Annotated in this window: 50 protein-coding genes and 2 pseudogenes (1 of these 52 running past the window's edge); 33 read left to right on the forward strand and 19 right to left on the reverse strand. The window is 59.9% G+C overall.

The window, feature by feature from the left end:
- Positions 1-46: 46 nt before the first annotated feature.
- Positions 47-880, reverse strand: coding sequence for a 3'(2'),5'-bisphosphate nucleotidase CysQ (cysQ, locus tag AC30D7_RS16740; RefSeq protein ID WP_490134874.1), 834 nt, complete (start codon positions 878-880; stop codon positions 47-49).
- A 5-nt stretch (positions 881-885) separates the two neighbouring features.
- The gene (nudE, locus tag AC30D7_RS16745) at positions 886-1,452 is read right to left on the reverse strand and encodes an ADP compounds hydrolase NudE (RefSeq protein ID WP_490134802.1); all 567 of its coding nucleotides are present in this window, start codon (positions 1,450-1,452) and stop codon (positions 886-888) included.
- Positions 1,453-1,542: 90 nt separating this feature from the next.
- Here nudE and yrfG point away from each other — a divergent pair, with 90 nt between their 5' ends.
- A complete protein-coding gene (yrfG, locus tag AC30D7_RS16750) occupies positions 1,543-2,205 on the forward strand; it encodes a GMP/IMP nucleotidase (RefSeq protein ID WP_490134803.1) in 663 nt (220 codons plus the stop codon).
- A 117-nt stretch (positions 2,206-2,322) separates the two neighbouring features.
- On the opposite strand, the gene lysM is transcribed toward yrfG, so the two are convergent.
- Positions 2,323-2,763: a peptidoglycan-binding protein LysM gene (lysM, locus tag AC30D7_RS16755; RefSeq protein WP_490134804.1), complete on the reverse strand. Its 441-nt coding sequence runs from the start codon at positions 2,761-2,763 to the stop codon at positions 2,323-2,325.
- A 138-nt stretch (positions 2,764-2,901) separates the two neighbouring features.
- Here lysM and AC30D7_RS16760 point away from each other — a divergent pair, with 138 nt between their 5' ends.
- The 4 genes from AC30D7_RS16760 to AC30D7_RS16775 all read left to right on the forward strand — a co-directional run bounded on the left by AC30D7_RS16760 (position 2,902) and on the right by AC30D7_RS16775 (position 7,795).
- Entirely contained in the window at positions 2,902-3,789 is an 888-nt protein-coding gene (locus AC30D7_RS16760) for a LysR family transcriptional regulator (RefSeq protein WP_490134805.1), read from the forward strand.
- Positions 3,790-3,883: 94 nt separating this feature from the next.
- Complete coding sequence (gene fdhD / locus AC30D7_RS16765; RefSeq protein ID WP_007939519.1) at positions 3,884-4,723, forward strand: formate dehydrogenase accessory sulfurtransferase FdhD; 840 nt, start codon at positions 3,884-3,886, stop codon at positions 4,721-4,723.
- A complete protein-coding gene (locus AC30D7_RS16770) occupies positions 4,720-7,068 on the forward strand; it encodes an FdhF/YdeP family oxidoreductase (protein ID WP_490134806.1) in 2,349 nt (782 codons plus the stop codon). The genes fdhD and AC30D7_RS16770 overlap by 4 nt, the downstream gene beginning before the upstream one ends.
- A 235-nt stretch (positions 7,069-7,303) precedes the next feature.
- Positions 7,304-7,795, forward strand: a complete 492-nt coding sequence (locus AC30D7_RS16775) for a glycine zipper domain-containing protein (protein ID WP_490134807.1) — start codon at positions 7,304-7,306, stop codon at positions 7,793-7,795.
- 68 nt (positions 7,796-7,863) lie between these two features.
- Here AC30D7_RS16775 and AC30D7_RS16780 read toward each other — a convergent pair whose 3' ends face one another.
- The 4 genes from AC30D7_RS16780 to AC30D7_RS16795 form a co-directional block, all read right to left on the reverse strand.
- Positions 7,864-8,295 carry an acyl-CoA thioesterase gene (locus AC30D7_RS16780; protein WP_490134808.1) on the reverse strand — a complete coding sequence of 144 codons (432 nt, stop codon included), beginning with the start codon at positions 8,293-8,295 and terminating at the stop codon, positions 7,864-7,866.
- 78 nt (positions 8,296-8,373) lie between these two features.
- Complete coding sequence (locus AC30D7_RS16785) at positions 8,374-9,600, reverse strand: 3-hydroxyacyl-CoA dehydrogenase (protein ID WP_490134809.1); 1,227 nt, start codon at positions 9,598-9,600, stop codon at positions 8,374-8,376.
- 123 nt (positions 9,601-9,723) lie between these two features.
- Entirely contained in the window at positions 9,724-11,652 is a 1,929-nt protein-coding gene (locus tag AC30D7_RS16790; RefSeq protein ID WP_490134810.1) for a RecQ family ATP-dependent DNA helicase, read from the reverse strand.
- Between the two features lie 423 nt (positions 11,653-12,075).
- Positions 12,076-12,579, reverse strand: coding sequence for a polysaccharide deacetylase (locus tag AC30D7_RS16795; RefSeq protein WP_490134811.1), 504 nt, complete (start codon positions 12,577-12,579; stop codon positions 12,076-12,078).
- A 305-nt stretch (positions 12,580-12,884) separates the two neighbouring features.
- Between AC30D7_RS16795 and AC30D7_RS16800 the strand changes: the two genes are divergently transcribed.
- The 5 genes and pseudogenes from AC30D7_RS16800 to AC30D7_RS16820 all read left to right on the forward strand — a co-directional run bounded on the left by AC30D7_RS16800 (position 12,885) and on the right by AC30D7_RS16820 (position 15,754).
- Entirely contained in the window at positions 12,885-13,139 is a 255-nt protein-coding gene (locus AC30D7_RS16800; RefSeq protein ID WP_490134812.1) for a hypothetical protein, read from the forward strand.
- A gap of 127 nt (positions 13,140-13,266) precedes the next feature.
- The gene (locus AC30D7_RS16805) at positions 13,267-14,394 is read left to right on the forward strand and encodes a hypothetical protein (protein ID WP_490134813.1); all 1,128 of its coding nucleotides are present in this window, start codon (positions 13,267-13,269) and stop codon (positions 14,392-14,394) included.
- A 350-nt stretch (positions 14,395-14,744) separates the two neighbouring features.
- The gene (locus AC30D7_RS16810) at positions 14,745-15,041 is read left to right on the forward strand and encodes a hypothetical protein (protein WP_019581748.1); all 297 of its coding nucleotides are present in this window, start codon (positions 14,745-14,747) and stop codon (positions 15,039-15,041) included.
- Positions 15,042-15,153: 112 nt separating this feature from the next.
- Positions 15,154-15,321 (forward strand): annotated as a pseudogene (locus AC30D7_RS16815) (YhfG family protein); the annotation flags it as partial.
- A gap of 79 nt (positions 15,322-15,400) precedes the next feature.
- The gene (locus AC30D7_RS16820) at positions 15,401-15,754 is read left to right on the forward strand and encodes a DUF1493 family protein (RefSeq protein ID WP_019581746.1); all 354 of its coding nucleotides are present in this window, start codon (positions 15,401-15,403) and stop codon (positions 15,752-15,754) included.
- A 147-nt stretch (positions 15,755-15,901) separates the two neighbouring features.
- On the opposite strand, the gene AC30D7_RS16825 is transcribed toward AC30D7_RS16820, so the two are convergent.
- The 3 genes from AC30D7_RS16825 to AC30D7_RS16835 form a co-directional block, all read right to left on the reverse strand.
- Positions 15,902-17,443, reverse strand: a complete 1,542-nt coding sequence (locus tag AC30D7_RS16825; RefSeq protein WP_490134814.1) for a phosphoenolpyruvate carboxykinase — start codon at positions 17,441-17,443, stop codon at positions 15,902-15,904.
- Positions 17,444-17,622: 179 nt separating this feature from the next.
- Positions 17,623-18,525 carry an Hsp33 family molecular chaperone HslO gene (gene hslO, locus AC30D7_RS16830; protein ID WP_019651505.1) on the reverse strand — a complete coding sequence of 301 codons (903 nt, stop codon included), beginning with the start codon at positions 18,523-18,525 and terminating at the stop codon, positions 17,623-17,625.
- A 237-nt stretch (positions 18,526-18,762) separates the two neighbouring features.
- The gene (locus AC30D7_RS16835) at positions 18,763-19,173 is read right to left on the reverse strand and encodes an RNA-binding S4 domain-containing protein (protein WP_230173998.1); all 411 of its coding nucleotides are present in this window, start codon (positions 19,171-19,173) and stop codon (positions 18,763-18,765) included.
- Between the two features lie 213 nt (positions 19,174-19,386).
- Between AC30D7_RS16835 and rimB the strand changes: the two genes are divergently transcribed.
- Both rimB and rimK read left to right on the forward strand, forming a co-directional pair.
- Positions 19,387-19,866: a retropepsin-like aspartic endopeptidase RimB gene (rimB, locus tag AC30D7_RS16840; RefSeq protein WP_490134815.1), complete on the forward strand. Its 480-nt coding sequence runs from the start codon at positions 19,387-19,389 to the stop codon at positions 19,864-19,866.
- Positions 19,863-20,768 carry a 30S ribosomal protein S6--L-glutamate ligase gene (gene rimK, locus AC30D7_RS16845; RefSeq protein WP_007903081.1) on the forward strand — a complete coding sequence of 302 codons (906 nt, stop codon included), beginning with the start codon at positions 19,863-19,865 and terminating at the stop codon, positions 20,766-20,768. Before rimB ends, rimK begins: the two co-directional genes overlap by 4 nt.
- 128 nt (positions 20,769-20,896) lie before the next feature.
- Here rimK and AC30D7_RS16850 read toward each other — a convergent pair whose 3' ends face one another.
- Entirely contained in the window at positions 20,897-22,210 is a 1,314-nt protein-coding gene (locus AC30D7_RS16850) for an ATP-binding protein (protein ID WP_490134816.1), read from the reverse strand.
- A 115-nt stretch (positions 22,211-22,325) separates the two neighbouring features.
- Positions 22,326-23,066, reverse strand: a complete 741-nt coding sequence (ompR, locus tag AC30D7_RS16855; RefSeq protein ID WP_476216386.1) for an osmolarity response regulator transcription factor OmpR — start codon at positions 23,064-23,066, stop codon at positions 22,326-22,328.
- A 361-nt stretch (positions 23,067-23,427) separates the two neighbouring features.
- On the opposite strand from ompR, the gene AC30D7_RS16860 reads away from it, so the two are divergent.
- The 7 genes from AC30D7_RS16860 (at position 23,428) to tauD (ending at position 31,730) form a co-directional block, all read left to right on the forward strand.
- A complete protein-coding gene (locus AC30D7_RS16860; protein WP_105347291.1) occupies positions 23,428-25,752 on the forward strand; it encodes a Tex family protein in 2,325 nt (774 codons plus the stop codon).
- On the forward strand, positions 25,752-26,135 hold the full coding sequence (locus AC30D7_RS16865; protein ID WP_490134817.1) for a PaaI family thioesterase: 384 nt from the start codon (positions 25,752-25,754) through the stop codon (positions 26,133-26,135). Before AC30D7_RS16860 ends, AC30D7_RS16865 begins: the two co-directional genes overlap by 1 nt.
- A gap of 214 nt (positions 26,136-26,349) precedes the next feature.
- A complete protein-coding gene (gshA, locus tag AC30D7_RS16870) occupies positions 26,350-27,933 on the forward strand; it encodes a glutamate--cysteine ligase (protein ID WP_490134818.1) in 1,584 nt (527 codons plus the stop codon).
- A gap of 296 nt (positions 27,934-28,229) precedes the next feature.
- Complete coding sequence (gene tauA, locus AC30D7_RS16875; protein WP_490134819.1) at positions 28,230-29,207, forward strand: taurine ABC transporter substrate-binding protein; 978 nt, start codon at positions 28,230-28,232, stop codon at positions 29,205-29,207.
- A gap of 16 nt (positions 29,208-29,223) precedes the next feature.
- Entirely contained in the window at positions 29,224-30,018 is a 795-nt protein-coding gene (gene tauB / locus AC30D7_RS16880) for a taurine ABC transporter ATP-binding subunit (protein WP_490134820.1), read from the forward strand.
- Positions 30,015-30,848 carry a taurine ABC transporter permease TauC gene (gene tauC, locus AC30D7_RS16885; protein WP_490134821.1) on the forward strand — a complete coding sequence of 278 codons (834 nt, stop codon included), beginning with the start codon at positions 30,015-30,017 and terminating at the stop codon, positions 30,846-30,848. The genes tauB and tauC overlap by 4 nt, the downstream gene beginning before the upstream one ends.
- Positions 30,849-30,887: 39 nt before the next feature.
- Positions 30,888-31,730, forward strand: coding sequence for a taurine dioxygenase (tauD, locus tag AC30D7_RS16890; RefSeq protein WP_490134822.1), 843 nt, complete (start codon positions 30,888-30,890; stop codon positions 31,728-31,730).
- A 163-nt stretch (positions 31,731-31,893) separates the two neighbouring features.
- Here the strand turns inward: tauD and mgrA are convergent, their stop codons facing one another.
- The 3 genes from mgrA to epsC form a co-directional block, all read right to left on the reverse strand.
- Complete coding sequence (gene mgrA / locus AC30D7_RS16895) at positions 31,894-32,931, reverse strand: L-glyceraldehyde 3-phosphate reductase (protein WP_490134823.1); 1,038 nt, start codon at positions 32,929-32,931, stop codon at positions 31,894-31,896.
- 135 nt (positions 32,932-33,066) lie between these two features.
- Positions 33,067-35,022 (reverse strand): choline transporter BetT, encoded by a 1,956-nt coding sequence (betT, locus tag AC30D7_RS16900; protein ID WP_019651516.1) that lies wholly within the window; start codon positions 35,020-35,022, stop codon positions 33,067-33,069.
- A gap of 425 nt (positions 35,023-35,447) precedes the next feature.
- Entirely contained in the window at positions 35,448-36,374 is a 927-nt protein-coding gene (gene epsC, locus AC30D7_RS16905) for a serine O-acetyltransferase EpsC (protein WP_490134824.1), read from the reverse strand.
- Between the two features lie 189 nt (positions 36,375-36,563).
- Between epsC and AC30D7_RS16910 the strand changes: the two genes are divergently transcribed.
- The 13 genes and pseudogenes from AC30D7_RS16910 (at position 36,564) to AC30D7_RS16970 (ending at position 50,060) form a co-directional block, all read left to right on the forward strand.
- Positions 36,564-37,556 (forward strand): D-cysteine desulfhydrase, encoded by a 993-nt coding sequence (locus AC30D7_RS16910; protein WP_490134825.1) that lies wholly within the window; start codon positions 36,564-36,566, stop codon positions 37,554-37,556.
- Between the two features lie 339 nt (positions 37,557-37,895).
- Positions 37,896-38,690, forward strand: a complete 795-nt coding sequence (gene tcyJ, locus AC30D7_RS16915; RefSeq protein WP_490134826.1) for a cystine ABC transporter substrate-binding protein — start codon at positions 37,896-37,898, stop codon at positions 38,688-38,690.
- Complete coding sequence (tcyL, locus tag AC30D7_RS16920) at positions 38,690-39,355, forward strand: cystine ABC transporter permease (RefSeq protein WP_490134827.1); 666 nt, start codon at positions 38,690-38,692, stop codon at positions 39,353-39,355. Before tcyJ ends, tcyL begins: the two co-directional genes overlap by 1 nt.
- Positions 39,356-39,359: 4 nt before the next feature.
- The gene (gene tcyN, locus AC30D7_RS16925) at positions 39,360-40,109 is read left to right on the forward strand and encodes an L-cystine ABC transporter ATP-binding protein TcyN (RefSeq protein WP_490134828.1); all 750 of its coding nucleotides are present in this window, start codon (positions 39,360-39,362) and stop codon (positions 40,107-40,109) included.
- 505 nt (positions 40,110-40,614) lie between these two features.
- Entirely contained in the window at positions 40,615-41,373 is a 759-nt protein-coding gene (locus AC30D7_RS16930) for a hypothetical protein (protein WP_490134829.1), read from the forward strand.
- A gap of 393 nt (positions 41,374-41,766) precedes the next feature.
- Positions 41,767-43,008, forward strand: coding sequence for an SfnB family sulfur acquisition oxidoreductase (locus tag AC30D7_RS16935; protein ID WP_019581727.1), 1,242 nt, complete (start codon positions 41,767-41,769; stop codon positions 43,006-43,008).
- Between the two features lie 23 nt (positions 43,009-43,031).
- A complete protein-coding gene (locus AC30D7_RS16940; protein WP_490134830.1) occupies positions 43,032-44,225 on the forward strand; it encodes an SfnB family sulfur acquisition oxidoreductase in 1,194 nt (397 codons plus the stop codon).
- A complete protein-coding gene (locus AC30D7_RS16945; RefSeq protein ID WP_490134831.1) occupies positions 44,225-45,577 on the forward strand; it encodes an LLM class flavin-dependent oxidoreductase in 1,353 nt (450 codons plus the stop codon). The genes AC30D7_RS16940 and AC30D7_RS16945 overlap by 1 nt, the downstream gene beginning before the upstream one ends.
- Before the next feature lie 188 nt (positions 45,578-45,765).
- The gene (locus tag AC30D7_RS16950) at positions 45,766-46,575 is read left to right on the forward strand and encodes a MetQ/NlpA family ABC transporter substrate-binding protein (protein ID WP_490134832.1); all 810 of its coding nucleotides are present in this window, start codon (positions 45,766-45,768) and stop codon (positions 46,573-46,575) included.
- A gap of 2 nt (positions 46,576-46,577) precedes the next feature.
- A complete protein-coding gene (locus AC30D7_RS16955; protein WP_490134833.1) occupies positions 46,578-47,699 on the forward strand; it encodes a methionine ABC transporter ATP-binding protein in 1,122 nt (373 codons plus the stop codon).
- A complete protein-coding gene (locus AC30D7_RS16960; protein ID WP_490134834.1) occupies positions 47,689-48,333 on the forward strand; it encodes a methionine ABC transporter permease in 645 nt (214 codons plus the stop codon). The genes AC30D7_RS16955 and AC30D7_RS16960 overlap by 11 nt, the downstream gene beginning before the upstream one ends.
- A 543-nt stretch (positions 48,334-48,876) precedes the next feature.
- Positions 48,877-49,234, forward strand: a pseudogene (locus AC30D7_RS16965) (DUF6124 family protein).
- 196 nt (positions 49,235-49,430) lie between these two features.
- Positions 49,431-50,060: a class I SAM-dependent methyltransferase gene (locus tag AC30D7_RS16970; RefSeq protein ID WP_490134835.1), complete on the forward strand. Its 630-nt coding sequence runs from the start codon at positions 49,431-49,433 to the stop codon at positions 50,058-50,060.
- Between the two features lie 3 nt (positions 50,061-50,063).
- Here the strand turns inward: AC30D7_RS16970 and AC30D7_RS16975 are convergent, their stop codons facing one another.
- The 3 genes from AC30D7_RS16975 to AC30D7_RS16985 are packed head-to-tail and all read right to left on the reverse strand — an operon-like array spanning position 50,064 to position 55,281.
- Complete coding sequence (locus AC30D7_RS16975) at positions 50,064-53,117, reverse strand: efflux RND transporter permease subunit (RefSeq protein ID WP_490134836.1); 3,054 nt, start codon at positions 53,115-53,117, stop codon at positions 50,064-50,066.
- Positions 53,114-54,181, reverse strand: coding sequence for an efflux RND transporter periplasmic adaptor subunit (locus tag AC30D7_RS16980; RefSeq protein ID WP_490134837.1), 1,068 nt, complete (start codon positions 54,179-54,181; stop codon positions 53,114-53,116). The genes AC30D7_RS16975 and AC30D7_RS16980 overlap by 4 nt, the downstream gene beginning before the upstream one ends.
- Positions 54,178-55,281: an efflux RND transporter periplasmic adaptor subunit gene (locus AC30D7_RS16985; protein WP_490134838.1), complete on the reverse strand. Its 1,104-nt coding sequence runs from the start codon at positions 55,279-55,281 to the stop codon at positions 54,178-54,180. Before AC30D7_RS16985 ends, AC30D7_RS16980 begins: the two co-directional genes overlap by 4 nt.
- A 160-nt stretch (positions 55,282-55,441) precedes the next feature.
- Here AC30D7_RS16985 and AC30D7_RS16990 point away from each other — a divergent pair, with 160 nt between their 5' ends.
- Positions 55,442-56,638 carry an AAA family ATPase gene (locus tag AC30D7_RS16990; protein ID WP_490134839.1) on the forward strand — a complete coding sequence of 399 codons (1,197 nt, stop codon included), beginning with the start codon at positions 55,442-55,444 and terminating at the stop codon, positions 56,636-56,638.
- 498 nt (positions 56,639-57,136) lie between these two features.
- Here AC30D7_RS16990 and AC30D7_RS16995 read toward each other — a convergent pair whose 3' ends face one another.
- A protein-coding gene (locus tag AC30D7_RS16995) for a MetQ/NlpA family ABC transporter substrate-binding protein (RefSeq protein WP_490134840.1) crosses the window boundary here: on the reverse strand, positions 57,137-57,671 show its 3' portion. It continues 248 nt past the right edge of the window; the window shows 535 of its 783 coding nt (coding positions 249-783); its start codon lies beyond the right edge, outside the window; its stop codon occupies positions 57,137-57,139.

Consider the following 57,671-nt stretch of genomic DNA (forward strand, 5'->3'; position numbering starts at 1 on the left):
CCCTGTAGGAGCTGTCGAGTGCAACGAGGCTGCGATCTCTTGATCTTTACGCCCGAGCGAGCGCCAATAGTTTCTCCCGCCATGCCGCTTTAGCCGGCAGCGCCAGGAAGAACTCGTTCAGCAACGATTCTCGCGCCGGATAACAAAACGGCGCGCCGCTCAAGTCCAGTACCTCACCGCCCGCGCCTTCCAGAACACCTTGAGCCGCGGCAGTGTCCCACTGCGAAGTCGGCGCCAATCGCGGATAACAATCCGCCGCCCCTTCCGCCAGCAGGCAAAACTTCAGCGAGCTGCCGATATTCGCCAGCTGCAGCTCACCCAGACTGTTGCTCAAACCCGCGAGCAATCGCTCCTGCTCAGGGCTTGAATGCCGACGACTGGCGACCACCGTGAAGGCTTCACCCGCAGCTGGCACTTCGCGAACCTGGATCGGCAACGGCTCGGCGCCTTTATCGCCACGCCAGGCGCCCAACCCGGCACCGCCGACATAAAAACGCCCGTTAGTCGGCATCGACACCACGCCGAACACCACACGCCCCTGCTCAATCAGTGCGATGTTGACGGTGAACTCTTCACTGCCGGAGATGAACTCCTTGGTCCCATCCAGCGGGTCAACCAGCCACCAACGCTGCCAACCGGCGCGCACACTCCGGGGGATGTTGGCATCCTCTTCGGACAGCACCGGAATACTCGGATCCAGCGCCGTCAGCCCGGCCAAAATCACATGGTGAGCGGCCATGTCGGCAGCCGTGACCGGGGAATCATCGGACTTTGCCGTCACGGCAACGTTGACGCGCCAGAACGGCAGGATCGCCTCGCCAGCCTTCAATGCCAGCTCAACCACCGGTGCCATCAACGGATGGGGAAAGTTCATGTGCATCTCACTCATAATTGAAAAATACCGCGCTGGATCAACAAATCACGAGCCAGATACAGCGCCGCCAAGGCACGGCCCTCGGTGAATCGCGGGTTCTGCGCCAATGCCGACAATTCCCGCAGGTTGATCTTGTCCATCCCCATCGGCTCGGGCTCGTCACCCTCCAAACGCTCTTCGTACAAATCGGTGGCCAGTACCACCTGGATCTTCTGGCTCATATAGCCGGGGGACAACGACAACTCGGTCAGATGCTCCAGTTGCCGTGCGCCATACCCGGCCTCTTCCTTGAGCTCCCGCTCGGCCGCCGCCAGCACGTCTTCGCCCGGCTCGATCAAGCCTTTAGGCAGGGACAATTCGTAGGCATCGGTGCCACCGCAGTATTCCTCCACCAGCACTGCATGGTCCGCGTCGAGCATCGCCACGATCATCACCGCGCCATAACCGGCACCCTTGCTGACCAGACGCTCGTAAGTGCGCTCCACACCGTTGGAAAAGCGCAACTTCAGCTCTTCGACACAGAACAATCGGCTGGTGGCGACGATCTCGCGGGCGAGTACGGTGGGTTTCTGGCGCATAGACGGCTCCTTGGCGTGAACGCGTTACTATACCCGGCCTATCCTGATTGTTTACCTCGGATATCTTTATTACCGCTGGAGAAGTTTTTTATGTCCCTGCTGCCCTGGCGCGACATCGATACCGTTCTGCTGGATATGGACGGCACGCTGCTGGACCTGCACTACGACAACCATTTCTGGCTGGAACACCTGCCTAAGCGTTATGCCGAGTTGCACGGGGTGAGCCTGGCCATGGCGGAGCTGGAATTGCAGCCACTGTTCGAGCGTCATGCCGGTCAGTTGCAGTGGTATTGCCTGGACTTCTGGAGTGCCGAACTGAAGCTGTCGGTGCGCGAGTTGAAACTGGAAACCGCGCATCTGATCACTCTGCGTCCGGATGCGGACACTTTTCTGGCGGCGATCAAACAAGCCGGCAAGCGCGTGGTGCTGATCACCAACGCCCACCGCGACTCGTTGTCATTGAAGCTGGAACGAGTCGAACTGGCACCGTATTTCGAGCGCTTGATCAGCTCTCACGATTACGGCTTCGCCAAGGAAGACCCGCAGTTCTGGGATGCTCTGCAGGCCGATATCCGCTTCGACCCGGCACGCAGTCTGTTCATCGACGACACCCTGCCGATCCTGCGCAGCGCACGCAATTTTGGGGTAGCGCATTTGCTGGCCGTGAGCGAGCCGGACAGTCGAAAAGGGCCGAAGGACACGGCAGAGTTTGCTGCGGTGGGGGATTATAGAGAGTTGATTGCAGGGCTCTAGACCGAGTCGCCTGCATCGCGGGCAAGCCACGCTCCCACAGTATCCGTGTCGTTCGCATCCTTCGTGATCGACACAATTGCTGTGGGAGCGGGCTTGCCCGCGAAAGCAATCTCAGCCTTATTCAGGAATCCGCAACACCTGCCCCGGATAGATTTTGTCCGGGTGCGAAAGCATCGGCTTGTTGGCCTCGAAGATTTTGTTGTACTTGTTCGCGTCGCCGTATACCGCCTTGGAAATCGCGCTGAGGGTGTCGCCCTTTTTAACGGTGACGAACTGCGCTGCCTTGGCAACCGGCCCCGTTACGGTGATCTGGTCATCAACGCTGCCAACACCGGCAATATTGCCCACGGCCAGCAGAATCTTTTCCTTCTCTTCCTGGCTTGCCACTTCGCCGGTGACGATGACTTTGTCGCCATCGATGGTCGCCTGAACATTCGGGTTACCCAAGCCGACCTTGCTGATGTGTGCCTTCAGCTGCTCGCTGGCGTTGGCATTGCCGGGTGTCAGCAAATCGATAAGTTTTTCACCTGCTTCTTTCACAAAGCTAAAAACGCTCATTGTGCACGCTCCTTGGGGTTTCGGTTCCAGACGCCCAAGACTAGACCAGCCTTGCGAAGACCGGTTCCCAGCCGACCAATGACCCCAACCCCGCGCAGGCGGTAGAATCGCAAACCTTGCCGACGCCCTGGAGCGAAGATGGACATCAAGCAGCTGAAATTCCTCATCGCTCTCGACGAAACCCGACACTTCGGCCAGGCTGCCGCGCGCTGCCACATCACCCAGCCAACCTTGTCCATGCGCCTGCGCAGCCTCGAGGAAGAACTCGAGCTGCCGCTGGTCAATCGCGGCCAACGCTTCGAAGGTTTCACCGCGCCGGGCGAGCGCGTACTGGCATGGGCGCGTACGGTGCTGGCGGCCTATGACGGTTTGCAGGCCGAAGCGGCGGCCTGCCGCGGCAACCTCGTGGGTACGTTGCGTCTGGGGGTGGTGCCGTTGTCGAGTTTCGATCCGGTGCCGCTGATGCAGCGCCTGCACGCCGAACACCCGAACCTGCGCTTCGAACTCTCCTCCCTGAGTTCCGAACAGATCCTCGAACAATTGGCGAGTAACCGTCTCGACCTCGGTGTCTCTTACCTGGAGCATCTGGATGGCGAGCGCTTCGACTCCCTGGCCTTCAGCGAAACCCGCATGGGCCTGCTCTACGATCAACGCTTCTTCAGTTTTGGTGAGGCGCCGCTGAGCTGGGAGTCGCTGATCGAACTGCCCATGGGCATGCTCACCAGCGGCATGCATTTTCGCCAGTCCATCGACCATAACTTCCACAGCCGTGGCCTGACCCCACAGCCGTTGCTGCAAACCGATGCGGTCCAGCAATTGTTACAAGCGGTACACGGTGGCCTGTGCTGCGCGGTGATGCCACTGAACGGTGGCCTCGAAAACCTCACCGATCACTTGCGTCTGCAACCCATCGAAAGCGCCCAGACCCTCGCCCGGCTGGGGCTGATCATGCGTCGCAGCGCTCCGCGTTCGGCCTTGGCAGAAGCCTGTTTTGCGATCTATCAGAAATCACTGGCAGACTCTTGATCGACGCCATCTATCGGTAGATCAGTAATAGCGATTAGACGCGACATGTTGACGCGCCTAGGCTTAAAGCTGACCAAACCGTCGGTGATACCTAATGAACGCCAAGCGCCCCGGCTGCGCGGCGCCTGCTCTCGAAACGCCCGCGCCCGCCGCAAGCCAGACATACAGTTACTGCAACCTTGAATACTCCGAGTCGTCCAGCACCGCGTTGGCTGAAGAAGTCGCGCTGGCGATCGCCTACAACGGCATCAGCCAGGCGGTCATGTTGGTGACGCCGACGGATCTTGAAGACTTCATCGTCGGCTTCAGCCTCGGCAGCGGCATCATCGAAGACGCTTCAGACATCTATGACCTGCAACTCAGTGGCACGGGCTCGGCGCAATACGCGCAAGTGACCATCGCCAACCGCGCCTTCTGGAACCTCAAGCAGCAGCGCCGCCAACTGGCTGGAACCAGCGGTTGCGGGCTCTGTGGCGTGGAAGCGGTGGAGCAAGCGCTGCCCGATCTCAAGGTGCTGCCCGGTGCGCCGCTGCCCCCGGCCGAATGGCTGGACGGCCTGCGCCATCGCATCGGTGAATTCCAGCCTTTGGGCCAGCATTGCGGCGCGGTGCATGCGGCGGTGTTCATGAACGGTAAAGGCGAATTGCTGCTGGGCCGTGAAGACATCGGTCGGCACAACGCCCTCGATAAGCTGATCGGTGGGTTGATCCGCCAGAAGATTCCGACCACCGATGGTCTGGCGATTGTCACCAGCCGTTGCAGCCTCGAATTGATCCAGAAAGTTTTACGCGCCGGCATCCAGACCCTGGTCAGCCTGTCGTCGCCCACGGGTCTTGCCGTGCAATGGGCCCGTCGACACAACCTCAATCTCATCCACCTGCCGCAGAAAAGTGCGCCGCGGGTCTACAGCCCCGCGACGGAGAAACAAGCGTGAGCCAACACCAACAAGCCGACCAGAAACCCGTTCCACGTTACAAGCCCTATAAGGGCGCGGCCGGTGGCTGGGGCGCGCTGGCCAGCGTTGCCCGGGCCTGGTTGACCAGCGACAACGCGTTGAAGAATCTGCGCATGATGCTCAAGACCAACAAGAACGGCGGGTTCGACTGCCCCGGTTGCGCCTGGGGCGATTCTAAGGAAGCCGGCATGGTGGCGTTCTGCGAGAACGGCGCCAAAGCAGTGAACTGGGAAGCGACCAAACGGCGTGTCGATGGCGCGTTTTTCGCCAAGCACAGCGTTAGCTCGTTGCTGGAACAAAGTGATTATTGGCTCGAGTACCAGGGCCGTCTGACCGAGCCGCTGAGCTACGACGCCGAAACCGATCGTTACAAACCAATCAGCTGGGAAGCCGCCTTCGCCCTGATCGGCAAACACCTGCAAGGGCTGTCGAGTCCGAATCAGGCCGAGTTCTACACCTCGGGCCGTGCCAGCAACGAAGCGGCGTTCCTCTATCAATTGTTCGTGCGCGCCTATGGCACCAACAATTTCCCCGACTGCTCGAACATGTGCCACGAAGCCAGCGGTGTGGCATTGGCCCAAAGCGTCGGAGTCGGCAAAGGCACCGTGACCTTCGACGATTTCGAACATGCAGATGCAATTTTTGTCTGGGGCCAAAACCCTGGCACCAACCACCCGCGGATGCTCGAGCCACTGCGCGAAGCGGTGAAACGCGGTGCGCAGGTGGTGTGCATCAACCCGCTGAAAGAGCGTGGCCTGGAACGCTTCCAGCACCCGCAACACCCGATCGAAATGCTCACCAACGGCGACAAGCCGACCAACACCGCGTACTTCCGTCCGGCATTGGGCGGCGACATGGCAATCATGCGCGGCATGGCCAAGTTTCTGCTGCAATGGGAGCGCGATGCGCAGAAGGCGGGTGAGCCTGCGGTGTTCGACCACGACTTCCTCAATGAACACAGCGTCAACGTTCTGGAATACCTCGGCATCGTCGACGACACCCCGTGGGAGCAGATCGTCGAGCAATCCGGCCTGACCCTGGTGGAAATCGAGCAAGCGGCGCGCATGTACGCCAAAGGCAAGAACGTGATCATGTGCTGGGCCATGGGCATCACCCAGCATCGCCATTCGGTGCCGACCATCCAGGAAATCGCCAACCTGATGCTGCTGCGCGGCAACATCGGCCGGCCGGGCGCTGGTCTGTGCCCGGTGCGTGGCCACAGTAACGTGCAGGGCGACCGGACGATGGGCATCAACGAACGTCCGCCGACGGCGTTCCTCGACTCTCTGGAACGGCGCTTTCAGTTCAAGGTTCCGCGCGAAAACGGCCACAATGTGGTCGAGGCGATTCACGCCATGGCCGAAGGCCGTTCGAAAGTTTTCATCGGCCTGGGCGGCAACTTCGCCCAAGCCACCCCGGACAGCCCACGGACCTTCCAGGCTCTGAGCAACTGCGACCTGACCGTGCAGATCAGCACCAAGCTCAACCGCAGCCATTTGGCCCACGGTAAAGACGCGCTGATACTGCCATGCCTGGGCCGTACCGATATCGATATCCAGACTGAAGGCGCCCAAGCGGTGACCGTGGAAGACTCCTTCAGCATGGTCCACGCCTCCAACGGTCAGTTGCAGCCGTTGTCGAACCTGATGCGCTCGGAGCCTGCAATCATCGCCGGTATCGCCGCCGCGACTTTGGGCAACAAACCGGTGGACTGGAACTGGCTGGTAGCCGATTACAGCCGTATCCGCGACCTGATCGCCGACACCATCCCGGGCTTTCGGGACTTCAACGAGAAGGTCCAGAACCCCGGCGGTTTCTACCTGGGCAGCAGTGCCGGCGCACGTCGCTGGAACACCCCATCGGGTCGGGCCAATTTTCGTCCGAACATCCTGCCCAAAGACCTGGTGCACGAACGCACCCGCGCCACCGGCGTACTGCCGGACCTGATCATGCAGTCGATGCGCTCCCACGATCAGTACAACACCACCATTTACGGTCTTGATGACCGCTATCGCGGGGTGAAAGGTCAGCGGGACGTGCTGTTCGTCAATGAAGCCGACATCATTCGCCTGGGCTTCAAACCGGGGCAGAAGGCTGACATCGTATCGATCTGGGATGATGGTCGCGAGCGGCGGGTGAAGGGCTTTACCCTGCTGGCGTTTGATATTCCTGCCGGGCAAGCGGCTGCGTACTATCCGGAAGTGAACCCGCTGGTGCCGTTGGAAAGCACTGGGGATGGCAGCCATACGCCGACGTCGAAGTTTGTGGCGATCCGGCTGGAGGCGGCGAGTGAAACCGGGTTGATCATGGCCAAGTCAGCTTGACGGCCCACTCAACAAATTTTTCCGATCCGTACTTTCCAATCGCCCACAAAAAAGGCCGTTTTCATATGAAAACGGCCTTTGAGAAGTAGCTAAAGACCGGCGAAAAACACTTAAGTTCCGCCCAAAAAACAGCAACTTATAGAAATGTGCTCAAGTCGTGTTACTCGTCGGATTTCTATTGTCACAACCACGACACAGCCTCAGGATCGCGCCGTCATCCCCTTGAGGTTCCTCTATGAAGTTCTCCTCGATTCTCTTGTTGTCCCTTGGCCTGGTCAGTGGCTTCGCGTCTGCTGGCGGCACCACCGAAGCAGGTGTGGGCGGCGCATTGGGCGGGGTTCTTGGCTCGGTCGTCGGTCAATCGCTAGGCGGCAGTACAGGTTCAACCATTGGCGCGGCCCTGGGCGGCGCGGGTGGTAGCGCAGTTGGCGCAGACAGACACAGCCGTGGCGAAGCCGCCATTGGCGGTGCGTTGGGCGCAGCTGGCGGTAACGTGGTTGGCCGCAGCATGGGCGGCACCACCGGTAGCCTGATCGGCTCCGCAGCAGGCGGCGGCCTCGGTGGCGCGCTGGGTAATCACATGGGCAACAGTAGCAATGACGACGATGATCGTCGTTCCTATCGTCGTGGTTATGACGATGATGATCGTCGCTACTACCGTGGTCATCCGGGTCGCGGTCATGCTTACGGGCATCGCAAGCATCATCGCTATCACGATGACGACTGAGGCTTGAATCGCCTCGGTTATCGAAATATCAGAAAATCGCAGCCCTCGGGCTGCGATTTTTTTTGCCCTCAGATCGCCAGTCGCTCCAATGCCCCACGCAATCCGGCAGGTATCGCCACCGGCTGGTTCGACAGCCGATCCACGAATACATGCACGAAGCGCCCTGCCGCGCAGGCCTCATCTTCTCCAGCCTTGAACACCGCCAGTTCGTACTGCACCGAACTGTTGCCCAACTTGCCGACCCGCAGGCCAATCTCGATCCGATCCGGGAAAGCGATAGACGCGAAGTAATCGCAGGCCGAACTCACCACAAAACCCACCACCTCACCGTCATGGATATCCAGACCGCCGACTTCGATCAGGTAGGTGTTCACCGCCGTATCGAAAAAACTGTAGTAGGTGACGTTGTTGACATGACCGTAGGCGTCATTGTCGTGCCAGCGGGTGGTGATTAGCTGGAAATGGGGGTAGTCGGTGCGTTGGGGCATCGGGTTGGACATCAGCGTTTGTTCCTGGGGTTGGATGGCTAGTTTAAGGTGAAACCGCGTCGTACCCCTCGCGAGCAGGCGCCAAATAAATCACATGTCGGCAAACCCTCTGCCTTGCGCCGACAACTCCCCAATCAACCGCGCCGGCGCCCAGTGATCGCCCTGTTTGGTCTCAAGCTGCAACAACCGCAGATGAATATCGTCCAGCCCTTGCTGATCCGCCCAGGCCATCGGCCCGCCCTTGTCCGCCGGGAAACCATAACCGTTGAGGTACACCAGATCGATGTCATGCGCCGAAGCCGCAATGCCTTCCTGAAGGATCTTCGCCCCTTCATTGACCAGTGCCAGCAAGCTGCGCTCAAGAATCTCCTCTGGCCCTATCTCACGCCGCTGAAACCCCAGCCCTTCGCTGACTTCCAGTACCAGCGCATCGACTTCCACATCGTGCTCAGCCTGACGACTGCCCGGTTCGTAATGGTAATACCCATCGCCGCTCTTCTGACCGAAACGCCCCAACTCGCACAGGCGATTGTCCACCTGAACCTCCGGCGCATCCTGGCCTTTGCCAGCCAGCTCCCGCGCGCGCCACTCCAGGTCAATGCCGACCACGTCGTACATGCGGAACGGGCCCATGGCGAAACCAAAACCTTGCAGCGCCGCATCCACCTGATAAGGCAATGCCCCCTCCAGCAACATCTTGCGCGCTTCGAGCACGTACGGATGCAGCATGCGGTTGCCGATGAAACCGTGACAGTTGCCCGAGACCACGCTGACCTTGCCCATGCGCTGGCCCAGCGTCAGGGTTGCATCAAGCACCGCCGGCGCCGTCAGGGCACCGCGCACGATCTCCAGCAACTTCATGATGTGCGCCGGGCTGAAGAAGTGCAGGCCCAGAACCTGTTGCGGGCGGCGAGTGGCGGCGGCAATGGCGTCGATGTCCAGCGCCGAGGTATTGCTGGCCAGTATTGCTTCAGGCTTGAGCAGGCCGTCGAGCTCGCGAAAGATTTTCTGCTTCAGCTCGAGGTTTTCGTAGACCGCTTCGATAACCAGATCAACATCGCGAATCGCCGCGTAATCGGCAGCCGCCGTTACCCGTGCAATGCGCGCATCCGCCTCAGCCTGATCGAGCCGCCCCTGACGCACGTTGTGGGCGTAAGTGTCAGCCACGCTGGCCAACGCCTGCTCAAGCATCTGCGGATTGTTATCGACCCACTGCACCGGCACCCCGGCATTGGCCAGGCACATGACAATGCCACGGCCCATGGTGCCCGCGCCAATCACGGCGGCGCGCTGAATATCGAACGATGTCTGGCTCATGGTTGTTGTTCTCTTATTGGCGATCCAAAGACAGTCCTCACCATAGTCAGCCGATGGGTGTTTTTGAAGTCTATTCCCGTGATGGGCGACATTCAGCGAATGGATGCGTCCCGATCCCGCGGGTTAGAGGTTCGCCTCAGCCCACGTCCGGACCTCGGCATACGGATAATCTTCCAGCACCGCAAACCCAGGAATCGACCGCGCCTTGAGCTTGGTAAACAACGGCACGCTGATCCCGCACAAAAACCGCGTCACGCGCTCCGCCGATGGAGCACTTCCCGTGTGCTGCTGGTGCCTGTGGATAAAATCACCGCACAGCGCCTCGAAATTTTTATCCACAAGCGCCGGCAATTCCGGTGGTTCGGGTAACCGCGCTACGTGGCCGTGACACACCGAACAATGCCCGCATCGCCGTGGCGCGTTTTCGTCGCCGAAGTACTCGGCCAGGCGATATCCCAGGCAGTGGTCGGTGGCGAACAGATCCAGCATGGCGTGAATCCGCGAAATCTCGGTGCGTTCGTGCTGGGTGAAGTAGGTGTGCAATTCAGCGCTCAAGGCCTGGGAATCGAAGTCGGCTTGCAGCAGGCTATAGACCTCCGTCATCTGCTTGCTTTCAAGCTCCACCCAGCCCTTTTCCTGGAAGTAATCCAGCGCCTTGACCACTCGACTGCGCTCGGCGGAATGCTGCTGATACAGTGCGTCGAAATTCACCGTGGCCCAGGTCCGTGCGCGACTGGAAGTCTGGATGATCGCCGAGACGAAGTCCCTGCGCTCACCCTCGAAACGGGCCAGCAACGCTTCCGGCTCCTGCAAATACTTGAAGCGGTATTCCGCGTAATAGGCATAGCGCGGAGCGATCAGCCCACGCAACTCCAGCTGTACCAGCAAGGTCTTGAGCGGTAACTGGCGAATGTTGCTCTGATCGGCCAAAGGCCCCAGCAGAAACTCCCACTGCCCCTCGGGCGCAGCGGCTTGCAACTCGTCGAGCACACAGCGAATGCCGTCCCGCTCCGGTGTGTCGCCGTAGACGAAATTCTCCAGCACGTTAAGGCTGTCGCGGTTGGCCAGCACCAGGCAATCGGACGGCTGCCCGTCACGCCCGGCACGGCCGATTTCCTGGCTGTAGTTTTCGATGGATTTGGGCAGGTCGAAATGCACCACGTTGCGGATATCACTTTTGTCGATGCCCATGCCGAAGGCGATGGTGGCGACGATGCAATTGGACTGCCCGCCCATGAACCGGCGCTGAATCGCTTCCCGTTGCTCGTGGGGCAAACCGGCGTGATAGGCCTGCGCCTGTATGCCGTTGCGCGCCAGATGTTCGGCGATGTGCTCAGCGGTTTTTTGCAGAGTGACGTAGACAATGCTGGGCTGGCCGGGACGCTGGCTCATCCACTCGACCAGGCGGCGGCGCTTGTCCTGGCCACGCACCGGTTCCACCAATAGATTGAGGTTGGGCCGGTAGAAACCGGTGGTCACCACATCCTCAGGCGCAATGGCGAACCGGGCCTGCATGTCGGCGATCACCTTGGGTGTCGCGGTGGCGGTCAGCAGCAGCGCCTGAGGGATGTTGAACTGGCGCTGATAGTCCGGCAGCTTGAGGTAGTCGGGGCGGAAGTTGTGACCCCACTCGGAGATGCAGTGGGCCTCATCCACCACCAACAGCGAGATCGGTACCTGCTGCAGAAAATGGCGGAAGCGCTCGTTTTTCAGGCGCTCCACGGAAATCATCAGAATCTTCAATTCGCCGGACTTTGCCCGGGCCATCACATCGCTGGCGTCATCGCGACTCTGGGCCGAATCAATACTGCCCGCCGCAATCCCATGGCGCTGCAAGAACGCTAACTGATCCTGCATCAACGCCAGCAGAGGCGAAACCACCAGCGTCAGGTGCGGCAGCAGGATGGCCGGTAACTGATAGCACAGGGATTTGCCCGATCCGGTAGGGAAAATCGCCGCTGCCGAGCGACCGTCCAACACCGCGCTGACCGCCGCCTCCTGGCCGGGCCGAAACTGTGGATAACCGAAAACCTGTTCCAGGGTGTTGTGCATAAGCTGTCACTCCGTTGACCGCTGCGAAGCCCAAAGCCTAGCCGGCGAACGCAGCGAGTCGAGAAAAGGTCGGGGGCAAAAACGATACGGGATGATACAGCGTCAACCCATCGATTCCTTCGCCACAGATTGAAACAAACGAGGCACTTTGCCCCCTGACATCAGCCCCCTGTCAGCCGGTAAGGTACACCCCGAGAAAAACCATTATCCGCGAAGTTTTCATCAAGGCAGGACGCCTGTACGCGGATCCTTACAAAGGAGCAATCATGTCTAATACTCTGTTTTTTCCAATCGCCCTTGTCTTTGCATCCCTGCTGCTGAGCGGGTGCATGAAGTTCCCTGACGAACCCCCTCTCCTCGCTACGCACACAACTCTGGGCGTCGCCTCACAGACTTAATCATCGATTGACTGACGTCGGGTGGCTACGGCATCAACACCGCCACCCGCAACTGCTCATCCAGCGCTTGTTCATGAAACACCCGGCTCTTGCTCGCCCACGCCGCATAAGCCGGGCTTATTTCGCCCGTAAACGCCGCCGCCAGCTGACGCAAATCGGCGACCCTGCGCACACGAGGACAGAAGAGTTGGTCCTCGCAGTTCTGACTGGCACTGCGATAGGTGATCAGCAACCGATCCCACAACCCGTCACGCACTTGCCTGACCGACTTGAGCTTCACAGCCCGCACGCCCAGTCGCTGTTTCAGCCCCTGTTCATCCAACGCTTCGCTGGCCAGCAATGCCTTGCCCACCATTAACACCTCGGCGCGAGATGCGGTGTCGATGTCCGCTTGGGTGGTCAGCGCACCCGGCCAACCGGTTCGCTCCATGTTGGCCAGGACGAGCGAATGACCGACGTCAGCAGCACCCGCTACCCGACAAACACCGGCCCACAACAATAAAATCGAGGCCACACGCAGCCACTGCATACCTAATTCCCTTTAAGAGTCGACTCAGACGCTTCGAAACGTCCTACACATTCTGGCGTGCACCCTCCAGAGGCTGGATGCGTTAAGCCTGACAATCCCGTAGGAATATCGACCACCAAGGGAAAAGCTTAAAAAATAGTCGAGGGATGCGTAGGCAAAGGGCGATAACACCGGTAAACCCCCTACAAAACCTGTCCACTTGCACCACCTTGCGACGCCTCGCTGTGGCCCTCTATAGTTTTCGACGCGGCTGAAAACACTGTGTCGGCCCGCCGGAGCGACTTCGTACAGGACACGCCTCAACCATGAACACGTTCAACCCGTTGACCAACCGCTATCGCCCACTCAAGACCAGCTGCAGCGACACCTCGGTGCTGGTCATCGACACCGATGCCAGCCATGGCGACCTGCTCGATGCCGCCCAACAACGCCTGCGTGCGGCCAGCGATCTGCTGGAAACACTTTACTGTTTATGTTTCAAACAGGCCGATGTGAAAGACATCCCCAACATCGTTAATGCGCTTTATTTATTAACACAAGACGGCTGCGAATTACTTTAAGTCGCAAAACAACAAATACATCCGACCTGAAAAAAACAAAACTACAAACCCCGCAACAACCAATCACTTTATTATTATAATAACCAACACTAGCCTGCTTGCTCTTACATTAACTAAGGGCAACACCATGACAGCATTAACCATTTTCTTTTGCGGCACCGGCTCGACAAAGTTCGACAGTCAGAACCCAACTTACTGGAACGGTGAATTGGTCTCGACACTGGCATCCCATCACGGTGGTCGCGAATTTGCCGAATGGGTCGTGATCGATGGTCCCGGCACCAGCAACCTGCAAGCTGACGAACTGTTCACCCAATCCAAGGATTATGGACTGAGCGGTACGCTGTTCGGCAAAGGCTGGGAAGAGAACGTCCAGCACGCCATCAACATCATCAAAGGCAAGTGTGACTGGGAGCGTGAGAAGCTGACCGAGACTGAATACAACCGACTCAAGGCTGCTGGCATTCCCATTGAAGACGTCATCGTCGAAGGTTCCTGGATGTGGCGCAAGTACAACTACGGCGACCGCAGCGTGACCCAACAGAAGTTACAGGAACAAATCATCAAGACCTTTCGTAAAGAGGGGATTATCCCCACCAAAGTTAACTTGGTAGGTTGGAGTCGTGGCGGTATCAGTTGCCACATGCTGGCCAATGCCATGTTCAAGGACAGCGCCCTGAAGAACATCCCGGTGAATATTTTAGCGATTGATCCGGTACCGGGCATCGGCAACTTTCAGGAAGACAAAGTCAAACTCAATACCAACGTAAAGGAATACGTTGGTTTCTACGCCCGAGACGAGCGCTCCAAAGGCTTCAGCTGCGTTATCCCACAAACAGCAACCGGCACCCGAACCCACATCTACCCCATGCCCGGCCGCCACGGCACGCTGGTCGGTAACGCCGCAGCAGATGGTGTCAGCGGCCCTAAAGTATTGGCCGAACCAGGCCGCATCGTCCGCCACTTCGCCGAAGTCTGCCTCCAGCGCTGGGGTGTGCTACTCAACAAGCCGCTGAACCTGACCCAGGCCGATCTGGATAACCTGCGCAAGACCATGGTCAACGACGAAGCCAAGTACCAGCTGATGCACAAGTATTCCTACACCTACTTCACCGAACTGGATCAAGGCGAACGCTACGTTTCGCTGGGCAGTAAAGGGGTCAACTTCTCAGCGGTTAAAGGCACGATCTACACGCCGGCGACCGGGCTGACTACCAGCGTGCTGGATGGTGCAGCGTATCGGTCTATTTGTTGAAAACGATGGCGGATCGGTAGGAACGGCCTATGAAATCTTCATACCGTTCCTACAACAGAAGGCACCTTGTCGCCTATCGCCGCACTGTAGCTCAAATTTATAGTCGTAACCGTCGCTGCCAAATCAGCGGCTCGGGCTTGGTCACCCGATGGAATACGCATAAGCCTCCGTTGTATGCTGCCGGCACCTCTACTGCCTGCACGCTATATGGTGGCTGTGTTTGGGACGCCTTCGGGCGTGCCGGGTATGCGTATGAATCCTCACCGGTTGACCAACCCGAACACAGTCCGCCTCCCATCGCTTGGTCACGATGGTGAAGGCTTCATCTGATGCATTTGAGGATAAATACAATGAATTCATGGAAACCGTTCACCGATCGCTACCGCCCACTCCAATCCAATCTCACCGACACCCCGCCCCTGATCATCGACACAGAGGCAAACCCACAAGACATCCTCGAAGCCGCCCTCCAGCGCATCCGAGCCTCCAGTGATCTACTCCAAACCCTGCACTGCCATTGCTTCAAGCAAGGCGATGTCGAAGACATTCCCCACATCACCCACGCGCTCTACCTGTTGACTCAGGATGGCTGCGACCTTCTGAAAGTCGCCCAGCAACGCATGATGGGTTGGAAAGCACCGGCCTAACGCCGCGTACTAACAGGCAAGCCGCCACCTTGTGGGAGCTGGCTTGCCTGCGATGAACTCACCACATAATCCCAACCCTGAACACAACAATTCGTAGCCCGAGACTATCGCGATGAACGAATTAACCTTCAAACAGAAACAAGCACATTACGAAAAAGTCCGTCGCTCAAACTACCTGGCTAGCCTGCGTCTGGCAGGATTCGACACATCACCGGCAGACCTCGAAAAATCACTCTCTACACGAAAAGAAGTGCTCGCCAAGTACCGACAAGACAAACCGCCGCCATCTGCTTCCATACTTCCCCACGAACCCGACGCCCAATAAGATCCTGCTAAGCCCAACCGGATGCCCCCCCGCAATGAACCTCGCCCCCAACTTCCCCGACGATCACGCCATGCACCTGCTCATGCAGCTACTGCACGAAGAACTCGGCCTGCCCGAACGCAAAACTATCAGCCTCACCACCTCGATCAACTTTGACCTGAACTGCGACGGCGCGGATGCGCGGCATCTGATGGAAGCGCTGGAAGAACAGTTCGCCATCGACTTCGTCGACTACGACGCGTATCGGTACTTTCAGCCTGAAGGGTTTGATGTGTTTCTCAAGCGCCGGGCGAAGGGTCGTGGCGACAAAGTGCCGCTGACCATTGGCATGCTCTATAAAGCAGTCAAGAAACAACGGTGGGACACGCAGGAAGTGGAAGGGGTCTAGGGGATCTGATCAACAGAAGTGGAATTATTCTGGCTGCTTAGCGTGTTTACTGCAGGAATATTGCCAGTTATGCCTCAAGGGAACTGAATCAGCGCCCATAAAAAAGCCGCCCCAAAGGGCGGCTTTCTCATTACATCAAACCAACTCTTACAACTTCGGCCCAGCAGCCTTGATCGCGTCGCTCACGTCGAACTTCTTGAAGTTCTCAACAAACAACCCGGCCAGTGCTTTAGCAGCTTCATCGTAAGCAGCCTTGTCAGCCCAGGTGTTACGTGGGTTCAGCAGGCCAGTCTCAACGCCCGGCACAGCCAATGGCACGTCAAGGTTGATGGTGTCCAGGTGTTCAGTCTCGGCACCGATCAACGCGCCGCTCTGGATCGCTGCGATCACGCCGCGAGTAGTCGGGATGTTGAAGCGTTTGCCGACGCCGTAGCCGCCGCCGGTCCAGCCGGTGTTGACCAGGTAGACCTTGGAGCCGAAGCCGCGGATGCGTTTGATCAGCAGTTCTGCATATTCGCCAGCCGGACGCGGGAAGAACGGTGCGCCGAAGCAGGTGGAGAAGGTCGACTTGATGCCGCTGCCGGAACCCATTTCGGTCGAGCCCACCAGTGCGGTGTAGCCGGACAGGAAGTGGTAGGCCGCTTGTTCTTCATTGAGGATCGACACTGGCGGCAGCACGCCGGTCAGGTCGCAGGTCAGGAAGATCACTGCGTTTGGCTCGCCGCCCAGGTTCTTCTCGGAACGCTTGGCTACGTGCTCCAGCGGGTAGGCGGCGCGGCTGTTCTGGGTCAGGCTGACATCGGTGTAGTCGGCGTGCTTGGCGTCGTCGATAACAACGTTTTCCAGGACTGCGCCGTGTTTGATGGCTTTCCAGATGACCGGCTCGTTCTTCTCGGACAGGTCGATGCATTTGGCATAGCAACCGCCTTCGATGTTGAACACCACGCCTTCGCCCCAGCCGTGTTCGTCGTCACCGATCAGGTAACGGCTTTCGTCGGCGGACAGGGTGGTCTTGCCGGTGCCGGACAGACCGAAGAACAGGGTCACGTCGCCCGCTTCGCCGATGTTGGCGGCGCAGTGCATTGGCAGCACGTCGGCGGCCGGCAGCAGGAAGTTCTGCACCGAGAACATGGCTTTCTTCATTTCACCGGCGTAGCGCATGCCGGCGAGCAGCACTTTTTTCTGCGCGAAGTTGATGATCACGCAACCGTCGGAGTTGGTGCCGTCACGCTCTGGCACGCACTCGAAGTTGGCGACGTTCAGAACTTGCCACTCTTCACGACCGGCCGGGTTGTACTGGGCCGGGTTGATGAACAGGCAACGACCGAACAGGTTCTGCCAGGCAGTCTGGGTAGTCATTTTCACGGCCAGGTAGTGCTCTTCAGCCGAACCTACGTGCACGTGGGAAACGAAATGCTCTTGCGCGTTGTTGAACGCCTCGACGCGAGCCCACAGGGCATCGAACTTGTCGGCCGGGAACTTGCGGTTGATCGGGCCCCAGGCAATGGCGTCCTGGGTGGTCGGCTCTTCAACGATGAAACGATCGACTGGCGAACGGCCGGTACGGTGACCGGTGCGAACAACCAGCGCGCCGGTATCGGCAAGCTCGCCTTCACCGCGCTTCAGGGCTTCTTTAACCAGATCATCAACACTCAGATCGGTGTACACGGCGTTATTGGCTTGCGTCATGAGGTTCCCCGTCGGCCAGTGGCCGAGTGCTCCAAACGTTTTGTAGTAGAAAGTCGTGCACTACTACCGCGAAAAAAGTGGGCCGGATTATGCCAGAAAAGCCCAAAAAGTGTAGGGCCCTCCCGTCAGAACGGCGTTATTCCGGCGTTAAGCAGTGAATTTACCTGCGCTGAAGCGTTTTAGTGACGGGTATCTGACGGCGTATCAACCCCTGCTCCGGCGAACAATTGAGTGATATCGGCCGCGTCGAACAGGTAGCGCTCGTTGCAAAACTGGCAATCGACCTCGATGCTGCCGCCATGCTCGACGACCAGCTGCTGCGCATCTTCCAGACCCAGACTGACCAACGCATTGCCCGAGCGTTCCCGGGAGCAACTGCAATGGAAGCGCAGTTTCTGCACATCGAACAGGCGCACTTGCTCTTCGTGGTAGAGGCGATGGAGCACGGTTTCGTTGTCCAGGCTCAGCAATTCGTCGGCGGTCAGGGTACTGGCCAGGGCGGTGATGTGCTGCCAACTGGCGGCGCGATCTTCTTCATCTTTCAGACGGTCGGCAGGCAATTGCTGCAACAGCAGGCCACGGGCACGACGGCCGTCGGCGTACAGCTTGAAGCGGGTGCCAACCTGCTGCGACATGACGAAATAGTTGGTGAAGCAATCGGACAGGGTTTCACCGTCGAGATCGACAATGCCCTGATAACGCTGGCCTTGAGTCGGGTCGACAGTCAGCGCCAACACGCCATTGGGCATCAGGTCGGCGAGCGTTGCATCAGGGGCGATCTGTTCGGCGTGGTATCGGGCCAGCCCACGAATTTCGCGCTCGCTGGAGCACTCGATCATCAGCATCGGCACCGGGCCTTCGGAGCGGGCCTGAAGAATCAGCAAGCCGTCGAACTTCAAAGTGCCTACCAGCAACGCTGCAGCCGCCATCAGCTCGCCCAGCAGTTGCGCGACCGGCTCCGGATAGGTGTGTTTGGCGAGGACTTCGGCATAGCTACGCTCCAATGCCACCAGTTCGCCGCGGGTGTCGCTGTCATCAAAGATGAAGCGTTGGGTGTAATCGGTATCTGGTAGATCGGTCATAGGTCTGGGTATCTGAAGTGGTGACAAAAAAGGTTACAAAAATGAAATACACGCCGTAGCAGCACTTTTGGGGTGAGCTTAGCCATAGCGGCATTTTATGAACAATTCGGGGTTGTTCCAAGCAAGGTCAAACCTCGGTATTCGACGAGCGGTGCTTTCACCTGCGAAATGCGCCGTTGGCGAATACCCCCATATGGCTGCACAGGCAGACGATTACAAGTCTGCGCCCGACGGTCGTCACGACTCGTCGTTGCTGCTGCCGCGAAACTTGAACAAATCCCGGCGCTGTTTCTTGCTCGGTTTGCCGTCGGTGCTCACGCCCAACGCCCCGGCCTTGCGCATGGCGGCCGCCGCTTCGCGCTTGGCGACGCTGGCTTCAGTTTCGGCGTACAGAGCCTGAGCTTCTGGCGCGCCACGACGCACGATCGACAACGCCTGGACCACCACCGTGCGCTCCTCGAAGCCGGTGCGGATCTGAAACTCGTCGCCGATCCTCGGCTCCTTGCCTGGCTTGCAACGCTCGCCCCGGCAATGCACCTTGCCGCTTTCAATCGCGGCTTTGGCCAAGGCACGCGTTTTATAAAAACGCGCGGCCCACAACCATTTATCGAGACGGACCTTGTCGTCCTCTTCGCTTTTTTGCGCCATTGGATGTCCTCATTCTGAAATATCGATGAACTGTACTACCGTTTCTGTCGTGCCATGAATCCTCATGCTGTGGATTAGAATGCAAGCATTCCCCACCGTTTGAGGAATGAAATTCCGGGCCGTAGATATCTGTCGCCTTTTACCCATTATTCTGCGTGAATACCGCGAATTCGGCCGCACACGGCCTGAGCGGTTTTTGCCGGTTGAGCACTTTTGAAGACATTTGACCATTTGACCGTTGTCGGTCTGCGCGAGTGGGTGGCGCTCCCGGATTTGGGAGTCGCGGGCCTTCGGGCAAAAATCGATACCGGTGCCAGTACCTCCAGCCTGCACGCAACCGACATCGAGCCGTTTGAGCGCGACGGCGAACAGTGGGTGCGTTTCACCGCGCACCTGGGCACGGTAGTGCAATTGCGGCACCGGCGCTGCGAAGCCCCGCTGGTAACGAGGAAAACCATTAAAAGCTCCAATGGCCATGCGCAGATGCGCTATGTGGTCAGCACCACCCTGGCCCTCGGTGATCGGGTCTGGCGGGTCGAGTTCACCCTCGCCTGCCGCAAGTCCATGCGTTATCGCCTGTTACTCGGTTCCAAAGCTCTGATCGACGGCCAGTTGGTGGTCAATCCGGGCATCAAATACGTACAAGACAAGCCGGTGTTCCCGGTATCTACCCTCTCCACAGGTGTTGCATGAAGATCGCTGTGCTGTCGCGGAACCCGCGTCTGTATTCCACCCGTCGTCTGGTCGAAGCCGGTATAGAGCGTGGCCATGAAATGGTGGTGATCGACACCCTGCGCGCCTACATGAACATTGCCAGTCACAAGCCGCAAATCCACTACCGTGGCAAACCGCTGGAGGGTTTCGATGCAGTGATCCCGCGGATCGGCGCATCGGTCACGTTTTACGGCTGCGCGGTGCTGCGCCAGTTCGAAATGATGGGGGTATTTCCGCTCAACGAATCGGTGGCCATCGCCCGTTCGCGAGACAAACTGCGTTCCCTGCAATTGCTGTCGCGTCGGGGAATCGGTTTGCCGGTCACCGGTTTTGCCCACTCTCCGGATGACATTCCCGACTTGATCGAGATGGTCAACGGGGCGCCGCTGGTGATCAAGGTGCTGGAAGGCACCCAGGGCATCGGTGTGGTGCTGTGTGAAACGGCCACGGCGGCGGAGTCGGTGATCGAGGCCTTCATGGGCTTGAAGCAGAACATCATGGTTCAGGAATACATCAAGGAAGCCGGCGGCGCGGATATTCGCTGCTTCGTGGTTGGCGACAAAGTGATCGCGGCGATGAAACGCCAGGCCAAGCCAGGGGAGTTTCGCTCCAACCTGCATCGCGGTGGCAGCGCCAGCCTGATCAAGATCACCCCGGAAGAACGCATGACCGCGTTGCGTGCAGCGAAGGTCATGGGTTTGGCGGTGGCGGGAGTGGACATCCTGCGCTCCAATCACGGCCCGCTGGTGATGGAAGTGAACTCGTCGCCGGGTCTGGAAGGGATTGAAACCACCACTGGGAAGAATGTGGCGGGGATCATCATTGAGCATCTGGAGAAGAATGGCGGGCCGAATATGACGCGGACCAAAGGCAAAGGTTAAACCCTGAAATTCATGGCGGCTGGAAGGCCGCCTTCGCGGGCAAGCCCACTCCCACAGGGATCACCGAAAACCTGTGGGAGCGGGCTTGCCCGCGAAGGGGCCACCAACCCCAGCGAAAGGGCCAGCCTTTAAACCGCGTCTCTAGGCAACATCAACCCAAGTGGTAACCGTACCCGCGCTTCCAGCCCGCCACCGGACCGGTTGCGCAGCTCGACATTCCCGCCATGCATCGAGGCGATCCGCTTAACGATCGCCAGCCCCAACCCGGTGCCCTTCCCGCCCCGGGCCCGATCGCCACGGGTGAACGGGTTGAAGATCGCCTCCAGCTCCGACGGATCAATCCCCGCGCCACGGTCCATGACGCTCAGCACCACATACGGCGCGCTGGTATCCCCGGACACATAAGCCGCCACTTCCACTCCACTGCCGGCGTGATGCAGCGCATTGCCGATCAGGTTGTTCAGCAAACGCTTCATCGACACCCGACGCAACGGGAACGGCTGGATCGGCTCCAGGCGCAAGTGCACTTTTTCTTCGTTCTGGTTGTACGGCGCGGCGACTTCGCGAACCAGATCGATCAGGTCAACTTCTTCCACCGACTCGTCACGACCGTCGCGAATGAACGCCAGGAACTGGTCAAGAATCGCATCCATGTCTTCGATGTCGCGGATCATGTCGTCCGTCAGGTCGCTGTGGTCGCCCATCAGTTCCAGGGACAGCCGCAAACGAGTCAGCGGTGTGCGCAGGTCGTGGGACACCCCGGCCAGCATCAGCTCGCGCTCACGACCGGCCTGTTCGACGTCTTCAGCCATCTGGTTGAAGGCGCGATAAACCTCAGTCATCTCGCTCGGTGTGTCGCTGATCGGCAGGCGCACGCTGCGGCCCTGACCGAGTTGCCTTGCGGCATAGACCAGACGTTTCAACGGTTGATTGAGCTGGCTGACGAAAATCCACGCCGAAGCGGTGGACAGCAGACCAATGGCGAGGAACCAGCCGAGCACGTTCCAGATTTTCTGGCCGCGCAACGGATGCGGGTACAGCGGCACTTTCAGCCAGCCATCGCCCAGGCTGGGCGCCCGGACCCACAACGCCGGCGGTGAGTGCATGCGTAATCGCACTTCGGTATCGGCACCCAGTTCAGCCTGCATCTGTCGCTGGTAGATCTCGCTATATGGCCAGTGCTGTTCGCCCTCAGGCACACCGGCCCCCACCACCCGGATCAGGGTCGCGGCATCGGCAATCTTCGCGCGGTTTTCTTCATCGGCTGCCCAATAGGCGCGCAGCGTCAGGGCGACGCCGTGACTGTATTGGCGATCCACCAGCACGTCTTCGTTCATCAACAGATAAACCAGCGTCAGCGCCTTGGAGAAAAGGACGACGATCAACACCAGCCACAGGGTGCGGGAGAAGAAGCTCTGGGGGAACCAAACAGGGGTTTTCATGGGTAACCGCTACACACTTGCAGGAGCGAGCGATGCTCGCATATTGCGGATCGCGAGTCTGCGGAAAAGGTCATCCGACCCGTTACCCGCAAGACCCGCTCCTACAAATCACCGATCACTTCGTGGCGGCACCATCCGGAACGAATACGTAGCCCACGCCCCAGACGGTCTGGATGTAGCGTGGTTTGGACGGATCGGGCTCGATCATCCGGCGCAGACGGGAGATCTGCACATCGATGGAACGCTCCAGGGCATCCCACTCCCGGCCACGGGCCAGGTTCATCAGCTTGTCGCGGGTCAGTGGCTGACGAGCGTTCATGACCAACGCCTTGAGCACCGCGAACTCACCGGTAGTGAGCATGTGCACTTCGTCACCGCGCTTGAGTTCGCGGGTGGCCAGGGACAGCTCGTAGTCACCGAAGGTCACGCTTTCGTCTTCGCTGCCCGGCGCGCCCGGTACCGGTGCCGCCTGACGCCGTAGAACCGCTTTCACCCGGGCCATCAGCTCGTCCGGGTTGAACGGTTTGGCCAGATAATCGTCGGCGCCCAGTTCCAGGCCCTTGATACGGCTCAGCTCATCGCCCTTGGCGGTGAGCATGATGATTGGAATCTGATTGTTCGCCGTGCGCAAACGGCGGCAGGCGGTCAGGCCGTCTTCGCCGGGCAGCATCAGGTCGAGAACGACCAGATTGAACACTTCACGCGCCAGCAGGCGGTCCATTTGCTCGGTGTTCGGGACAGCGCGGGCACGGTAGCCCTTGCTGACGAAAAAACGCTCCAGCAGGCTGCTCAGCCCCGGATCGTCGTCGACAATAAGAATTTTTTCGCCTTCAGCAGTTTGTGCAGTGCTGCTCATTGGATGCTCCTTTGATCTCGGCGCGCATTATGGCGTAGCTGCCGTTATACGCACCGTGTGCATTGTTAGCAGATTTTTCCTTCACCGCCAGGAAACCGGTCTTTTCGCCTACAGCCTGCAATGCCCCCGAATGACAGAACGCTGGTTATAATGCGCGGCCTTTTGTGTCAGGCAACGTCTGATCGTTATTGCCGGTAGCCACTTTTTATTTTCATGGCGCTGGCAGTAATTGTTCGATTTCACGGGTCAACGGCAAGCCTGTTGATCCAGGTAGCGGCGCTCGCCAGGCCGCTCAACCAGACTCGCGAAGGCCCTATTTCCGCGCCTGCGAGCCTGCTTTCACAATTTGTCAGGTGGTTTTATGGACAGCATCAACAGCCGCATCGCCGAGGAACTCGGCGTCCGCCCACAACAGGTCGAAGCGGCCGTCGCGCTACTCGATGAAGGCTCCACGGTGCCCTTCATCGCCCGCTACCGGAAAGAAGTGACCGGCAGCCTCGATGACACGCAACTGCGTCATCTGGAAGAGCGTCTGCGCTACCTGCGAGAACTCGACGAACGGCGCATCAGCATCCTCGCCAGCATCGAGGAGCAAGGCAAGCTGACCCCGCAGCTTGAGCGCGACATCAAGCTCGCCGACACCAAGACCCGCCTCGAAGACTTGTACCTGCCGTACAAGCAGAAGCGCCGCACCAAGGGCCAGATCGCCCTGGAAGCCGGCCTCGGCGAACTGGCCGACGGCCTGTTCAACGATCCGACCCTGAACCCGGAAACCGAAGCGGCGCGCTTCATCGACGCCGAAAAAGGCGTGGCCGATGTGAAGGCCGCCCTCGAAGGCGCCAAGTACATCCTCATGGAGCGCTTCGCCGAAGACGCGGGCCTGCTGGACAAGCTGCGCAACTACCTCAAGCAGGAAGCCACCCTCAGTGCCCGCGTGATCGCCGGCAAGGAAGAGGAAGGCGCCAAGTTCCGCGACTACTTCGAACACGACGAACCGCTGAAAAGCATGCCGTCCCACCGCGCACTGGCGATTTTCCGTGGCCGCAACGAAGGCATTCTCAGCTCCGCGCTGAAAGTCGGTGACGAGCTGCCGGGCACCATGCACCCGTGCGAAGGCATGATCGGCCAGCAATTCGGCATCCAGAACCAGAACCGCGCCGCCGACAAATGGCTGGGTGAAGTGGTGCGCTGGACCTGGAAGGTCAAGCTCTACACCCACCTGGAAACCGACCTGCTGGGCGAGCTGCGCGACGGCGCGGAAACCGAAGCGATCAACGTGTTCGCCCACAACCTGCACGACCTGCTGCTGGCCGCGCCGGCCGGCCCGCGTGCCACCCTGGGCCTCGACCCGGGCCTGCGCACCGGCTGCAAGGTGGCCGTGGTCGACGCCACCGGCAAGCTGCTGGACCACGCCACGGTTTACCCGCACGTGCCGCACAACAAGTGGGACCAGACCCTCGCCGTGCTCGCCGCCCTGTGCGCCAAGCATTCGGTGGACCTGATCGCCATCGGCAACGGCACCGCCAGCCGCGAAACCGACAAACTGGCCGCTGAGCTGATCAAAAAATACCCAGCCATGAAGATGACCAAAGTCATGGTCTCCGAGGCTGGGGCATCGGTTTACTCGGCCTCGGAACTGGCTTCCAAGGAATTCCCGGACCTGGACGTGTCGATCCGTGGCGCGGTGTCCATCGCTCGTCGCTTGCAGGATCCACTGGCCGAGCTTGTGAAGATCGATCCGAAATCCATCGGCGTTGGCCAATACCAGCACGACGTGTCGCAGCTGAAACTGGCGCGCGGCCTGGACGCAGTGGTCGAAGACTGCGTGAACGCCGTGGGCGTGGACGTGAACACTGCATCCGTGGCGCTGCTGGCGCGCATCTCCGGCCTCAACGCGACCCTGGCGCAGAACATCGTTGCCCACCGCGACGAGCACGGTGCGTTCAAAACCCGTGCGGCATTGAAGAAAGTCGCCCGCCTGGGTGAAAAAACCTTCGAACAGGCCGCCGGCTTCCTGCGCGTAATGAATGGCGATAACCCGCTGGATTCGTCGGCGGTTCACCCGGAAGCCTATCCGCTGGTGCAGCGCATTGCCGCTGAAACCGACCGCGACATTCGCTCGCTGATCGGCGACGCCGCGTTCCTCAAGCGCCTGGATCCGAAGAAGTACACCGACGAAACGTTCGGCCTGCCGACGGTCACCGACATTCTGCAAGAGCTGGAAAAACCTGGCCGCGACCCGCGTCCCGAGTTCAAGACCGCCGAGTTCCAGGACGGCGTCGAAGACCTCAAGGACCTGCAACTGGGCATGATCCTCGAAGGCGTGGTTACCAACGTGACCAACTTCGGTGCCTTCGTCGACATCGGCGTGCATCAGGACGGTCTGGTGCACATTTCCGCGCTGTCGGAGAAGTTCATCAAGGATCCACGCGAAGCGGTGAAGGCCGGTGATGTGGTCAAGGTGAAGGTCATGGAAGTCGATATCCCACGCAAACGCGTCGGCCTGTCGATGCGCATGAGCGATACCCCGGGCGAGAAGATCGACGGTGCCCGTGGTGCACGTCCGGGGTCGGCTCCGCGCCAATCCCAGAACACCGCGCCGCGCAAGGAAACCCCGGCAGCGGCTCCGACCAACAACGCCATGGCGTCGCTGTTCGCCAACGCCAAGCAGTTGAAGAAACGTTGATGGAGATCCCGGCCGGCTTGACCGAAAGCGCATTTTTCAAGCTGCTGGGGTGTCGCTTGCACAGCCTGGACACCGGGGTGGCGCAAGTCGCCCTGGCGCTGGATCCACAGTTGCGCAATCGCGGCGGCAAGCTGCACGGCGGGGCTTTGTTCAGTCTGGTGGACATTGCCATGGGGCTGGCCTGCTCCAGCACCCACGGCTTTGACCAGCAAAGCGCGACCATCGAGTGCAAGATCAACTACATCCGCGCCGTCGCCGACGGTGAAGTGATGTGCACGGCCAGGGTGATCCACCCGGGCCGTCGCACGCTTGTCGTCGAGGCCGATGTGATGCAAGGCGACAAACTGGTCGCAAAAGCACAAGGCACGTTCGCTGTCCTGTAGCCCCCAATCATCAATTTGAGTTAATTTCGGCGCTGTGACTACAGCGTCGGAGTTTCCTTCGCTCGTGTCTGCCAGATTCAAGGATTGAAGTTGGCCTTTCAATACGGGCCTGTATGGCTCAAGAACCAGGCGAAAACGCCAGTTTCAACTTCACCCTTGTAGACCGTCTTGCCCACCCCCATATTGGGGCGACTGACGCGTGAAGGAATCCAACTTGAGCGAACTTCTCAACCGCCGCCTGGCTCTGCTCGGCGAGCGCGCTAACCTCTCTCTGCTCGAACAGTGCCTTCACGGCATCGAACGTGAATGCCTGCGCGTGACAGGCGAAGGGCGCCTGGCGCAAACGCCGCACCCCGAAGCATTGGGTTCCGCGCTGACCAACGAACAAATCACCACTGACTACTCCGAATCGCTGCTGGAGTTCATCACACCGGCCCTGCCAGACCCGGCGGATACGCTGGCGAGCCTGGACAAGATTCACCGGTTTGCCTACAGCAAGCTCGGCGACGAGTACCTGTGGAGTCCGTCGATGCCGTGCCCGTTGCCGGCCGAGGAAGACATCCCGATCGCCTATTACGGCACCTCCAACATCGGTCAGCTCAAGTATGTCTATCGCAAAGGCCTGGCCCTGCGTTACGGCAAAACCATGCAGTGCATCGCCGGGATCCACTACAACTTTTCCCTGCCGGAAAAGCTCTGGCCGCTGCTTAAAGAGGCCGAAGGCTTTGTCGGCACCGACCGCGACTATCAGTCGTCGGCCTACATCGCGCTGATCCGCAACTTCCGTCGCTACAGCTGGCTGCTGATGTACCTGTTCGGCGCCTCGCCAGCGCTGGACGCCGGCTTCCTGCGCGGTCGCTCGCATCAGCTGGAACAACTGGATCCGGACACTTTGTACCTGCCGTACGCCACCAGCCTGCGCATGAGCGATCTGGGTTACCAGAGCAACGCCCAGGCCGGTCTGACGCCGTGCTACAACGACCTGACCAGCTACACCGACAGCCTGCGCAAAGCGGTGGCTACGCCGTATCCAGCGTACGTCGAGGTGGGGACGCACAAGGACGGTGAGTGGGTTCAGCTCAACACCAACATCCTGCAGATCGAAAACGAGTACTACTCCAACATCCGCCCCAAGCGCGTGACCTACACCGGCGAACGGCCGATTCAGGCGCTGGTGGCCCGTGGCATTCAATACGTCGAAGTCCGCTGCCTGGACATCAACCCATTCCTGCCGATGGGCATCGACCTCACCGAATCACGGTTCCTCGACGCATTCCTGCTGTACTGCGCGCTGAACGACAGCCCACTGCTGACCAGTACCAGCTGCGGTAACGCGACGTCGAACTTCCTCAGCGTGGTCAAGGAAGGTCGTCGTCCGGGCCTGCAACTGCAACGCGACGGGCAAGCGGTGGACATGAAGGAATGGGCCGGCGAATTGCTGGAGAAGATTGCACCATTGGCGGCGTTGCTGGATCAGAGCCATGGCGGCGATGCCCACAGCAAGGCGCTGGACGCCCAAATGGCCAAAGTCCAGGACTCGTCCCTGACGCCATCGGCCCAGGTGCTGGCGGCGATGGCCGAACACAAGGAAAGCTTCGCCCAGTTTTCCTTGCGCCAGAGTCAGGTGCATGCGGAGTTTTTCCGCAGCGAGCCGCTTTCAGGCGAAGAACAGGCCAGGTTTGAAGAGCTGGCGCGTTCGTCACTGGCTCAACAGGCTGAGCTTGAACAGAACGAAGTCGGCGATTTCGATGTGTTTGTCGGGTCGTATCAGGCGAGCATTCTGGCGATCAGCAATTAGACGTAAATCTCTGTGGCGAGGGAGCTTGCTCCCGCTCGGCTGCGCAGCAGCCGTAAAATCTGCGACGCTGTTTAATCTGACACAATACCTTCGCTGTTTTTGGGAGTCCTTCGGCCTGGAGCGCCAGCCCGGTCCAGCGGGAGCAAGCTCCCTCGCCAAAAGAGCAATACACGACTATTCTCCCTTAGAATTTTCCGCTCATATGCTAATTCTAAAAAGTTATTTATTTTAAGTTTCTTATATCATTTAGTCTCTTTTTCACGCCGACTCCCGGTCGTCTGAAAAGGAGCTTCCCCATGAAACTGACTTCCCCCCTTCGCCTCCTGGCGGCCGCGTCACTGGCTGCGGCGAGTTTCCTGGTTCAGGCGGCAGATGTGACCGTCGCCTACCAGACCACCGTAGACCCGGCCAAAGTCGCCCAAGCCGACGGCGCCTACGAAAAAGCCACCAAAGCCAATATCGACTGGCGTAAATTCGATAGCGGCGCCGACATCATCGCCGCCATCGCTTCCGGCGATGTGCAGATCGGTTACCTCGGTTCCAGCCCCCTGACGGCGGCAATCACCCGTAAAGTGCCGGTGGAAACCTTCCTCATCGCCACCCAGATCGGCGCTGCCGAAGCCTTGGTCGCGCGCGACGGTTCCGGGATCAAGACCCCGCAAGACCTGATCGGCAAAAAAATCGCCGTACCGTTCGTCTCCACCGGCCACTACAGCCTGCTGGCCGCGCTGAAGCACTGGAACATCGACCCGTCGAAAGTCACCGTGCTCAACCTCGCACCGCCGGCGATCATCGCGGCATGGAAGCGCGGTGACATCGACGCCACCTACGTGTGGGACCCGGCTCTGGGTGTGGCCAAGGAAAACGGCAAAGTGCTGATCACTTCCGGCGAGCTGGCCAAGTTCGGCGCGCCGACCTTCGATGCCTGGATCGTGCGCAAGGATTTCGCCGAGAAGCATCCGGAGATCGTCACCGCATTCGCCAAAGTGACCCTCGATGCCTACGCCGACTACCGCAAGGATCCGCAAGCCTGGCTGGCCAACCAAAGTAACGTCGACAAACTGGTGAAACTTTCCGGCGCCAAGGCCAGCGATATTCCGCTGCTGCTGCAAGGCAACGTGTACCCGCTGGCGGCTGATCAGGTGATCACCCTCGGCGCACCGACCACCAAGGCCATTACCGACACCGCCGTATTCCTCAAGGAACAAGGCAAGGTCGAGGCCGTGCTGCCGGACTACGCGCCGTACGTCAGCGCCAAGTACATCACCAACTGATCGGGAGTTGACCGCGATGGCTTTGCTACAGCTGGAGCGCGTCAGCGCACAGTACCCCGGTGCAGCGGAACCTGTGCTGGCGGATATTTCCCTGAGCCTTGGACCCCAGCAGTTGCTGGTCGCCCTCGGCCCGTCCGGCAGTGGCAAGACTTCGCTGTTGAACCTGATTGCCGGGTTCGTCGAGCCCAGTGCCGGGCGCATCACCCTTGACGGTGTGCCGGTCAAAGGCCCGAGCGCCGAGCGCGGCGTAGTGTTCCAGGACGACGCCCTGCTGCCTTGGCAAGACGTGCTGGCCAACGTCGGTTTCGGCCTGGAACTGGCTGGCGCTGCGCGGGAAAAACGTGAACAGCGCGCCCGGGAAATGCTCGCCCTGGTGGACCTTTCCGGTTTCGAAAACCGCCGCATCTGGCAACTCTCGGGCGGGCAGAAGCAACGGGTTGGCCTGGCTCGCGCCCTTGCCGCCGACCCTCGGGTTTTGCTGATGGATGAACCCTTCGGCGCCCTCGACGCCTTCACCCGCGAACAGATGCAGGAGCTGCTGTTGCAGGTCTGGCAGCGCACCGCCAAACCGGTGTTCCTGATTACCCACGATATTGAAGAAGCGGTGTTCCTCGCTACGGATCTGATCCTGCTGGCGCCGAACCCCGGGCAAGTTGTCGAGCGTCTGAGCCTGGATTTCGGCCAGCGTTACGCCGCAGGGGAGTCGGCACGCTCGATCAAATCCGACCCGCGTTTTATCGAAACCCGCGAACACGTGCTCGCCAAAGTGTTCTCCCAACGCAGTGCCGTCCAGCGGCAGGAGCGCGCATGAGCAGTTATGGAATTCCCGCCGCGACGGTGAAACCGGGCTCGAGGGTGATTGCGCTGCGCCGCCGTATCAGCACCCGCTGGATCAGCGTATTGACCCTGATCGCGCTGTTGGCGATCTGGTGGGCCGTCACCGCCACCGGTTTGATCGAACCATTATTCCTGCCGCCCCCCTCCGCCGTGCTGCAAAAAGGCTGGCTGTTGGTGACCAGCGGCTACATGGATTCGACCTTGTGGCAGCACTTGGGCGCGAGCCTCAGCCGCATCGGTTTGGGCCTGGGCTTCGCGGTGCTGACCGCGGTGCCGGTCGGCATTGCCATCGGCCACAACCGCATCGCTCGCGGCATTCTCGATCCGCTGATCGAGTTTTACCGCCCGATTCCGCCTCTGGCCTACTTGCCGCTGATCGTGATCTGGTGCGGCATTGGTGAGCTGTCGAAAGTCTTGCTGATCTACCTGGCGATCTTCGCCCCGATAGCCATCGCCACCGCCACCGGCGTGCGCACCGTCGACCCGGCGAAATTGCGCGCTGCACAGTCGTTGGGTGCGACTCGGGCGCAGTTGATTCGCCATGTGATTCTGCCCAGTGCCTTGCCGGACATTTTGACCGGTGTGCGCATTGGCTTGGGGGTGGGTTGGTCGACGCTGGTGGCTGCCGAGTTGATCGCCGCCACCAGCGGTTTGGGCTTCATGGTGCAGTCAGCCGCGCAGTTCCTGGTCACCGATGTGGTGGTGCTGGGGATTCTGGTGATCGCGCTGATCGCCTTCGCCATGGAAATGGGCCTGCGCGCCCTGCAACGCAAACTGGTGCCGTGGCATGGCCAGGCTCACTGAATATTCATGTGTCGACACCCTGGATTGAAGAGAACCGCCATGAGTAACTTGACCATCGTCCCCCTCAGCTGCGCCCTCGGCGCGCAAATTAGCGGCGTCGACATCAGCCAGCCGCTGAACGTGGAGCAATGCGACGTCATCGAACAGGCGCTGCTCAAGTATCAGGTGCTGTTCTTCCGTAACCAGCCGATCGAGCCACAGCAACAGGCGCGATTCGCTGCTTATTTCGGCGACCTGCATATCCATCCGATCTACCCGAATGTGCCGGAGCAACCCGAAGTGCTGATCCTCGACACCGCCGTCACCGATGTGCGAGATAACGCAATCTGGCACACCGATGTGACCTTCCTGCCGACTCCGGCGATGGGTGCGGTGCTCAGCGCCAAGTTGCTGCCGGAGTTTGGTGGCGACACCCTGTGGGCCAGCGGTATTGCGGCGTATGAAGCGTTGTCCGCGCCGATGAAAACCTTGCTCGAAGGGCTGACCGCTACTCATGACTTCACCCGTTCGTTTCCACTGGAGCGCTATGGCAACACGCCGGAGGCATTGACCCAGTGGGAAGAAGCCCGGCGCAAGAACCCGCCGCTGTCACACCCGGTGATTCGCACGCATCCGGTGAGCGGGCGCCGGTCGTTGTTCGTCAACGAGGGCTTCACGTCGAAGATCAATGAACTCTCGGAGACGGAAAGCGAGGTGATTCTGAAGTTCTTGTTCGCCCACACCACACGGCCGGACTTCACCATTCGCTGGCGCTGGCAAAAAGACGACATCGCGTTTTGGGATAACCGAGTGACCCAGCATTACGCGGTGGATGATTACCGCCCGGCGCGGCGGGTGATGCAGCGGGCGACGGTGTTGGGGGATGTGCCTTTCTTCCGCTGATCCGCCAGTTTTTGTAGTAACTTTGAAGTCCCCTTCGCGGGCAAGCCCGCTCCCACAGGGATCGGTAGTGAACACAATTCTTGTGAACACCCGCGACCACTGTGGGAGCGGGCTTGCCCGCGAAAGCGATGTAACAGACGCCAGAGCACCTGGCGTCGAACACTTATTCAGCCATCGAAGGCTTCTCCCACAAATTGACCCCGCCCTCCTGGGCAAATCGATCAATCTCCGCCAGTTCTTCCACGCTAAAACTCAGGTTCTTCAGCGCCCCGACGTTCTCGATGATCTGCTCCGGCCGGCTCGCGCCGATCAACGCCGAGGTCACCCGTGGATCGCGCAGGGTCCAGGCCAGCGCCAGTTGCGCCAGGCTCTGACCACGACGCTTGGCGATTCCATTGAGCGCCCGCACTTGGGCGATGTTGGCTTCGGACAGGTGCGACGATTGCAATGAGTCGCCGCCCGGACGGTTGACCCGCGCATCCTTCGGAATGCCGTTGAGGTATTTGTCAGTCAACAGGCCCTGCGCCAACGGCGTGAAGGCGATCACGCCGGTACCGAGTTCGTCGGTGACATCCAGCAGATCCCTTTCCACCCAGCGGTTGAGCAGGTTGTAGGCCGGCTGGTGGATCAGCAGCGGGACTTTCCACTCTTTGAGCAACGCGGCCATTTCCCGGGTTTTCACCCCGGAGTAAGACGAGATACCAATGTACAACGCCTTGCCCTGCTGCACGGCCGTGGCCAGTGCACTGGCGGTTTCTTCCAGTGGCGTGTCCGGGTCGAAGCGGTGGGAATAGAAAATGTCGACGTAATCGAGGCCCAGGCGTTGCAGGCTCTGGTCGAGACTGGCCAGCACGTATTTGCGCGAACCGCCGCCCTGCCCGTATGGGCCCGGCCACATGTCCCAACCGGCCTTGCTGGAGATGATCAGCTCGTCGCGATACTGCTTGAAGTCTTCACGCAGCAACCGACCGAAGTTGATCTCGGCGCTGCCGTACGGCGGGCCATAGTTGTTGGCCAGATCGAAGTGGTTGATGCCCAGATCGAACGCCGTGCGCAGCAACGAGCGCTGTATGTCGATCGGCGTGCTGTCGCCGAAGTTGTGCCACAGCCCCAGGGACAGTGCCGGCAGCACCAGCCCGCTGCGGCCTACGCGGCGGTATGGGATGGAGTCGTAGCGGTTTTCGGCAGCGGTGTAGGTCATCGAATCCTCTCTTGTCTGTCTTGAATCTGGTATCGACTGCTTCGCCAGTCGCCCAGCATACGCCCGGAAAAACAACAAAAAACCCCGGATTCGACTAATTGCTGAAACGTTTCAAAAAGCCTGACCACCGATCGATCAACGCACCAAATGCAAAAACTGCATGTGCCGCTCGTACTGGTCGAGGATGTCGTTGATCACCTGATCCTTGGTGTAACCCACCAGATCGTAGTCCTGACTGCCCTCGCGCAAATGCACTTCGGCACGGTGGTAACGGCGGTTGTTGAGTTGCTTGGAGCCCATGCCACCCCGGGCGAAAGACGGCGTGAAGTAACCGCGCATTTGCACCTGATAGATGAACGGATGCAGTTCACCGTGACCGATTTCCAGGCTGACGTTGTCGTTGGCCGGGTCGGGCTGAGTGACCACGTGCAACCCCTTCTCGACAAACACTGCGGTCACTTCCTCAATCGCCGGGCGCACCGTGGTATCAAGGAAGCGATAAACCTCATCCCGAGACGGGAAATGCACTGCCTGACTCAAGCGCTGACGCCAACCGCCGCGCCGTGATCCAGACGCCGGTGCCAGGGAATGCAGTTGCGCGATCTGCTTCTGCGACTCCAGGTAAAACGCCTTGTGCAGGCCCCACATCATCAGCAGCAAAATCATCGAGAATGGTAACGAGGTCAGCACCACCGCCGACTTCAAGGCGTCGATGCTGCCGGAGAACAGCAGTGCGCTGGTCACCAGTGCCGTCATCGCGCCCCAGAACACTCGCAGCCATTTCGGCCCGTCCTCATCGGGATTGCCACCCTTGGCGGACAAGGTCGACAACACCACGGTGCCGGAGTCGGCAGAGGTGACGAAGAACACGAAGCTGATGAACACCGTGACCGCGATCACGGTTTTGCTCCACGGGTAGGTCTCCAGCAGCAGGTAAAGCGTCATCGACGGGTTGTCGATGGCCGACATGCCGAGCGCGCTCATGCCGTGGTTGAGCACCTGATCGATGGCGCTGTTGCCGAAGATCGACATCCACGCCAGGGTGAAACCGAGCGGGATCAGCAGCACGCCGAAGACGAATTCGCGGATGGTCCGGCCACGGGAAATCCGCGCAATGAACAGGCCCACGAATGGCGACCATGCAATCCACCAGGCCCAGTAGAACACCGTCCAGCCGCCCAGCCAGTCGCTGGGTTTGTCATAGGCGTAGAGGTCGAAACTCTTCATCGGCAAGGCGCCGAGGTAATCGCCGAGGTTCTGGATCAGCGTATTGAGCAAGTGCTGGGTGGGGCCGGCGAACAACACGAACAGCAGCAGCGCACAGGCCAACAGCATGTTGATGTCGGACATCACCCGCACGCCTTTATCGACGCCAGACACCGCGACGATGATCGCCGCACCCATCATCAGCGTGATCAGGCCCACCTGAATCCACTGGGTGTGGGCGATGCCGAACAGGTAGTCCAGGCCCGAGTTGAGGTGCAAAACGCCAAAGCCCATGTCGGCACCGAGGCCGAACACCGTGGCGATGATGCCGAAGCCGTCCACCGCATAACCGATGGGGCCATTGATACGCTTGCCGATCAGCGGGTACAGCGCCGAACGCAGGGCCAGCGGCAGGTTATGTCGATAGGCGAAATAGGCCAGCGCCATGCCGACGAAGGCGAACACGCCCCAGCCGTGCAGGCCCCAGTGCAGAAACAGAATCTGCATCGCCTGACGCGCCGCCTCCGCCGTACCGGCCTCGCCTTGTGGTGGTTGCACCAAATGCGTAAGTGGTTCGGACACGCAAAAGAAGAACAGCGTGATGCTGATCCCGGCGGCGAACAGCATGCCGGCCCACGATAGGTAACTGAATTCGGGCTCGTCGTGGTCGGCACCGAGCTTGATCTTGCCGTAGCCGGACAAGGCGGTGACCACCACGAAGACCAGATACAGCGTCATCGCGAGCATGTAGTACCAGCCGACCGTATTGGCCGCCCAGTTTTGCGCTTGCAACAGCCAGGCACCGGCCTGTTCGGGGATCGCCATGACCACGACGGCGAACAACAAAATGAAGGTCGCCGCGAAGTAAAACACCGGCGGATTCATGCGGACCTGGCCGCTTGCGGGGATGGACGATGCACTCATGAACGGTGCACCTCGAGGGGGGAAAACGTGGCTGTAAAAATCGGACTCAGCAAAGGCAAGCCTCCTGTTGTGAGCGGGCGGCGAACCACCGGTTTAACTTGAATGAGCGTTCAAGTTAAACATGAATAGGGTGCTAAGGACTAATCGCAGGGCTTGGCGGTAGCTTTCCTGCGCTGGCTCAAGGAAGGGGTATGACGCGGGGTTTGCGGGATTCGTTCAGCGGAAAATCAGCTAAAGGCCATTATTTCGCCCGGCTTGAAACCATCGCGGGCGAGCCACGCTCCCACAGGGTTTGTGTCGTTCACGGAATTACCGTTCGACACAAACCCTGTGGGAGCGTGGTTTGCCCGCGATGGCGTCAGAAAGACCACTAGAGATTTTGGACCCTATTTCTGCGTCCCATCATCATGCTGCAGATTCGCCTGGGTCAGGTTGCACCCGGCCGGCACGCTACGGGTCAGCCAGACGTTGCCGCCAATCGTCGAGCCCTTGCCGATGGTGATCCGCCCCAGAATCGTTGCGCCGGCATAGATCACCACGTCGTCCTCGACGATCGGATGCCGCGGATGGCCCTTCTGCAACTGGCCGTCTTCGTCCGCCGGGAAGCGCTTGGCGCCCAACGTCACGGCCTGATAAATCCGCACCCGCTCGCCAATGATCGCGGTTTCGCCGATCACCACACCCGTGCCGTGGTCGATGAAGAAGCTGCGACCGATCTGCGCGCCAGGGTGGATGTCGATACCGGTGGCCGAGTGGGCGATTTCCGCGCTGATCCGCGCCAGCAACGGCAACCCGGCGCGGTACAAATGGTGAGCCAAACGATGGTGAATCACCGCCAGAATCCCCGGATAGCACAGCAGCACTTCATCAACGCTACGAGCCGCCGGATCACCGTGATAAGCCGCCAGCACGTCGGTGTCCAACAGGCTGCGCAACCCCGGCAGTGCAAGGGCGAAGTCCTGAATGATCCGGATGGCCTTGGCTTCGACTTCAGTATCGACCCCGGCACTGTGGCGAGCGACGTAACGCAATTCGAGCCGCGCCTGAGCCAGCAATGCATTCAACGCCACGTCCAGGGTGTGGCCAACGTAGAAGTCCTCACTCTCCTCGCGCAAATCCACCGGACCCAGACGCATCGGGAACAGCGCACCGCACAAGGCTTCGAGAATGTCCGCCATGGCCGCTCGGGACGGCAACTCGCGACCGCCCTGCTCGGTGCTGGCGCGGCCGTTTTGTGCGCGCCACTGGTCGCGCGCCGTACGCAGTTGGCTGACGATGGTCTGCAATTGCCAATGGCTGGAACGCTCGCTCACGGTAAAACTCCTCACGGGCGGCCGGACTGTCTGGCCGCGTTGACGGCGATTACTTTACGGCAACGGCTTGCAGCCGAATTAAGAACCAATAGTGCTGTGCTCAATACTTTTGGCTATAAGCGATTGGCAGTTGCCCCACTAAATACCCGTGCCTATAGTCCTGACATCTTCCTCCGCCAGTACGGACCCATGATCAAACAACAGCTTGCCCGTTTTAACCGCCTGGACCTGCTCGGTCGCCCGACTCCCCTGGAAAAACTCGAACGCCTGTCGACCTGGCTGGGTCGCGACGTGTACGTCAAACGCGATGACCTGACGCCATTGGCACTGGGCGGCAACAAGCTGCGCAAACTCGAATACCTCGCCGCCGATGCCCTGGCCCAGGGCGCCGATACGCTGATCACCGCTGGCGCGATTCAGTCCAACCACGTGCGCCAGACCGCCGCCATTGCGGCCAAGCTTGGCCTGGGCTGTGTGGCGTTGCTGGAGAACCCGCTCGGCACTGACGATAGCAACTACCTCGGCAATGGCAATCGGCTGTTGCTGGATCTGTTCGATGCCAAGGTCGAACTGGTGGAAAACCTCGACAACGCTGACGAGCAATTGCAAGCGCTGGCCGCACGTCTGCGCAGCAACGGCAAGAAACCCTATCTGGTGCCGATTGGCGGCTCCAACGCAGTGGGCGCTTTGGGTTATGTCCGTGCGGGCCTGGAACTGGCCGAGCAGATCAAGGACACCGGCCTGCAATTCGCCGCCGTGGTCCTGGCCTCCGGCAGTGCCGGCACCCATAGCGGCTTGGCGCTGGCGTTGAGCGAAGTATTGCCGGATTTGCCAGTGATCGGTGTGACCGTTTCCCGTAGTGATGAAGCTCAACGACCGAAAGTCCAGGGCCTCGCCGAGCGCACGGCAGAACTGTTGGGCGTGAGCCTGCCGGCGAGTTTCAAAGTCGAACTGTGGGACGAATATTTCGGCCCGCGTTATGGCGAGCCGAATGCCGGGACGCTGGCGGCGGTGAAGCTGTTGGCGAGCCAGGAGGGGTTGTTGCTGGACCCGGTATATACCGGCAAGGCCATGGCCGGTTTGCTCGACGGCATCGGGCGCCAGCGCTTCGATGACGGCCCGATCATCTTCCTGCACACCGGCGGGGCGCCGGCGTTGTTTGCCTACAAAGACTTTTTATAGCCGATAGTCCTGTGGCGAGGGGGCTTGCCCCCGTTGGGTCGCGCAACGGCCCCTTGTGTCCGGCAGTCATATCGAGTCAGCAGACATTACGACTGCTTCGCAGCCGAACGGGGGCAAGCCCCCTCGCCACAGGAATGCATTCCTCAAATATTCAATTAAAGAATAACAAACTTAATATTTATTATTTTCCTATCTAAAGACGACATCATATAGTCGCGCCGCAGGCGAATTTGCTGCAAGACGCATAAGCTGCTTTAGGGCAGGATATCGCAGTCGTTCAAATCCCGAATTTGCCAACTTTCCTTAAGCGTCTTCCATAAGAAAACACAGGGGCTTGTCATGAATTTTTCCGCACTACGTCGAAATCTGCTGGTGGGCTCGTTGGGCCTGGCGCTGAGCGCCGGCCTGCTCGGGCAAGCGGTTGCCGGAGAGCAACTGCAAAAAATCAAGGACGCGGGCGTGATCAACGTCGGTCTGGAAGGCACTTATCCACCGTTCAGCTTCGTCGACGAGGCCGGCAAACTGAGCGGTTTCGAAGTCGAGTTCTCCGAAGCCTTGGCCAAAGAACTGGGCGTGAAGGTCAAACTGCAACCGACCAAATGGGAAGGCATCCTCGCAGCCCTGGAATCCAAGCGTCTGGACGCGGTGATCAACCAGGTGACCATCACCGAAGAGCGCAAGAAGAAGTATGACTTCTCCGAGCCGTACACCGTTTCCGGGATTCAGGCCCTGACCCTGACCAAAAACAAAGACACCATCAAGACCGCCGCCGATCTGGCCGGCAAGAAAGTCGGCGTAGGCCTGGGCACCAACTACGAGCAGTGGGTGAAAGAAAATGTGCCTAAGGCTGACATCCGCACCTACGAAGATGATCCGACCAAGTTCCAGGATCTGCGCGTCGGCCGCATCGACGCCATTCTGATCGACCGCCTGGCCGCGCTGGAATACGCCAGGAAGGCCAAGGACACTGCCGCCGCCGGGGAAGCATTCTCCCGCCAGGAAGCCGGTATTGCCCTGCGCAAAGGCGAGCCTGAACTGCTGGCCGCGGTAAACAAAGCCATCGACAAGCTGCGTGCCGACGGTACGCTGAAAAAGCTTTCGGAAAAATACTTCAGCGCTGACGTCACTCAATAATGGGAGAAGCTTTCCAACTCGCGCTGGACTCCGCGCCCTTCCTGCTCAAGGGCGCGTACTACACGGTCATCTTGAGCCTGGGCGGGATGTTCTTCGGCCTGCTGATGGGCTTCGGCCTGGCGTTGATGCGTCTGTCGCGCTTCAAACTGGTGAACTGGATTGCCCGCATCTACGTGTCGTTCTTTCGCGGCACGCCGTTGCTGGTGCAACTGTTCGTGATCTATTACGGCTTGCCGCAATTGGGCATCGAACTTGATCCGCTGCCGGCAGCCCTGATCGGCTTCTCGCTGAACATGGCCGCCTACGCCTGTGAAATCCTGCGTGCCGCGATCAGCTCCATCGAGCGCGGCCAGTGGGAAGCCGCGGCCAGTATCGGCATGACCCGCGCGCAAACCCTGCGCCGGGCCATTCTGCCGCAAGCGATGCGCACGGCCCTGCCGCCGCTGGGCAACAGCTTCATCTCGCTGGTCAAGGACACCGCCCTGGCGGCCACCATTCAGGTGCCGGAGCTGTTCCGCCAGGCGCAGCTGATTACCGCCCGTACCTTCGAAATTTTCACCATGTATCTTGCCGCCGCGCTGATCTACTGGGTTCTGGCCACGGTGCTTTCGCACCTGCAGAACAAGTTGGAAGTGCGGGTCAATCGGCACGACCAGGAGTCCTGACCCAATGATTGTCGTGGAAAAACTGACAAAGCAGTTCAAGGGTCAGGTGGTGCTCAACGGCATCGATCTGCAGGTGAAGGAAGGCGAGGTGGTGGCAATCATCGGCCCCAGCGGTTCGGGCAAGACCACGTTTCTGCGTTGCCTGAATTTTCTGGAAGAACCCAGCAGCGGCCGGATCAAGGTCGGTGACATCGAGATCGATGGCAGCCGCCCCCTGAGCCAGCAGCAAAGCCTGGTACGGCGCTTGCGCCAGCACGTAGGTTTCGTGTTCCAGAACTTCAACCTGTTCCCCCATCGCACGGCCCTGGAAAACGTTATCGAAGGGCCGATCGTGGTGAAGAAAATCCCACGGGACGACGCCGTTGCCCTGGGTAAAAAGCTGTTGGCCAAGGTCGGCCTGGCGGGCAAGGAAGATGCTTACCCGCGTCGCCTTTCCGGTGGTCAGCAACAGCGCGTGGCGATTGCCCGGGCGCTGGCGATGGAACCGGAAGTGATCCTGTTCGATGAACCCACCTCGGCACTGGACCCGGAGTTGGTAGGCGAAGTGTTGGCGACTATCCGCGGGCTGGCCGAGGAGAAACGCACCATGGTGATTGTCACCCACGAAATGGGCTTTGCCCGGGACGTGGCCAACCGCGTGGTGTTTTTCGACAAAGGTGTGATCGTCGAACAGGGCGAGGCCAAGGCGTTGTTTGCCAATCCGAAAGAAGAGCGGACGAAGCAGTTTCTCAGCAAGTTCCTCAATAACGTTTAGTTGTTCTCATTTTAAAAAAACGTCAACTTCCATGGATGGAAGTGACATTCTTCCATTCCAAACAACTCACGCCCCTCTCCCCTCGTTTTATTCGACTCATCCGAACCGTAAGCAACTTACCGCCACCCCATGCGGTACATATATATGTCCTGCAACAGATTTACTTCTCCTAAAATCCATAAAAACACTCTCTACCCACAGACAGCTGGTTGTTGCCTGCGAGGCTTAAATCCACCCAAATACTGGATTAAATTCGACAGCGTGATGTGGTTTATTAACTATACGGCGTAGGAAATTTCTGAATAACCCAACAACCATCCTTTAACCAATCAGCTCTATTGACACCTATTCAAACGCACTCTTATCTAGTCTCCAACAAGCGACTTTCATCAAACTCGATCACTCTTCAAGTACACAAAAAATGAATCGTTTTGTTGCCTGGTAATTCACGCCTTTCGATCTTTCAGAAACGGACTTCGCGGCAAGGCTTCAAGGAGAGAACCCCATGACAAGCACTTCGAACAAACCTGAACTTGCGGCCCCGACCCTGGCGCAAACTCACAAGACTGGCATCAACATCACCTCAGCCGCTCATCTTATGATCGACGTGCCGCCCTACTCCGGCATGGACGAGGGCGATCTGATCGAGCTGTTCTGGGACGACTGCTATGTGGCCTCCAGCGTATTGGGAGCTGATCATGGCGGCAAAGCGGTGAGCCTGCGGGTACCGGAAAGCTTCATTGCCAATGGTTCTGCGCGCGTCCATTACAAGGTCATGCAGATCGGGCAAGGGCCGGCTGTATCACCGGCGGCGCGCATCCAGATCAAACTCGATTGCCCAGGCGGCCTGCCCCTTTGCGGCGAAGAAAACCAGAGTCTGGCGCCCGTGTTCATCCCCGAGACCATTCGCCGTCAGGGGGTCAATCCGAATCAGGTCAAACGCGGCGTGCCATTGACCATCGAACCGTACCTGAACATGGCCGCCGACGATGAAATCACCCTGCGTTGGGGCGACGTGCGCATGGACCTGCCCAAACTCAAGGCCGACGATGTGGGCCAGCCGATTCACATCTGGGTGCCACCGGCAATCATTCTCGAAGCCGGCGAAGACCTTCGACTGGAGGTGACCTACTGCATCCTCGACCGGGTGGGCAACAACTCGCGCTGGGCACCGGCACGCACATTGAAAATCGGCTGTGCCAATCCTTACCTGAAAGTTCCGCCCAAAGAAGTGCTCAAAGCTGCTGAGCCTCGAAAGAAGTGAAGCACCTGTAGTGCACGATATGAGGGCTTTTTGTGGCGAGGGAGCTTGCTCCCGCTGGGGTGCGAAGCGCCCCCAAAACTGGCTCACGTGTTTGTGTAATTGAATCGTGACGGCCGATTTTGCGACTGCTTCGCAGCCGAACGGGAGCAAGCTCCCTCGCCACAGGGCTCGACCGTCCTGGCGATGCCACCCTTCTATGCATATTCCTAAAAGTTAGTTCATTAATTATTTATACACGTTTAGGGTATATAAACCGGACCACCGGACATTCGTGTTTTTCGTTCGCCGCAACACCTGCGGCGCTTTCATGAGATGTGAGGTAGGTATGGTCCGGAACACAATCACCCCAGTGCAAATCGCCAGGGCATTGCGTGCAGCCAAGGAGCGGCACTGATGTCCAGTCTGGCAGATGCAATCGTTCAGAGTGATCTGGACATAGCCCCATTGTTGTTGCCCGCGCAGGTCTTGCGCAACGACGCACAAGCCATCAAGGCTGCCCAAGAGCTGGCGCAAGTCGCGCGCCTGCAAGCCGCTAAACGTGACCAGCAGCGCAAGTTGCCCTGGTCGGAAATCGAACAGTTCACCCGCAGCGGCTTGGGCAGCATTGCCATCCCGCGTGAATACGGCGGCCCACAGGTTTCATTCGTCACCGTTGCCGAAGTCTTCGCGATCATTTCCGCAGCCGACCCGGCCTTGGGGCAGATCCCGCAGAACCAGTTCGGGATTCTCAACCTGATACTGGGTAGTGCCACCGAGTCGCAGAAAAAACAGCTGTTCAAAAGCGTGCTCGAAGGCTGGCGGATCGGTAACGCAGGCCCTGAGCGCGGTACCAAAAATACCCTGGAGCTCAAGGCGCGAATCACCGCCGACGGCGATGGCTTCGTCATCAACGGGCAGAAGTTCTACTCCACCGGCGCATTGTTCGCCCACTGGGTGGCCGTCAAAGTGCTGAACGACGACGGCAAGCAAGTGCTGGCCTTCGTTCGTCGTGGCACCCCGGGCCTGCGCATCGTCGATGACTGGTCGGGTTTCGGCCAGCGCACCACCGCCAGCGGCACCATTTTGCTCAACAACGTGCGGGTCGACGCCGAGCTGGTGGTGGATAACTGGAGGATCAACGACAGCCCGAACACTCAGGGCGCCGTGTCGCAACTGATTCAAGCGGCCATCGACGCCGGCATCGCCCGGGGCGCTATCGATGACGCCATCGAATTCGTGAAAACCCGTGCCCGGCCCTGGATCGACGCCAAGGTCGAACGGGCCAGCGACGACCTCTACGTGATCGCCGATATCGGCAAGCTGAAAATCGAACTGCACGCCGCCGAAGCGCTGCTGCGCAAGGCCGGGCAAGTGCTCGATCAGGTCAACGCCGCGCCGCTCACCGCCGAGTCTGCGGCACGCGCCTCGATTGCCGTTGCCGAGGCCAAAGTGCTGACCACCGAGATCTCGCTGCTGGCCAGCGAAAAACTCTTCGAGCTGGCCGGCAGCCGCGCCACCCTCGCCGAGTTCAACCTCGACCGCCACTGGCGCAATGCCCGGGTGCACACGCTGCACGACCCGGTGCGCTGGAAGTATCACGCGGTTGGCGCTTATCACTTGAACGGCACGTTGCCGGCTCGCCACTCCTGGATTTAACGACCAGATCGCTGGAGAAACACATGTCTCTTTCTCGAAACGTCGCGGTCATTACCAGCGATGAGCAAGCCCTGATCGTCGCCGGTGACCTGGCCGACGACTTCAAACGCGACAGCGCCCTGCGCGACCGCGAACGTCGATTGCCGCACCCAGAACTGGAAGTGTTTTCCCGTTCGGGTCTTTGGGGCATCAGCGTGCCAAAGGAATACGGCGGCGCCGGGGCTTCCAACGTCACCCTGGCCAAAGTGATCGCGTTGATCGCCCAGGCCGACGGCTCCCTCGGGCAGATCCCGCAAAACCATTTCTACGCCCTCGAAGTGCTCCGTGTGAACGGCAGCCATGAGCAGAAAAAGCGCCTGTACGCCGAAGTGCTGGCCGGCCAGCGTTTCGGCAATGCACTGGCGGAACTGGGCACCAAAACCGCCCATGACCGCGTCACCCGCTTGACCCGCGACGGTGACGGCTATCGCATCAACGGCCGCAAGTTCTACGCCACCGGCGCCATTTACGCCCAGCGCATCCCCACCTCAGTAGTGGATGAAAACGGCGTGCAGCAGCTGGCCTTCGTCCCGCACAACAGCAAAGGCCTGACGGTCATCGATGACTGGAGCGGCTTCGGCCAGCGCACCACCGGCAGCGGTTCGGTGGTGTTCGAGGATGTCTACGTTGCCGCCGAAGACGTGATCGCGTTTCAAAGCGCATTCGAGCGCCCGACCACTGTCGGCCCATTGGCGCAGATTCTCCACGCCGCGATCGACACCGGCATTGCCCGCGCAGCCTATGAAGATGCATTGCATTTCGTGCGGACCAAAACCCGGCCGTGGATCGACGCCACGCATGAAACAGCCACCGAAGACCCACTGACCCTCAAGAGCTTCGGCCACTTGAGCATTCGCCTGCACGCCACCGAAGCCTTGCTGGAGCGCTCCGGCGAATTCCTTGACCAGGCCCAGGCCGACACCAATGCCGAGACCGTCGCCGCCGCGTCGATTGCGGTTGCCGAAGCCCGGGCCATCAGCACAGAAATCTCGCTCGCCGCCGGCAGCACGCTGTTCGAATTAGCCGGTAGCCAAGCAACTCTGATTGAGCACGGCCTGGATCGCCACTGGCGCAACGCCCGGGTGCACACCCTGCACGACCCGGTGCGCTGGAAGTATCACGCGGTGGGCAATTACTACCTCAACGATGAAAACCCGCCGTTGCGGGGGACCATTTGATGAGCAAAAAGAAGATCCTGCTCAACGCGTTCAACATGAACTGCATCGGGCACATCAACCATGGTCTGTGGACCCACCCACGGGACACGTCCACCCAGTACAAGACGATCGAATACTGGACCGAACTGGCGCAACTGCTCGAGCGCGGACTGTTCGACGGTTTGTTCATCGCCGACATCGTCGGCGTGTACGACGTCTACCAGAACTCGGTCGACGTGCCGCTCAAAGAGTCGATCCAGTTGCCGGTCAACGATCCGCTGCTCCTGGTCTCGGCCATGGCCGCAGTCACCAAGAACCTCGGCTTCGGCCTGACCGCCAACCTGACCTACGAGCCGCCGTATCTGTTCGCCCGACGCCTGTCGACGCTTGATCATCTGAGTCGCGGCCGGGTCGGCTGGAACATCGTCACCGGCTATTTGGACAGTGCCGCCAAGGCCATGGGCCTCAGCGAGCAGGTGGAACACGACCGACGCTACGACCAGGCCGACGAATACCTGCAAGTGCTCTACAAGCTCTGGGAAGGCAGCTGGGAAAACGGCGCGGTGCTCAACGACCGCGAGCAACGGATCTACGCCCAGCCAGACAAAGTGCACAAGGTCGAGCACAAGGGCGAGTTCTATCAGGTCGAGGGATATCACCTCTGCGAGCCGTCACCACAACGCACGCCGGTGCTGTTCCAGGCCGGCAGTTCCGATAGAGGCCTGCTGTTCGCCGGTCAGCATGCCGAGTGCGTGTTCATCAGCGGCCAGAACAAACCGGCGACCCGGGCTCAAGTGGACAAGGTTCGCGCCAGCGCCGTCGAGGCCGGGCGCAATCCTTGGGACATCAAGGTGTTCATGGGTTTAAACGTGATCGTCGGCGCCACCGAAGCGCTGGCCTGGGCCAAGCATGCCGAGTACCTGAGCTACGCCAGCGCCGAGGCCGGCGTGGCGCACTTTTCGGCGTCCACCGGGATCGATTTTTCCGAGTACGAACTCGACGAACCGATTCAGTACGTGAAGAGCAACGCCATCCAGTCCGCCACCAAGAACCTGCAAAACAACGACTGGACCCGCCGCAAACTGCTGGAACAACACGCCCTCGGTGGCCGCTACATCACCGTGGTCGGCTCGCCTGAGCAAGTGGCCGATGAGCTGGAATCATGGATTGCCGAAACCGGCCTAGACGGCTTCAACCTGACACGGATCGTCACCCCGGAAAGCTATGTGGATTTCATTGAGCTGGTGATTCCCGAGTTGCAACGCAGGGGCTCGTACAAGACCGCTTACGACGACGGCAGTCTGCGGGAAAAGCTGTTTCAGCGTGACGCGCATTTACCTGAGCAACACACAGGCTCTGCGTTCCGCCGCTAATCCTGTGGCGAGGGAGCTTGTCGGAACGCCGCATCGCCCCGCTCGACTGCGCAGCAGTCGCAAAACCTGCTGGCGAGTTTCAACTGACTGAACTCATTGAATGGCTTTGGGGCCGCTTCGCAGCCCAGCGGGAGCAAGCTCCCTCGCCACAAAAGCATGCACATTAAACAATTGACTGGAAAATCATCATGACCAAAAAACTCTTATCCCACCCAGTCAAAGCACTGGCCCTGGCCCTCGGCCTCTTCAGTTCCGTCACCTTCGCCGCCGACGCGCCGTTGAAGATCGGCACCACCGCCGCCTTCGCCATTCCGCTGGAAGCCGCCGTAGAAGAGGCCAGCAAACAAGGCCTGAAAGTCGAACTCGTGGAGTTCAGCGACTGGATCGCTCCCAACGTCAGCCTCGCCTCGGGTGATATCGACGTGAACTATTTCCAGCACATCCCGTTCCTGGAAAACGCCAAGGCCGCTGCCGGTTTTGACCTGGTGCCGTTCGCCCCGGGCATCATCAACAACGTCGGCCTCTATTCGAAAAAATACAAAAGCTTCGACGAGTTGCCCGAAGGCGCCAGCGTGGCCATCGCCAACGACCCGATAAACAGCGGTCGCGGTCTGCAACTGTTGGCCAAGGCCGGGTTGATCACCCTCAAACCGGGCGTCGGCTACAAGGCCACCGAAGAAGACATCATCGCCAACCCGAAGAAAATCAAAATCCTCCAGGTCGAAGCCGTGCAACTGGTGCGCGCTTATGACGACGCCGATCTGGTCCAGGGTTATCCGGCCTACATCCGCCTGTCGAAGACCTTCGATGCCAGCTCCGCGCTGCTGTTCGACGGTCTCGATCACAAGGAATACGTGATCCAGTTCGTGATCCAGCCGAAAAGCAAAACCGACCCACGGCTGATCAAATTCGTCGACATCTATCAGCACTCGCCAGCGGTTCGCGCAGCGCTGGATAAGGCCCACGGCAAGCTCTATCAAGCCGGCTGGGAAAGCTGAGCATGACGGCTGCCATCCAACGGCGACTGGAGACTCCAGAGCCACACAGTGCTGAACGCACCGAGCTGCACCCCGAGCTGAACCGCGCCCACGTGCGCTTCGTCAGCTTGGGCAAAACCTACAATGGCCAGCAAGGTCCGGTGGCGGCCCTGCACGGTATCGACCTGGCAATCCAACGCGGCGAAGTGTTCGGCATCATCGGGCGTAGCGGCGCCGGCAAGTCGTCGCTGATCCGCACCATCAACCGCCTCGAACAACCGAGTAGCGGGCGAGTGCTAATCGATCAGGTGGACATCGGCGAGTTCGATGAAGACCGCCTGGTGGCGCTGCGTCGGCGCATCGGCATGATCTTCCAGCACTTCAATCTGATGTCGGCCAAGACGGTTTGGCAGAACGTCGAGTTGCCGCTGAAAGTCGCGGGTGTACCCAAGGAAAAACGCGAGCAGAAGGTCCGTGAATTGCTGGAACTGGTGGGCCTGCAAGGCAAGCACAAGGCTTATCCGGCGCAGCTTTCCGGCGGGCAGAAACAACGTGTCGGCATCGCCCGTGCGTTGGTGCATGACCCGGAAATTCTGCTGTGCGACGAGGCCACTTCGGCCCTCGACCCAGAGACCACCCAATCGATCCTCGGCCTGCTGCGCGAGATCAATCAGCGTCTGGGCCTGACCATCGTGCTGATCACCCATGAGATGGCGGTGATCCGCGATATCTGTGATCGGGTCGTGGTGCTGGAACACGGGCGAATCGTCGAGCAAGGGCCGGTCTGGGAAGTGTTCGGCAATCCACAGCACGAGGTCAGCAAGGCCTTGCTCGCGCCGCTGCAGCACGGCCTGCCGGAAGAACTGCAAAGCCGCTTGCGGGCACAGCCGCAGTCTTCGGACGCCGCCGTGGTGCTGCGCTTGCAATTCACCGGCAATACCCGCGACGAGCCAGACCTGGCGGCGCTGTTCAGCGCCCTCGGTGGCCGCGTGCGTTTGCTGCAAGGGGGCGTGGAACGGATTCAGGGCCATGCGCTGGGGCAATGGCTGCTGGCGGTGACCGGTTCGTCCCTCGGCGCCGAGGAATTGCGTCAGCGCGCCAGTCATTGGGCGCAACAGGTGGAGGTGCTGGGTTATGTGGTTTGATCGGTTGCTGCAAGGTTTCATCGACACCTTCCTGATGGTCGGCGTGTCGTCGCTGATTGCGCTGCTGGCGGGGATTCCGCTGGCGGTGATTCTGATCACCAGCGCCAAGGGCGGGATCTACGAAGCACCGGCGCTGAACCGTGCACTGGGCGCGTTCGTGAACCTGTTCCGCTCGATTCCGTTTCTGATTTTGATGGTGGCGCTGATTCCGTTTACCCGGTTGATCGTCGGCACCACCTATGGCGTTTGGGCGGCGGTGGTGCCGCTGACCATCGCCGCCACGCCGTTCTTTGCACGCATTGCCGAGGTCAGTTTGCGCGAGGTCGACCATGGGTTGATCGAAGCGGCGCAGGCGATGGGCTGCCGACGCTGGCATATCGTCTGGCATGTGCTGCTGCCCGAAGCGCTGCCGGGGATTGTCGGTGGCTTCACCATTACCTTGGTGACCATGATCAACTCCTCGGCCATGGCCGGGGCGATTGGCGCTGGTGGGTTGGGCGACATTGCTTATCGGTATGGGTATCAGCGGTTTGACAGCCAGATCATGTTGACGGTGATTGTGTTGCTGGTGGTGTTGGTGGCGGTAATTCAGTTGGGTGGGGATCGGTTGGCTCGGGGTCTCAACAAGCGCTAAGCATGGTGGAGGTCGCAGGCTTTTGTGGCGAGGGAGCTTGCTCCCGCTCGATTGCGCAGCAATCGCAAAACCTGCCCCCCCGGTTTATCTGACCCACCTCATGGAATGGCTTTGGGGCTGCTTCGCAGCCCAGCGGGAGCAAGCTCCCTCGCCACAAAAGCACCGCTGCCACAGTTAATGACCCACTCCAGAAGGGAATTTTTCGCACAGGAAAATCAGAGTGCCAGCAGGCCCGATCCCTTTCATTTGCAGGACATTTCCTAGATCATTCCGCTCGCTTGCGCCTTCCAAATCGAGTGGCTAGTCTCGGTTCGTCACTGCTCATCAGTGATCGGGTTTAGTAGCCCGGATCAATAGGCGCATAGCGGTTCATGCTCATGTCTGGCACTTTTTGTCGGATGCTGAATATGGTGGCTGTGCGTAGGGCACCTTCGGGCGCACCGGTTTTCCTATTGACCGGCCTACTAACCTGCGTACAGCCGCCACCCCATCGTTTAGTAGGCGAAAAGTGACGGCTCCCATGCAGCAATAGGAGCAACACTCATGGAAAGATCCATCCCCGATCCACCTCACGATACATCCTCCAACAAAGCCTTTACCGACGACCTGCTCAAGGACCGTTCCGCGCTTTACCGTGCGATCGATTTCCACCTCACCGGCAAGCAACCTTCCGGCCCCGGATGAACTGCGCTTCTACAACGTCAGCAAAGACGTGAGCTTCGAAGACGCCCAGCTCTATGTGGCGGATCTGTTGCGCTGTGCGTCGGCCACGGCTTATCAGTGTGGTGACCACCTCAAAGGCTCCGACAGGGCATTGGTATTTTCCATTTGGCATTTGCTGGAGATTGCCAAGGCGATGGTTGATCGGTCCATTGAATGTCTGGGGATGAAACAGAGTTGAGTCTGGCTGAAGTCATCGGTTGCCAGTGATACCGCTTTCGCGAGCAAGCCCGCTCCCACAGTTGATCTTCGGTGAACATAGAATTTGTGTTCGACGCGATCCAGTGTGGGAGCGGGCTTGCTCGCGAATGGCTGCGCAGCAGCCCCCGGCTTCATGGCGTATATTCGACACATCCCCATTGCCTACGTAGCCAACCATGAAACAGACTCCCGCCGACCTGGAGCAGATCACCTCCACCACCCTGGGCCATTACAACGCGGTGGCTGAAGACTTCCGTGAAGGTACTCGCGATCACGATGTCAGCCAGAACATCGATGCCCTGCTGCGGCATATTCAGGGTGAGGCGCCCTTCAGCATTCTCGACTTTGGCTGCGGTCCTGGCCGCGACCTGAAAACCTTCACCCGCCTGGGCCACATCGCCATCGGGCTCGACGGTTCGGAAAAGCTTGCGCAGATGGCCCGGGACGACAGCGGGTGTGAGGTCTGGCAGCAGGACTTCCTGAAACTCGATCTGCCGGCCGAGCGCTTCGACGGGATTTTTGCCAATGCGGTGCTGTTTCATGTCCCGAGTCAGGAGTTGCCCAGGGTGTTGAAGCAACTGCGCGCGGCGTTGAAGCCGGGCGGTGTGTTGTTCAGTTCCAATCCCCGTGGCGAGAATCAGGAAGGCTGGAACGGATCACGGTATGGGGCGTATTACGACCTGGCGGCGTGGCAACAAATGCTGACCGAGGCGGGGTTTGTGGAGCTTGAGCATTACTACCGGCCGGCGGGGCTGCCGCGGGAGCAGCAGCCTTGGTTGGCCAGCGTTTGGCGTCGAGCCGACTGATCGTTACGGCGCTTGTTTCTTCGGCTCGCGTACCTTGTACCAGGCCACGTACAGCGCCGGCAAAAACAGCAGCGTCAGCAAGGTGGCGATGATGATCCCGCCAATCATTGCGTAGGCCATTGGCCCCCAGAACACTTCCCGGGCAATCGGGATCATCCCCATGCTCGCCGCCGCAGCCGTCAACAGGATCGGTCGGCGACGGTGTTCCGTGGCGTGCAGCACCGCGTCCCACGGCGTATAGCCGTCCTTCTCGAGGGCGTCGATCTGGGTCACAAGGATCACCGAGTTGCGGATGATGATGCCGATCAGCGCCAGAATCCCGAGGATCGCCACGAAGCCCATCGGCGTGCCGGTCGGGATCAGCGCCAGCACCACGCCGATCAAGCCGAGCGGTGCGACGCTGGCCACCAGGAACAGCTTCTGCACGCTGTGCAACTGGATCATCAGGAAGGTCGCCATCAAAAACAGCATCAACGGCACCACCTTGGCAATCGGCCCCTGGGCCTTGCCGCTCTCCTCCACCGTGCCGCCAGTGGCGACTTTGTAGCCCACCGGTAAACCGGCGGCGAATTTGTCGATGTCCGGTTGCAGCTGCTTCACCAGGTCGGTCGGTTGAATCTCGTCGCGCACCGCAGCCTTGATGGTGATGGTCGGTTTGCGGTCACGACGCCACACCAGCGGTTGCTCCAGTTCGTAGCGCACCGTGGCAAACGCCAGCAGCGGTATCGAAGTGCCGCCGGGGGTGACGATCTGCAAGTTCTGCAAAGTTTCCGGGCTGCCGCGCTCGGCATCTTCAGCGCGACCGACCACGTTGATCAGGTAGATATCGTCATCGACCTGCGTCACCGGCGTGCCGACGACGATGCCGTTCATCAGGTTCGCCACGTCTTCCGACGACAGCCCCAGTTGCCGCACCTTGTCTTGCGCGATGTCGATGCGCAGGACTTTGCCCGGCTCGTTCCAGTCGTAAATGATCTCGCCGATGTGCGAGTTTTTATCCAGTTCGGTGGCCAGGGCAATCGCGTGTTTGCGCACCTGATCGATGTCCTTGCCGCTGACCCGGTACTGAATCGGCCGCCCCACCGGCGGGCCCATTTCCAGAGCCTGGACGTAACTGCCGATACCGACGAACTCCTCGCGCAGGCGCTTTTGCAAACGCGCAGTCAGCGCCGTGCGCGATTCCAGGCCTTTGCTGACGATCACCAGTTGTGCGTAGTACGGGTTCTGCAATTGCTGGTCGAGCGGCAGGTAGAAACGGATCGCGCCCTCGCCGATGTAGGTGCTCCAGCGCACGATGTCCGGGTCGCCCTTGAGCGTCGCCTCGAGCCTGTCCACGGCTTCGCGGGTTTCGGCAATTGAGGCGTTTTGCGGCAGGTTCAGGTCGACCAGGATTTCCGGGCGGTCCGAGGACGGGAAGAACTGGTTCTGCACGAACTGCATGGAAAACACCGAGAGCACGAACAGCGCCACGGTGATACCGATGGCCCACCAGCGATTGCGCATGGCCCAGAGCAGGCCGCCATTGAACGCCCGGCCGATGCGCCCAGGCTCCGTATCGTGGGGTTTCACCTTGGCGCTCAGGATATGCACCCCAAGCACCGGGGCGAACAGCACGGCGACGACCCATGACACCAACATGGCCACCGCGATCACCGCGAACAGCGTGAAGGTGTACTCACCGGCGGAGCTGGCGTTCAAGCCGATCGGCACGAAACCGGCGACAGTGACCAGCGTGCCGGTGAGCATCGGGAACGCGGTCGAGGTGTAGGCGAAGGTGGCCGCTTGCTCTTTGGTTTCGCCCATTTCCAGGCGCGTGACCATCATCTCCACCGTGATCATCGCGTCGTCCACCAGCAGGCCGAGGGCGATGATCAATGCACCGAGGGAAATCCGCTGCATGGTGATGCCGCTGTATTCCATGAACAGGAAGACCATCGCCAGCACCAACGGAATCGAACACGCTACCACCAGCCCAGCGCGCACGCCGAGACTGACGAAGCTGACGATCAGCACGATCACCACCGCCTCGAACAAGGCACTGGTGAAGCCGCCGACGGCTTCTTCCACCACGCTGGCCTGGTCGGAAACGTTGTGCACGCCAACACCCACCGGCAGGTCGGCCGTCAGCTCGTCCATGCGCAGGTGCAGCGCCTTGCCAAAGTCCTGAATGTTGCCGCCCTTCTTCATGGCGATCGCCAGGCCAATGGCCGGCTGGCCGTTGAAGCGAAACTCCGGGGTGGCCGGGTCGACGTAACCACGGCTGATGTCGGCGATATCAGCCAGGCGGTAGAAGCGGTCGTTGAGCTTCAGGTTGACGTTGGCCAAATCTTTCTCAGAGACGAACTGCCCTGAGGTGCGCACCGAAATCCGCTCCGGACCGGCTTCGATCACCCCCGCCGGGGTCACGGCGTTCTGCGATTGCAGGCTCTGCACCACCTGACGCCTATCGATGCCGAGGGCGGCGAGTTTGCGGGGGGAGAAGTTCAGGTAAAAGACTTCATCCTGCTCGCCGATCATCTCGACCTTGCCCAACCCCGGGACTTCACGGATCTCGGCACGCACCTGTTCCACGTAGTCGCGCAACTGGCGCATCGACAGGCCGTCGGAGGTAAAGGCATACACCGAACCGAACACGTCGCCGAACTCATCGTTGAAGCCCGGCCCTTGCAGGCCCGCCGGGAAGTCGCCGCGGATGTCGTTGATTTTCTTGCGCACCTGGTACCAGATTTGCGGAATGTCCTTGCCGCTGGTGGTGTCGAGCAGGTTCACGAAAACTGTTGATTCACCGGGTCGGGTGTAGCTTTTCACGTAATCGAGCGAGTCGAGTTCTTCGAGCTTTTTTTCGATCCGGTCAGTGACCTGCTTGAGGGTTTCCTCCTGGGTCGCGCCGGGCCAGCGGGTCTGGATCACCATGGTTTTGATGGTGAACGACGGGTCTTCTTCGCGGCCCAGGTTCAGGTACGAGAACACGCCCATCAGCAACGCGACGAACATCAAATACCAGACAAACGACTGATGCTTGAGGGCCCATTCGGATAAGTTGAAACTCCCTTTCATTGCGGGCTGTCCTCGTCGATTTTCACTTTCTGCCCCGGTTTGAGACTGTTCACACCAGCACTGACCACCCGCTCGCCGGACTTCACGCCGTTGGCCAGGACGACCGTGTCGTCGGTCCGGCTGATCAGGCTGACCTCCCGTGGCGCCACGGTTTGCGTTTGTGGATCGACGACCCAGATCCGCAGTTTGCCGTCGACTTCCTGGAGTGCGCTCACCGGCAGTTCGAGGCGTGGCTTGATCGCGGAACTGAGGGTCACGCTGATCGCGGTGCCGAGACGAAAGCCCGGTGGTGTATCGGTCAGGCTCAGGCGGGTGCGACGGGTACGGGTCGCGCTTTGGGCCTGGGGTTCGATTTCGCGCACGATGGCGGTGCTGCTGATGCTCGGGTCCAGTTGTGAGGCGACCTGGAACACCACGTCGTCCGGCAACTGATCGACCAGAGTATCGGGCAGGTCGATCACTGCTTCCTTGATGTCCGGCTGCGCCAGAGTCACCACTTGCTGGCCGGCGGTCACCACTTGCCCGGCTTCGGCGTTCCACGCAGTGACGATGGCTTTGTGGTCGGTGCGCAGTTCGACGTAGTTGAGTTGGTCCTGCGCCTGATTGACCGCGGCCCTGGCTTGTTCGAGGGACGCCTGGGTGGTTTTCAGGTCGGTCTGGGCGATATCCAGTTGCGCCTGCGCGCCGACCCCGCGATTGAACAACTCCTGCTGACGCCGGGCATTGGCCTGGGCGTTGATCAGTTGCGCCTGGACACGGGCCAGATCGCCTTGAGCCGAACGCAACTGGTTTTGCTGATCGGTGGGGTCGAGGGTAGCGAGCAAGGCGCCCTTCTGCACTTCGGCGCCGACATCGACGTTACGGCTGGCGATACGCCCCGGCACCCGGAACCCGATGTTGCTTTCGTAGCGGGCCTGAATGCTGCCGGCGAACCGGCCGAGGTTCTCTTGATCGAGTGCTTGCACCTTCATGGACAACACCGGCCGAACCGGTTCTGGCGGAGCTTCTTCCTTGGAACAGGCACCCAGCAACACGGCGGCGGACAACAGCAACAGGCGCTTCATGGTTGGGCTCCCGTCGCTGGGGTCTGAGAGGTGTTTTCGACGATCTCGACCCGCACGCCCGGGTGCAGCAACTGGCCGCCCGCGGTGACGACTTTTTCGCCACCGGTGAGGCCGGCGCTGACGATGACTTTGCCGGTCAGGTAACGGCCGACGGTGACGGTGTGCAACTGCGCCTTGCCCTCGGCGTCCACCAACCACACGGCCGGGTCGCTGAGGTTTTTGGTCAGGGCCGCCCAGGGCAGCTCCACCGCGGTTTTGCCCACAGGCTTGGCGGTGGCGCTCACTACCGACCCGAGTTGCATGCCCTCAGGGAGCCTGTCGAGGCTGACTTTGACTTGCACCGTTCCCGTCTGTGCGGACACCGCTGGCGTGACTTCGCGAACGGTGCCCGTGGTCTTGATTTTCGGATTGTCGAGCAGGCTGACCACAATTGATCTGTCCGACGGAGGCTCCGCCAGCAGCGATTCGTAAACGTTGAACACCGCGTCACGCTCGCCGTCCCGGGCCAGGCTGAAAATCGGCACCGTGGCCTGCACCACCTGGCCGACTTCGGCCTGCCGCGCGGTAATCACGCCGGGTGCGTCGGCAATCAACGCCGTGTAGCTCAGTTGATCACGGGCGTTGGCCAATTGCGCTTGAGCAGCAGTCAATGCGCTCTGGCTGCTGCGCAAGGCCGCTTGTGCGGAGTCGTATTCGCTCTGGCTGGTGTAGCCCTTGGGCAGGAGTTTTTCCTGGCGAACGAAGGCTGCGGCGGTTTGTTTGACCCGCGCCTGTTCGGCAACGACCTGGGCCTGGGCCGAGTCGACAGTGGTTTGCAGGTCTTTCGGGTCGAGCCTGGCCAGCACTTGTCTGGCCGAAACCCGGTCACCGACATCGACCATACGCTGGATGATCTTGCCGCCCACGCGGAACGACAACTCGGTCTGGACTCGCGCCTGGACATCGCCGGTGAGGGTCACCGCCGCCGCGTAATCGGTAGGCTTGACCTCTTGCACGAAGACTCGCGGTCGGTCCTTCTCGACAGGCTTCTTATCGCCACAGGCAGTCAGCAAGGCGAAGAGGCTCAGGCCAACCATCAACTTCAATCCGAGACCTACCATGCAGACTCCTTTGCGTTGTACGGGCGTGCCCGCGACGATACGAGTGTGAGCTTAGAACAGGGTTCCACGTCTGCACGAGCGATCCTTATACTCCATCGATCGTTCCCATGGCTTTGCATGGGAACACCGCCATGGACTCACTGCGATCAATGAGGAACTCATGCTCAAAACCCTCGCGGTGGCCAATTACCGCTCGATCAATAAATTGGTGATTCCGCTTGGCCGGTTGAACCTGATCACCGGCCCCAACGGCAGTGGCAAATCCAACCTCTACCGCGCCTTGCGGCTGTTGGCGGAAACCGCTCAGGGCGGAGTCGTCAATGCGTTGGCCCGTGAGGGTGGGCTGGATTCGACGTTCTGGGCCGGGCCGGAAAACATCACCCGACGCATGCGCAATGGTGAAGTCCCAGTCGAGGCAACGGTGAGACACGGCGTCAAACGACTGCGGCTGGGGTTTGCCGGTGAGGACTTCAGCTATTCGATCAGCCTCGGGCTGCCCGATTCCAACGGCCACTTCATGCTGCCTGAACACAGCTCACCTATTCCGTCACGCTTCAACCTCGACCCGCAAATCAAGCGTGAATGCGTCTGGGCCGGGCCGATTTATCGTCCGGCCAGCCTGCTGGTGGATCGCGACGGCCCGATGATCCGTGCCCGAGCCAATCGCAGCTGGGATGTACTGGCTCAGCACACGCCGAATTTCGACAGCCTGTTCGATCAGGTCGGCAGCTTGCGTTCTTCGCCAGAGGTTCTGGAATTGCGCGAGTTCATCCGTCGCTGGCGCTTCTACGATCACTTTCGCAGTGACGCCGACGCACCGGTTCGCCAACCGCAACTCGGCACCCGCACGCCAGTGCTGCACCACGACGGTCGCGACCTGGCGGCAGCCTTGCAGACCATCATCGAAATCGGCGATCCCGAAGCATTGCAGGCGGCTATCAGCGATGCCTTTCCCAGCGCGCGGCTGAGCATCGAGCCGTTGCAGGGGGGACGGTTTGCGATCGAGTTTTATCAAGAAGGGTTGTTGCGCCCATTGTCCGCCGCCGAGCTATCGGACGGGACGTTGCGCTATCTGCTGCTGGTCGCGGCATTGCTGACGCCCCGACCGCCGACGCTGATGGTGCTGAACGAGCCGGAAACCAGCCTGCACCCGGACTTGTTGCCGGCATTGGCACGGTTGATTATTCGAGCGTCCGAACAGTGCCAGGTGTGGGTGGTGTCCCATGCGCGGCGCTTGATCTCAGCGTTGCAGCAGGATCCGGAATGCAATTGCATTGTGCTGGAAAAAAACTTCGGCCAGACCGGGATGGTCGGGCAGCGGATGCTGGATGAACCGGCGTGGTATTGGCCGGATTAACCGGCGTCTCATAAATCCAATCGCGAGCTGGCTCACTCCCACAGGGGATCTTCGACGAACACAACATCCGATACCTGTGGGCGGCGAGCCTGCTGCTGGTAAAGCATGCAGAACACCAGAGACGTCGTGAGCTATTTTCCTTTGCGCTGTAGGAAGGATCTTTTTTTCGAAATACCCCTCCAAGGACGTACAGCTTTTGGCCAGACTCCCCCGGCCGAACCATCACAAGGAAGAGAACATGGCTGACGTAAAAGTGTCGCCGCGGCTGGATCCGCAGGACATCGTGAAATGGCTGGTGGCGTTGCGCAGAGCGTTGGAGGCCAGAGAGGCATAGACCGAGAGCAGGTTCCCTGTGGCTGGGGACTTGCGGTGACGAGGGGGCAAGCCCCCTCGCCACAAAAGCCCCTCGCCACAGGTGAAACACACCCCAATAAAAAACGCCGACGCTGTAGTAGCCGTCGGCGTTTGAAACTTTGAGGGGTTCGAGACGGCGGTGAATCAGAACGCCGGCAGTACCGCGCCGCTGTATTTCTTGTCGATGAACGCCTTCACTTCCGGGCTGGTCAGGGCCTTGGCCAGTTTCTGGATGGCCACGCTGTCCTTGTTGTCCGGACGTGCCACCAGGAAGTTCACGTAAGGCGAATCGGCACCTTCGATCACCAGCGCGTCTTTAGCCGGGTTCAGGCCCGCGTCCAGCGCGTAGTTGGTGTTGATCATGTCCAGATCGACCTGATCCAGAACACGCGGCAGCATGGCCGATTCCAGTTCCTTGAACTTGAAGTTGTGCGGGTTCTTGGCGATGTCTTTCGGGGTGGCCAAAGCGTTTTTCGGGTCTTTCAACTCGATCAGGCCAGCCTTCTGCAGCAGGATCAGGGCACGGCCGCTGTTGCTGCCTTCGTTCGGGATGGCGATGGTTGCGCCGTCCTTCAGCTCAGCCAGGGATTTGACTTTCTTCGAGTAGCCGCCGAACGGTTCGACGTGCACGCCGATCACAGTCACCAGGTTCGTGCCTTTGCCTTCGTTGAAGCTTTTC

The organism is Pseudomonas sp. DF5, assembly GCF_058148225.1.

Coding starts and splice junctions, on each gene's coding strand:
- tcyL (WP_490134827.1), top strand. CDS start 38,690: ATGGGAGAAGCTTTCCAACTCGCGCTGGACTCCGCGCCCTTCCTGCTC.
- tcyN (WP_490134828.1), top strand. CDS start 39,360: ATGATTGTCGTGGAAAAACTGACAAAGCAGTTCAAGGGTCAGGTGGTG.
- AC30D7_RS16790 (WP_490134810.1), bottom strand. CDS start 11,652: ATGCACAACACCCTGGAACAGGTTTTCGGTTATCCACAGTTTCGGCCC.
- fdhD (WP_007939519.1), top strand. CDS start 3,884: ATGAACGCCAAGCGCCCCGGCTGCGCGGCGCCTGCTCTCGAAACGCCC.
- AC30D7_RS16810 (WP_019581748.1), top strand. CDS start 14,745: ATGAATTCATGGAAACCGTTCACCGATCGCTACCGCCCACTCCAATCC.
- AC30D7_RS16860 (WP_105347291.1), top strand. CDS start 23,428: ATGGACAGCATCAACAGCCGCATCGCCGAGGAACTCGGCGTCCGCCCA.
- yrfG (WP_490134803.1), top strand. CDS start 1,543: ATGTCCCTGCTGCCCTGGCGCGACATCGATACCGTTCTGCTGGATATG.
- lysM (WP_490134804.1), bottom strand. CDS start 2,763: ATGAGCGTTTTTAGCTTTGTGAAAGAAGCAGGTGAAAAACTTATCGAT.
- AC30D7_RS16970 (WP_490134835.1), top strand. CDS start 49,431: ATGAAACAGACTCCCGCCGACCTGGAGCAGATCACCTCCACCACCCTG.
- cysQ (WP_490134874.1), bottom strand. CDS start 880: ATGCACATGAACTTTCCCCATCCGTTGATGGCACCGGTGGTTGAGCTG.
- AC30D7_RS16910 (WP_490134825.1), top strand. CDS start 36,564: ATGATCAAACAACAGCTTGCCCGTTTTAACCGCCTGGACCTGCTCGGT.
- AC30D7_RS16955 (WP_490134833.1), top strand. CDS start 46,578: ATGACGGCTGCCATCCAACGGCGACTGGAGACTCCAGAGCCACACAGT.
- AC30D7_RS16805 (WP_490134813.1), top strand. CDS start 13,267: ATGACAGCATTAACCATTTTCTTTTGCGGCACCGGCTCGACAAAGTTC.
- tauB (WP_490134820.1), top strand. CDS start 29,224: ATGGCTTTGCTACAGCTGGAGCGCGTCAGCGCACAGTACCCCGGTGCA.
- ompR (WP_476216386.1), bottom strand. CDS start 23,066: ATGAGCAGCACTGCACAAACTGCTGAAGGCGAAAAAATTCTTATTGTC.
- AC30D7_RS16825 (WP_490134814.1), bottom strand. CDS start 17,443: ATGACGCAAGCCAATAACGCCGTGTACACCGATCTGAGTGTTGATGAT.
- AC30D7_RS16795 (WP_490134811.1), bottom strand. CDS start 12,579: ATGCAGTGGCTGCGTGTGGCCTCGATTTTATTGTTGTGGGCCGGTGTT.
- tauD (WP_490134822.1), top strand. CDS start 30,888: ATGAGTAACTTGACCATCGTCCCCCTCAGCTGCGCCCTCGGCGCGCAA.
- AC30D7_RS16935 (WP_019581727.1), top strand. CDS start 41,767: ATGTCCAGTCTGGCAGATGCAATCGTTCAGAGTGATCTGGACATAGCC.
- hslO (WP_019651505.1), bottom strand. CDS start 18,525: ATGACCGATCTACCAGATACCGATTACACCCAACGCTTCATCTTTGAT.
- AC30D7_RS16800 (WP_490134812.1), top strand. CDS start 12,885: ATGAACACGTTCAACCCGTTGACCAACCGCTATCGCCCACTCAAGACC.
- AC30D7_RS16950 (WP_490134832.1), top strand. CDS start 45,766: ATGACCAAAAAACTCTTATCCCACCCAGTCAAAGCACTGGCCCTGGCC.
- mgrA (WP_490134823.1), bottom strand. CDS start 32,931: ATGACCTACACCGCTGCCGAAAACCGCTACGACTCCATCCCATACCGC.
- AC30D7_RS16820 (WP_019581746.1), top strand. CDS start 15,401: ATGAACCTCGCCCCCAACTTCCCCGACGATCACGCCATGCACCTGCTC.
- AC30D7_RS16760 (WP_490134805.1), top strand. CDS start 2,902: ATGGACATCAAGCAGCTGAAATTCCTCATCGCTCTCGACGAAACCCGA.
- tauA (WP_490134819.1), top strand. CDS start 28,230: ATGAAACTGACTTCCCCCCTTCGCCTCCTGGCGGCCGCGTCACTGGCT.
- AC30D7_RS16975 (WP_490134836.1), bottom strand. CDS start 53,117: ATGAAAGGGAGTTTCAACTTATCCGAATGGGCCCTCAAGCATCAGTCG.
- AC30D7_RS16835 (WP_230173998.1), bottom strand. CDS start 19,173: ATGGCGCAAAAAAGCGAAGAGGACGACAAGGTCCGTCTCGATAAATGG.
- AC30D7_RS16930 (WP_490134829.1), top strand. CDS start 40,615: ATGACAAGCACTTCGAACAAACCTGAACTTGCGGCCCCGACCCTGGCG.
- betT (WP_019651516.1), bottom strand. CDS start 35,022: ATGAATCCGCCGGTGTTTTACTTCGCGGCGACCTTCATTTTGTTGTTC.
- AC30D7_RS16785 (WP_490134809.1), bottom strand. CDS start 9,600: ATGAGCCAGACATCGTTCGATATTCAGCGCGCCGCCGTGATTGGCGCG.
- AC30D7_RS16980 (WP_490134837.1), bottom strand. CDS start 54,181: ATGAAGCGCCTGTTGCTGTTGTCCGCCGCCGTGTTGCTGGGTGCCTGT.
- tcyJ (WP_490134826.1), top strand. CDS start 37,896: ATGAATTTTTCCGCACTACGTCGAAATCTGCTGGTGGGCTCGTTGGGC.
- AC30D7_RS16960 (WP_490134834.1), top strand. CDS start 47,689: ATGTGGTTTGATCGGTTGCTGCAAGGTTTCATCGACACCTTCCTGATG.
- tauC (WP_490134821.1), top strand. CDS start 30,015: ATGAGCAGTTATGGAATTCCCGCCGCGACGGTGAAACCGGGCTCGAGG.
- rimK (WP_007903081.1), top strand. CDS start 19,863: ATGAAGATCGCTGTGCTGTCGCGGAACCCGCGTCTGTATTCCACCCGT.
- AC30D7_RS16940 (WP_490134830.1), top strand. CDS start 43,032: ATGTCTCTTTCTCGAAACGTCGCGGTCATTACCAGCGATGAGCAAGCC.
- AC30D7_RS16990 (WP_490134839.1), top strand. CDS start 55,442: ATGCTCAAAACCCTCGCGGTGGCCAATTACCGCTCGATCAATAAATTG.
- AC30D7_RS16985 (WP_490134838.1), bottom strand. CDS start 55,281: ATGGTAGGTCTCGGATTGAAGTTGATGGTTGGCCTGAGCCTCTTCGCC.
- AC30D7_RS16850 (WP_490134816.1), bottom strand. CDS start 22,210: ATGAAAACCCCTGTTTGGTTCCCCCAGAGCTTCTTCTCCCGCACCCTG.
- AC30D7_RS16865 (WP_490134817.1), top strand. CDS start 25,752: ATGGAGATCCCGGCCGGCTTGACCGAAAGCGCATTTTTCAAGCTGCTG.
- nudE (WP_490134802.1), bottom strand. CDS start 1,452: ATGCGCCAGAAACCCACCGTACTCGCCCGCGAGATCGTCGCCACCAGC.
- AC30D7_RS16780 (WP_490134808.1), bottom strand. CDS start 8,295: ATGTCCAACCCGATGCCCCAACGCACCGACTACCCCCATTTCCAGCTA.
- AC30D7_RS16945 (WP_490134831.1), top strand. CDS start 44,225: ATGAGCAAAAAGAAGATCCTGCTCAACGCGTTCAACATGAACTGCATC.
- AC30D7_RS16775 (WP_490134807.1), top strand. CDS start 7,304: ATGAAGTTCTCCTCGATTCTCTTGTTGTCCCTTGGCCTGGTCAGTGGC.